The 57,671-nt window shown below is 59.0% G+C and carries 50 protein-coding genes, 3 tRNA genes and 1 pseudogene (1 of these 54 running past the window's edge); 29 read left to right on the top strand and 25 right to left on the bottom strand.

All coding sequences use genetic code 11. The features are described from left to right. Positions 1–1,317, bottom strand: the start of a protein-coding gene (gene pepN, locus CAL20_RS14440; RefSeq protein ID WP_094838178.1) for an aminopeptidase N. Its footprint begins 1,395 nt before the window's first position; the window shows 1,317 of its 2,712 coding nt (coding positions 1–1,317); it begins with the start codon at positions 1,315–1,317; its stop codon lies beyond the left edge, outside the window. A 197-nt stretch (positions 1,318–1,514) separates the two neighbouring features. Between pepN and CAL20_RS14435 the strand changes: the two genes are divergently transcribed. Then, positions 1,515–2,150, top strand: coding sequence for a DUF4136 domain-containing protein (locus CAL20_RS14435; RefSeq protein ID WP_094821811.1), 636 nt, complete (start codon positions 1,515–1,517; stop codon positions 2,148–2,150). A 175-nt stretch (positions 2,151–2,325) separates the two neighbouring features. Here CAL20_RS14435 and CAL20_RS14430 read toward each other — a convergent pair whose 3' ends face one another. Next, the gene (locus CAL20_RS14430) at positions 2,326–2,691 is read right to left on the bottom strand and encodes an H-NS histone family protein (RefSeq protein WP_094821810.1); all 366 of its coding nucleotides are present in this window, start codon (positions 2,689–2,691) and stop codon (positions 2,326–2,328) included. Positions 2,692–2,839: 148 nt separating this feature from the next. Between CAL20_RS14430 and CAL20_RS14425 the strand changes: the two genes are divergently transcribed. The 9 genes from CAL20_RS14425 (at position 2,840) to CAL20_RS14385 (ending at position 14,638) form a co-directional block, all read left to right on the top strand. After that, positions 2,840–3,658, top strand: coding sequence for a carbon-nitrogen hydrolase family protein (locus CAL20_RS14425; protein WP_094821809.1), 819 nt, complete (start codon positions 2,840–2,842; stop codon positions 3,656–3,658). Positions 3,659–3,670: 12 nt separating this feature from the next. Further along, complete coding sequence (tldD, locus tag CAL20_RS14420) at positions 3,671–5,131, top strand: metalloprotease TldD (RefSeq protein WP_094821808.1); 1,461 nt, start codon at positions 3,671–3,673, stop codon at positions 5,129–5,131. Positions 5,132–5,416: 285 nt separating this feature from the next. Further along, complete coding sequence (aroG, locus tag CAL20_RS14415) at positions 5,417–6,490, top strand: 3-deoxy-7-phosphoheptulonate synthase AroG (RefSeq protein ID WP_094821807.1); 1,074 nt, start codon at positions 5,417–5,419, stop codon at positions 6,488–6,490. 51 nt (positions 6,491–6,541) lie between these two features. Beyond that, on the top strand, positions 6,542–7,951 hold the full coding sequence (locus CAL20_RS14410) for an FAD-binding oxidoreductase (protein WP_094821806.1): 1,410 nt from the start codon (positions 6,542–6,544) through the stop codon (positions 7,949–7,951). A 108-nt stretch (positions 7,952–8,059) separates the two neighbouring features. Further along, positions 8,060–9,559 (top strand): FAD-linked oxidase C-terminal domain-containing protein, encoded by a 1,500-nt coding sequence (locus tag CAL20_RS14405; RefSeq protein ID WP_094821805.1) that lies wholly within the window; start codon positions 8,060–8,062, stop codon positions 9,557–9,559. Between the two features lie 11 nt (positions 9,560–9,570). Continuing rightward, the gene (glcE, locus tag CAL20_RS14400) at positions 9,571–10,770 is read left to right on the top strand and encodes a glycolate oxidase subunit GlcE (RefSeq protein ID WP_094821804.1); all 1,200 of its coding nucleotides are present in this window, start codon (positions 9,571–9,573) and stop codon (positions 10,768–10,770) included. A 6-nt stretch (positions 10,771–10,776) separates the two neighbouring features. Continuing rightward, positions 10,777–12,006 (top strand): glycolate oxidase subunit GlcF, encoded by a 1,230-nt coding sequence (gene glcF, locus CAL20_RS14395; RefSeq protein WP_094821803.1) that lies wholly within the window; start codon positions 10,777–10,779, stop codon positions 12,004–12,006. A 470-nt stretch (positions 12,007–12,476) separates the two neighbouring features. Next, complete coding sequence (mnmA, locus tag CAL20_RS14390; RefSeq protein ID WP_094821802.1) at positions 12,477–13,613, top strand: tRNA 2-thiouridine(34) synthase MnmA; 1,137 nt, start codon at positions 12,477–12,479, stop codon at positions 13,611–13,613. A 200-nt stretch (positions 13,614–13,813) separates the two neighbouring features. Then, complete coding sequence (locus tag CAL20_RS14385; protein WP_254924097.1) at positions 13,814–14,638, top strand: sulfite exporter TauE/SafE family protein; 825 nt, start codon at positions 13,814–13,816, stop codon at positions 14,636–14,638. 247 nt (positions 14,639–14,885) lie between these two features. On the opposite strand, the gene CAL20_RS14380 is transcribed toward CAL20_RS14385, so the two are convergent. Continuing rightward, a complete protein-coding gene (locus CAL20_RS14380; RefSeq protein WP_094821800.1) occupies positions 14,886–15,503 on the bottom strand; it encodes a glutathione S-transferase N-terminal domain-containing protein in 618 nt (205 codons plus the stop codon). 157 nt (positions 15,504–15,660) lie between these two features. Between CAL20_RS14380 and purB the strand changes: the two genes are divergently transcribed. Together purB and CAL20_RS14370 are read left to right on the top strand one after the other, a co-directional pair. Continuing rightward, entirely contained in the window at positions 15,661–17,037 is a 1,377-nt protein-coding gene (purB, locus tag CAL20_RS14375) for an adenylosuccinate lyase (protein ID WP_094822117.1), read from the top strand. Positions 17,038–17,090: 53 nt separating this feature from the next. Then, positions 17,091–17,549: a c-type cytochrome gene (locus CAL20_RS14370; RefSeq protein WP_094838177.1), complete on the top strand. Its 459-nt coding sequence runs from the start codon at positions 17,091–17,093 to the stop codon at positions 17,547–17,549. Positions 17,550–17,613: 64 nt separating this feature from the next. On the opposite strand, the gene CAL20_RS14365 is transcribed toward CAL20_RS14370, so the two are convergent. Together CAL20_RS14365 and CAL20_RS14360 are read right to left on the bottom strand one after the other, a co-directional pair. After that, a complete protein-coding gene (locus CAL20_RS14365; RefSeq protein ID WP_256981555.1) occupies positions 17,614–18,573 on the bottom strand; it encodes an LLM class oxidoreductase in 960 nt (319 codons plus the stop codon). 95 nt (positions 18,574–18,668) lie between these two features. Next, positions 18,669–19,292 carry a glutathione S-transferase family protein gene (locus tag CAL20_RS14360; protein WP_094821797.1) on the bottom strand — a complete coding sequence of 208 codons (624 nt, stop codon included), beginning with the start codon at positions 19,290–19,292 and terminating at the stop codon, positions 18,669–18,671. A 126-nt stretch (positions 19,293–19,418) separates the two neighbouring features. On the opposite strand from CAL20_RS14360, the gene gcvA reads away from it, so the two are divergent. Beyond that, the gene (gene gcvA / locus CAL20_RS14355; protein ID WP_176456520.1) at positions 19,419–20,318 is read left to right on the top strand and encodes a transcriptional regulator GcvA; all 900 of its coding nucleotides are present in this window, start codon (positions 19,419–19,421) and stop codon (positions 20,316–20,318) included. A gap of 75 nt (positions 20,319–20,393) precedes the next feature. Here the strand turns inward: gcvA and CAL20_RS14350 are convergent, their stop codons facing one another. From CAL20_RS14350 to CAL20_RS14340, 3 genes are all read right to left on the bottom strand, one after another. Beyond that, positions 20,394–21,086 (bottom strand): cytochrome b/b6 domain-containing protein, encoded by a 693-nt coding sequence (locus CAL20_RS14350; protein ID WP_094821796.1) that lies wholly within the window; start codon positions 21,084–21,086, stop codon positions 20,394–20,396. 173 nt (positions 21,087–21,259) lie between these two features. After that, positions 21,260–21,547 carry a hypothetical protein gene (locus CAL20_RS14345; protein ID WP_094821795.1) on the bottom strand — a complete coding sequence of 96 codons (288 nt, stop codon included), beginning with the start codon at positions 21,545–21,547 and terminating at the stop codon, positions 21,260–21,262. Between the two features lie 412 nt (positions 21,548–21,959). Further along, positions 21,960–22,346 carry a hypothetical protein gene (locus CAL20_RS14340; RefSeq protein ID WP_094821794.1) on the bottom strand — a complete coding sequence of 129 codons (387 nt, stop codon included), beginning with the start codon at positions 22,344–22,346 and terminating at the stop codon, positions 21,960–21,962. A gap of 95 nt (positions 22,347–22,441) precedes the next feature. Here CAL20_RS14340 and CAL20_RS14335 point away from each other — a divergent pair, with 95 nt between their 5' ends. The 3 genes and pseudogenes from CAL20_RS14335 to CAL20_RS14325 all read left to right on the top strand — a co-directional run bounded on the left by CAL20_RS14335 (position 22,442) and on the right by CAL20_RS14325 (position 24,992). After that, a complete protein-coding gene (locus CAL20_RS14335) occupies positions 22,442–23,134 on the top strand; it encodes a DUF3053 family protein (RefSeq protein ID WP_094821793.1) in 693 nt (230 codons plus the stop codon). A gap of 58 nt (positions 23,135–23,192) precedes the next feature. Continuing rightward, positions 23,193–24,224, top strand: a pseudogene (locus CAL20_RS14330) (AI-2E family transporter); the annotation flags it as partial. A 396-nt stretch (positions 24,225–24,620) separates the two neighbouring features. Beyond that, complete coding sequence (locus CAL20_RS14325; RefSeq protein ID WP_094821792.1) at positions 24,621–24,992, top strand: hypothetical protein; 372 nt, start codon at positions 24,621–24,623, stop codon at positions 24,990–24,992. Positions 24,993–25,009: 17 nt separating this feature from the next. Here CAL20_RS14325 and CAL20_RS14320 read toward each other — a convergent pair whose 3' ends face one another. From CAL20_RS14320 to CAL20_RS14280, 9 genes are all read right to left on the bottom strand, one after another. Then, positions 25,010–25,975, bottom strand: a complete 966-nt coding sequence (locus tag CAL20_RS14320) for a Bug family tripartite tricarboxylate transporter substrate binding protein (RefSeq protein ID WP_094821791.1) — start codon at positions 25,973–25,975, stop codon at positions 25,010–25,012. 99 nt (positions 25,976–26,074) lie between these two features. After that, a complete protein-coding gene (locus CAL20_RS14315) occupies positions 26,075–27,280 on the bottom strand; it encodes a CaiB/BaiF CoA transferase family protein (RefSeq protein ID WP_254924095.1) in 1,206 nt (401 codons plus the stop codon). A gap of 3 nt (positions 27,281–27,283) precedes the next feature. Further along, positions 27,284–28,564, bottom strand: a complete 1,281-nt coding sequence (locus CAL20_RS14310; RefSeq protein WP_094821790.1) for a TRAP transporter large permease — start codon at positions 28,562–28,564, stop codon at positions 27,284–27,286. Next, a complete protein-coding gene (locus tag CAL20_RS14305; protein ID WP_094821789.1) occupies positions 28,561–29,163 on the bottom strand; it encodes a TRAP transporter small permease in 603 nt (200 codons plus the stop codon). The genes CAL20_RS14310 and CAL20_RS14305 overlap by 4 nt, the downstream gene beginning before the upstream one ends. A 3-nt stretch (positions 29,164–29,166) precedes the next feature. Next, positions 29,167–30,195: a TRAP transporter substrate-binding protein gene (locus tag CAL20_RS14300; protein ID WP_094821788.1), complete on the bottom strand. Its 1,029-nt coding sequence runs from the start codon at positions 30,193–30,195 to the stop codon at positions 29,167–29,169. 74 nt (positions 30,196–30,269) lie between these two features. Next, the gene (locus CAL20_RS14295) at positions 30,270–31,241 is read right to left on the bottom strand and encodes an SMP-30/gluconolactonase/LRE family protein (protein WP_094838175.1); all 972 of its coding nucleotides are present in this window, start codon (positions 31,239–31,241) and stop codon (positions 30,270–30,272) included. A gap of 15 nt (positions 31,242–31,256) precedes the next feature. Beyond that, complete coding sequence (locus CAL20_RS14290; RefSeq protein ID WP_094838174.1) at positions 31,257–32,195, bottom strand: hydroxymethylglutaryl-CoA lyase; 939 nt, start codon at positions 32,193–32,195, stop codon at positions 31,257–31,259. Between the two features lie 200 nt (positions 32,196–32,395). After that, entirely contained in the window at positions 32,396–33,289 is an 894-nt protein-coding gene (locus CAL20_RS14285; RefSeq protein ID WP_094821785.1) for a LysR family transcriptional regulator, read from the bottom strand. 79 nt (positions 33,290–33,368) lie between these two features. Then, the gene (locus tag CAL20_RS14280) at positions 33,369–34,262 is read right to left on the bottom strand and encodes a prohibitin family protein (protein ID WP_094822114.1); all 894 of its coding nucleotides are present in this window, start codon (positions 34,260–34,262) and stop codon (positions 33,369–33,371) included. A 244-nt stretch (positions 34,263–34,506) separates the two neighbouring features. Between CAL20_RS14280 and CAL20_RS14275 the strand changes: the two genes are divergently transcribed. The 7 genes from CAL20_RS14275 to CAL20_RS14245 all read left to right on the top strand — a co-directional run bounded on the left by CAL20_RS14275 (position 34,507) and on the right by CAL20_RS14245 (position 43,469). Further along, positions 34,507–35,541: a DNA/RNA non-specific endonuclease gene (locus CAL20_RS14275; protein ID WP_094821784.1), complete on the top strand. Its 1,035-nt coding sequence runs from the start codon at positions 34,507–34,509 to the stop codon at positions 35,539–35,541. A gap of 168 nt (positions 35,542–35,709) precedes the next feature. Then, positions 35,710–38,082, top strand: a complete 2,373-nt coding sequence (locus CAL20_RS14270; RefSeq protein ID WP_094838173.1) for a type VI secretion system Vgr family protein — start codon at positions 35,710–35,712, stop codon at positions 38,080–38,082. Then, positions 38,082–40,697 carry a DUF2169 family type VI secretion system accessory protein gene (locus CAL20_RS14265; protein ID WP_094838172.1) on the top strand — a complete coding sequence of 872 codons (2,616 nt, stop codon included), beginning with the start codon at positions 38,082–38,084 and terminating at the stop codon, positions 40,695–40,697. The genes CAL20_RS14270 and CAL20_RS14265 overlap by 1 nt, the downstream gene beginning before the upstream one ends. A gap of 3 nt (positions 40,698–40,700) precedes the next feature. Beyond that, a complete protein-coding gene (locus CAL20_RS14260; protein ID WP_094838171.1) occupies positions 40,701–41,759 on the top strand; it encodes a pentapeptide repeat-containing protein in 1,059 nt (352 codons plus the stop codon). Next, positions 41,759–42,499, top strand: coding sequence for a DUF3540 domain-containing protein (locus CAL20_RS14255; protein WP_176456519.1), 741 nt, complete (start codon positions 41,759–41,761; stop codon positions 42,497–42,499). The genes CAL20_RS14260 and CAL20_RS14255 overlap by 1 nt, the downstream gene beginning before the upstream one ends. Positions 42,500–42,526: 27 nt before the next feature. Beyond that, positions 42,527–42,913: a DUF4150 domain-containing protein gene (locus CAL20_RS14250; protein WP_094838170.1), complete on the top strand. Its 387-nt coding sequence runs from the start codon at positions 42,527–42,529 to the stop codon at positions 42,911–42,913. A gap of 46 nt (positions 42,914–42,959) precedes the next feature. Next, positions 42,960–43,469 carry a hypothetical protein gene (locus tag CAL20_RS14245; RefSeq protein ID WP_094838169.1) on the top strand — a complete coding sequence of 170 codons (510 nt, stop codon included), beginning with the start codon at positions 42,960–42,962 and terminating at the stop codon, positions 43,467–43,469. A gap of 99 nt (positions 43,470–43,568) precedes the next feature. On the opposite strand, the gene CAL20_RS14240 is transcribed toward CAL20_RS14245, so the two are convergent. After that, positions 43,569–43,645, bottom strand: a tRNA-Met gene (locus CAL20_RS14240). Positions 43,646–43,867: 222 nt separating this feature from the next. Here CAL20_RS14240 and CAL20_RS25630 point away from each other — a divergent pair. Next, entirely contained in the window at positions 43,868–44,026 is a 159-nt protein-coding gene (locus tag CAL20_RS25630; protein WP_094821778.1) for a hypothetical protein, read from the top strand. A gap of 26 nt (positions 44,027–44,052) precedes the next feature. Here the strand turns inward: CAL20_RS25630 and egtB are convergent, their stop codons facing one another. The 5 genes from egtB to CAL20_RS14210 all read right to left on the bottom strand — a co-directional run bounded on the left by egtB (position 44,053) and on the right by CAL20_RS14210 (position 50,717). After that, entirely contained in the window at positions 44,053–45,366 is a 1,314-nt protein-coding gene (gene egtB, locus CAL20_RS14230; protein ID WP_094821777.1) for an ergothioneine biosynthesis protein EgtB, read from the bottom strand. Between the two features lie 42 nt (positions 45,367–45,408). Continuing rightward, positions 45,409–46,368, bottom strand: coding sequence for an L-histidine N(alpha)-methyltransferase (egtD, locus tag CAL20_RS14225; RefSeq protein ID WP_256981554.1), 960 nt, complete (start codon positions 46,366–46,368; stop codon positions 45,409–45,411). A gap of 236 nt (positions 46,369–46,604) precedes the next feature. Continuing rightward, on the bottom strand, positions 46,605–48,311 hold the full coding sequence (locus tag CAL20_RS14220) for an FMN-binding glutamate synthase family protein (RefSeq protein WP_094838167.1): 1,707 nt from the start codon (positions 48,309–48,311) through the stop codon (positions 46,605–46,607). Between the two features lie 78 nt (positions 48,312–48,389). Next, on the bottom strand, positions 48,390–49,670 hold the full coding sequence (locus CAL20_RS14215) for an arsenic transporter (protein WP_094838166.1): 1,281 nt from the start codon (positions 49,668–49,670) through the stop codon (positions 48,390–48,392). Positions 49,671–49,775: 105 nt separating this feature from the next. Then, on the bottom strand, positions 49,776–50,717 hold the full coding sequence (locus CAL20_RS14210; protein ID WP_094838165.1) for an AEC family transporter: 942 nt from the start codon (positions 50,715–50,717) through the stop codon (positions 49,776–49,778). 107 nt (positions 50,718–50,824) lie between these two features. Between CAL20_RS14210 and CAL20_RS14205 the strand changes: the two genes are divergently transcribed. Continuing rightward, a complete protein-coding gene (locus CAL20_RS14205; protein WP_094838164.1) occupies positions 50,825–51,265 on the top strand; it encodes a GNAT family N-acetyltransferase in 441 nt (146 codons plus the stop codon). A gap of 76 nt (positions 51,266–51,341) precedes the next feature. On the opposite strand, the gene CAL20_RS14200 is transcribed toward CAL20_RS14205, so the two are convergent. Beyond that, a tRNA-Leu gene (locus CAL20_RS14200) sits at positions 51,342–51,426 on the bottom strand. 194 nt (positions 51,427–51,620) lie between these two features. Between CAL20_RS14200 and CAL20_RS14195 the strand changes: the two genes are divergently transcribed. After that, a complete protein-coding gene (locus tag CAL20_RS14195) occupies positions 51,621–52,433 on the top strand; it encodes a tRNA-uridine aminocarboxypropyltransferase (protein WP_256981552.1) in 813 nt (270 codons plus the stop codon). A 41-nt stretch (positions 52,434–52,474) separates the two neighbouring features. Here the strand turns inward: CAL20_RS14195 and CAL20_RS14190 are convergent. Next, positions 52,475–52,559, bottom strand: a tRNA-Leu gene (locus tag CAL20_RS14190). Between the two features lie 171 nt (positions 52,560–52,730). Here CAL20_RS14190 and rnr point away from each other — a divergent pair. From rnr to CAL20_RS14175, 3 genes are all read left to right on the top strand, one after another. Then, the gene (rnr, locus tag CAL20_RS14185) at positions 52,731–55,208 is read left to right on the top strand and encodes a ribonuclease R (RefSeq protein ID WP_094838162.1); all 2,478 of its coding nucleotides are present in this window, start codon (positions 52,731–52,733) and stop codon (positions 55,206–55,208) included. Between the two features lie 233 nt (positions 55,209–55,441). Next, positions 55,442–56,179, top strand: coding sequence for a 23S rRNA (guanosine(2251)-2'-O)-methyltransferase RlmB (rlmB, locus tag CAL20_RS14180; protein ID WP_094821769.1), 738 nt, complete (start codon positions 55,442–55,444; stop codon positions 56,177–56,179). Positions 56,180–56,305: 126 nt separating this feature from the next. Beyond that, on the top strand, positions 56,306–57,547 hold the full coding sequence (locus CAL20_RS14175) for a cystathionine gamma-synthase family protein (RefSeq protein ID WP_094822112.1): 1,242 nt from the start codon (positions 56,306–56,308) through the stop codon (positions 57,545–57,547). Positions 57,548–57,671: the final 124 nt, after the last annotated feature.

Here is a 57,671-nt window from a genome sequence, read left to right as displayed (position 1 = left end):
GGCGGCGACGAAATCGTCGCACGTCACCGCCTGGCCATCGTGACGGCGGAAATACTCGTCGATCCCGGCACGGAAGCCGTCTGCGCCCAGCAACGTATGCTGCATCCGGATGACCTCGGCGCCTTTTTCGTACACCGTTGCGGTGTAGAAATTGCCAATTTCCTGGTAGCTTTCCGGGCGAATCGGGTGGGCCATGGGGCCCGCGTCTTCGGGGAACTGGGCCGCGCGCAGCGTCACGACGTCATCTATGCGCTTGACGGCACGGGCGCTGGCTGCAGCCGCTGCGTCCAATCCCCGAGCCATCATATCGGCGGTGAACTCCTGGTCACGGAAAACCGTCAGGCCTTCTTTCAGGCTGAGCTGGAACCAGTCGCGGCACGTGACGCGGTTGCCCGTCCAGTTGTGGAAATATTCATGGCCAATGACCGCCTCAATGCCTTCGTAATTGGCATCTGTCGCCGTGTGCGGATCGGCCAGCACGTAGGCGGCGTTGAAGATATTCAGGCCCTTGTTTTCCATGGCGCCCATGTTGAAGTCGCGCACGGCGACCACCATGAAGCGGTCCAGATCCAGTTCCAGCCCAAATCGGGTTTCGTCCCATTGCAACGCACGTACGAGGGACTCCAGCGCCCATTCGGTGCGGTCTTCGGAGCCTGGATCGCTATAGACTTGCAGCAGGACAGGGCGCCCGGATGCCGTCTTGACGGTGGTTTCCCGGTGCGTGAGCTGGCCGGCCACCAGGGCAAAGAGATAGCAAGGTTTGGGAAAGGGGTCTTCCCAGTGGGCTTCCTGGCGGCCATCGGGCAGGGTACGCGTGGATAGCAAGTTGCCGTTGGACAGCAGCACCGGGTACGCGTCGCCCGCTCGCAAGGTCACTTGATAGCGCGACATGACGTCGGGTCGGTCGGCAAAATAAGTAATGCGGCGAAAGCCCTCGGCCTCACATTGTGTAAAGAAATTGCCGCCCGATACATAAAGACCCATCAGGGTGGAGTTGGCGCTGGGCTGGCAGCGGCTGACGATCTCGACCGTCGCCTGGGCCGGCAGATTGGACAACACCAAGGCCGCATCATCCAGCGTGTACTGCTCGGTCGGCCAGGGTTTGCCATCGACATGCAGCGACACCAATTCGAGTTCGGCGCCATCCAGGACCAGTGGGGCATTGGCCGGCGCGTCTGCTTTGCGCTCAATGCGCAGCGTGCTATGCACCAGGGTGGTTTCGGGATCCAGGTCGAACGCCAGGGCCACCGTCGGGATGGCGTAGGGGTAGGGCTGATAATCTTTGCGATATACGGTTACAGGCGTTTCGGTGCGCATGCCTAGATCGGATCAGAATAGGTAATGCCCTATTGTAGTAGTACCCCGCCAGGCATTCGGTGGACAGAAATATCCAGTTGAAAAACTTTTGCTCGCCAGAAGTGTCGAAGTCTGCCCAGGTATGATGAGTTTCGTGTGCCCACGGAAACGCTGGACGGATCCGCGTCCGGCCCTGGGGCCTCATTAGGAGACCCGCTATGTTTGAATCCCGCAAATGGCTAGGCCTGTGCCGTCTGGCGGGTGTGGCCACCGTGTTGTCAGCGACCATTCTGGTGACGGGATGCGCCACCCCGACAGTACAGGCCAGGGTGACCTCGTTCCAGCATTGGCCCTCTGATGTGGTCGGTGCCACCTACCGGTTCGTGGACGCCACGCCCGGCCAGGCGAATAATCTCGAATATCAGGCTTACCAGGACTCGATGCGCGCCAGTATCGGGCCTACGGGTCTGGTCGAAGCGCAACCAGGCGCCTCAGCTCGGTTTAATGTGTCATTCAAATACGGCACCGAACAAACTCAAGTCATGACCCGGCAATCGTACGACCCGTATTTCTATGGCGGGTTTGGCGGCTTTTATGGGCCGCCATGGTGGGGCCCGGGCTATTGGGGGCCTACCTGGGTAGATGTGCCGACCGTTGCCTATCGTAATCGTTTGACGGTTGAAATTTACGACAACGCCAACAAGGGGGCGGAAGTTTACCGTTCGTCGGCCTATATTTTGAGTGGCCGGGAGGATCTCGTACGCACGATGCCTTATTTAACGCGGGCAATATTCGACAATTTTCCCGGAAATAATGGCTCGGAGCGCGAAGTCGAATATCCCATTAATCGTTAACTGTTTTCCATTAACAGCAATAATCGGCCTGGAGTGAATGGAAATAATCCAGATGTGAATATGTCGGATGATGTCGTCCGGTGCTCCGGTTCAGCCGATATATTAGATTTTAGGGACGGATTAAATCGGTATTGGCTGGAATACTATTGCCCCAGGGGAACCTGGGGGCAATAATTTATTCGGTGATGAGAAACGTTTCGCGGCTGTTGCCAGCGGCTTCTTCGGCAGCGAGCCAGCGTGGCGCTTTGCCGCGGCCGCTCCAGGTTTCACCGCTCTGGGGGTGGCGGTATTTCGGAGCCACTTGGCGTTTGGCCGCATTAGGTATGGCCTTGCGGCTGCTGGTGGCGCGGGGAGTTTTAGCAGCGCCACTGAATGCCGCAGCGATTTCCTCCGGAGTGATATTGTATTCACGCATGGAAGACACAATCGAGGCAATCACCGGTTTGCGGCGTTTCGTTTGCAGTGCTTCAGCTTTTTTCTGCAACTTGCTGATTTCTTTTTCTATTTTGGCTTGCAAGGTAGCGTAACTTTCACGGGGCATGACTTGGTCCTGGCGAATAATCAGACAGTTTTTGAGTAGGGATGGTGTGCGGGATATTGTTTTGATACGGCTATATCACCAATAATACCTAAAATAACCCATAAATGGATGGATGAGTCAAGCTCATCGCATTAAAAGTAGGTAATGAATGAGTAATTCCAAATTGAATTCGACATCAGTCGCTGCTATTCAGATGGTTTCCAGTCCCGACGTACAGGATAATTTGCGCGCGGCTGGCGAATTAATTGAAAGGGCGGCTGGTTCGGGGGCAAAGCTGGTGTCGTTACCCGAATATTTTTGTTTTATGGGAACCGCTGATCTGCAGAAACTCGAGATCAAGGAGCAACCCGGTTCGGGGCCGATTCAAGACTTTCTGGCCGAGCAGGCCGCCAAACACCAGATCTGGCTGGCAGGCGGCACCTTGCCACTGGCATGTCCGGATGCCGGACGTGTATTCAATACCACGTTCGTTTACGGGCCAGACGGGAAATCCGCTGCGCGATACGACAAAATTCATTTATTCAATTTTCAACGCGGCGCCGAGGCTTATGACGAATCGATTGCCATTCGTCCTGGAGACGCCGTGCAGACCGTGCAGACTCCCTGGGCGCGTGTCGGCTTGTCGATATGTTATGACCTGCGGTTTCCCGAGCTTTATCGGGCGTTGGGGCAGGTGGACTTGATTTTGGTGCCGGCCGCCTTCACCTACACTACAGGCAAAGCCCATTGGGAACTATTGTTGCGGGCGCGTGCCATCGAGAACCAATGCTATGTGCTGGCGGCCGCCCAGGGCGGGCATCACGTCAATGGCCGGCGTACTTGGGGACATTCCATGCTGATTGACCCGTGGGGCGAGATAATTGACGTGTTACCCGAGGGGCCAGGCGTGGTCAGCGGTACCATAGAGCCTGAGCGCCTGACGCAAGTGCGCGCCTCGCTGCCTGCGTTGCGCCACCGAGTCCTGTAAAACAGAGATTTTATGAACCTGATCGATCCCGATATCCAATCGTTGGCTACGGCCAAGTCATTATTGCTGGACCCCTGGGGCCTGACCGAATCCGACATGGCGCGTGCGCTGGGGGAAATTTTCACCCACAAGGTCGATTACGCTGATCTGTATTTTCAATATACCCGTAGCGAAGGCTGGAGTCTCGAAGAGGGTATTGTGAAAACCGGCAGTTTTTCGATTGGGCAGGGCGTGGGCGTGCGTGCCATCAGCGGCGAGAAAACCGCGTTTGCCTATTCCGATTCCTTGTCGCCCGATGCCTTATTGTCGTCGGCTCGTACGGTGCGAGGCATTGCCCGCCGTGGCGCCGGCAAAGTCAAAGTTGCCGCCCAGGTTCCTCCCCTGGCTGGCCGCAGCCTGTATGCCGACCTGGATCCGCTGACGACGCTGAGCGCACCGGACAAAGTGGCATTGCTGGAACGCGTTGAGCGGATGGCGCGCGCGCGGGATCCGCATGTCATCCAGGTCATGGCAGGCCTGGGGGCGGAATATGACGTGATTCTGGTGGCGGGTAGCGATGGCCGCTTGGCCGCTGATGTGCGCCCGCTGGTGCGTTTGTCGCTGACGGTGATCGCCGAGCGCAATGGCCGTCGCGAGATGGGACACGCCGGTGGCGGTGGCCGCACCGGGTTGGCCTATTTCTCCGACGAAATCCTGAAAGGCTATGTAGAACGCGCGGTGCACGAGGCCATGGTCAACCTGGAGGCGCGTCCTGCTCCCGCTGGTGAAATGACGGTGGTGCTGGGCTCGGGCTGGCCGGGCATTTTGCTGCACGAGGCGGTCGGTCATGGCCTGGAAGGCGACTTCAATCGCAAGGGTTCCAGCGTGTTTTCAGGCCGTATCGGCGAGCGCGTGGCATCCAAGGGCGTAACAGTGGTGGATGACGGCACACTGCCGGACCGCCGCGGTTCGTTGAACATCGACGACGAAGGCAATGCTACACAGCGCAACGTGCTCATTGAGGACGGTTTCCTGCGCGGATACATGCAAGACACGCTGAACGCTCGTTTGATGAAAACGTCCGCTACCGGTAATGGCCGGCGCGAATCCTTTGCGCATCTGCCCATGCCCCGTATGACCAACACGTATATGTTGGCTGGCCAAACCCCGCCCGAGGAAATCATCGCCTCGGTCAAGCATGGGCTTTATGCCGCGAATTTCGGTGGCGGGCAAGTCGACATCACCAACGGCAAGTTCGTGTTCTCGGCTTCCGAGGCCTACATGATCGAAAACGGCAAAATCACCTATCCGGTCAAGGGTGCCACGCTGATCGGTAACGGACCAGACGCCATGAACCAGGTCAGCCTGATCGGTAACGACCTGCAGTTGGATTCCGGGGTTGGCACGTGCGGCAAAGATGGTCAGAGTGTGCCAGTAGGGGTCGGGATGCCTACGGTGCGCATGGACGGCCTGACCGTGGGCGGAACAGCCTGACTTGCGGCCGGGGGCAGGGTTTCTGCGTCAGGGGTGGCAGTCTAATCCCTGAAGGCTCCTGGTTCTCAAAAGTCGTAGACGATGTTCGGAAATTTGTGCTAGAGTCTTTCCCTATGAAATTCGCGTCCCCCGCCTTTTACTTTTATTTTTTTGGTTTTCTGAAGCCGCTGGCGGAGGAAGGGACGCACTTAAACTAAAGTCGTACAAAATTCCTTAAAAAAAGCCGCCAGCTGCCCTGGCGGCTTTTTTGTGCCGCCAGCCTGGTGGGTCACCCAGGAGTCTCTCGTGTCACACAATACTGACGATCTTCGCATCCGCGAAATCAAAGAACTGAATCCGCCCTCGCACGTCATGCGCGAGTTTTCCTGCACTCAGGAGGCATCTGAAACGGTATTCGCCGCGCGCCAGGCAATGCACCGCATTTTGCATGGCATGGATGACCGTTTGATCGTGGTCATCGGGCCGTGTTCGATTCACGACACCAAGGCCGCCCTCGAATACGCCCAACGCCTGAAGCCGGTACGCGATCGCCTGAAGGGTGAGCTGGAAGTCGTGATGCGTGTGTATTTCGAAAAGCCTCGCACGACCGTGGGCTGGAAGGGATTGATCAACGATCCGGGCCTGGACGGCAGTTTCGACATCAATCGCGGCATTCGTGTCGCCCGTGAGTTGTTGCTGGACATCAATAGCCAGGGGCTGCCGGCGGGCTGCGAGTTTCTGGATATGATCACGCCGCAGTACATCGCCGACCTGGTGTCCTGGGGCGCCATCGGGGCGCGTACGACCGAAAGCCAAGTTCACCGCGAGCTGGCTTCCGGCCTGTCGTGTCCGGTCGGCTTCAAGAATGGCACGGACGGCAATGTGAAGATCGCAGTGGACGCGATCAAGGCGGCATCACAGCCCCATCATTTCCTGTCGGTGACCAAAGGCGGGCATTCGGCCATTGTCTCGACGGCTGGCAACGAGGACTGCCACGTGATTCTGCGCGGCGGCAAGACGCCTAATTATGATGCGGCCAGTGTCTCCGCAGCCTGCGCGGATATGGCGAAATCCGGTCTCGCGCAGCGCGTGATGATCGATGCCAGTCACGCTAACAGCAGCAAAAAACCGGAAAACCAACCCTTGGTCGTGGATGATGTCGCACGTCAGCTCGAAGCCGGCGACACGCGTATTGTCGGCCTGATGATCGAAAGCCACCTGGTCGCCGGCCGTCAGGATATGGTGCCGGGCGAGCCGCTGGTGTATGGCCAGAGCATCACCGATGGCTGCATCGATTGGGATGCTTCGGTGGCGGTATTGGAGCGGCTCGCGGGGGCAGTGAAAGCCCGGCGGCTGGCCGCGGCAGTTGTGGGGAAATGATGCCGCGCAAGGCGTAGAATAGGTTTTTTACTTTCTACGCTGTTGCCTGCCATGAATGCTCCTGCCCATACCGAATCTTTGCGCCGACCTGTTCCCGCTGCCTGTCTGGATGCTCTGCGCGAGCGGTTTGCGGATCGTCTCTCTGTGGCCGAGGCTGTGCGCGAGCATCACGGCCGCGACGAGTCGCCGTATCCGCCCATGCTGCCGGATGCGGTGGTTTTTGCGCAAAGCACCGAAGAGGTCGCTGCGGTCGCGCGGTTGTGCAACGAACACCGCGTGCCGCTGATTCCCTACGGTGCAGGGTCATCGATCGAAGGGCATTTGCTGGCGATCCAGGGCGGTATCAGTATTGACCTGTCGCAGATGAACCAGTTGCTGGCGGTCAACGCAGAAGACCTGACCGCGACGGTGCAGGCGGGCGTGACACGCAAGCAACTGAACGAAGAGATCCGCGATACCGGTTTGTTTTTCCCCATTGATCCGGGCGCCGATGCCAGTCTGGGCGGCATGGCGGCTACGCGAGCCTCGGGCACCAATGCGGTGCGTTACGGCACCATGCGCGAAAACGTGGTGTCGTTGACGGTGGTGACGGCCGACGGCCGTATCGTTCGTACCGCGAGCCGCGCCCGCAAATCGTCGGCAGGCTACGACCTGACGCGTATCTTTGTTGGCAGCGAAGGCACGCTGGGCATCATTACGGAAGTCACGGTGCGCTTGTATCCGCAGCCCGAGGCGGTGTCCGCAGCTATCTGCAATTTCCCGTCGTTGAACGACGCGGTGCAAAGCGTGATCGAAATCATCCAGATGGGTGTGCCGGTGGCGCGCGTCGAGTTCATGGACGAGGCCGCCGTGCGCTCGGTCAATCTGCACAGCAAGCTGACGCTGCGCGAGACACCATTGCTGGTGTTCGAGTTCCACGGCAGCCCGGCTGGCGTGCAAGAGCAAGCCGAGATCGTGCAGGGTATTACGGCCGATCATGGCGGCATGGATTTCGAATGGGCCGAGCGTCCCGAGGATCGCAGCCGCTTGTGGGCGGCACGGCATGCTGCCTATTTTGCCGGCCTGCAACTGCGGCCGGGATGCCGGGCGAGCACGACCGATGTGTGCGTGCCTATTTCCCGTCTGGCCGATTGCGTGCGAGAGACGGTTGAGGAACTGGATCGCGCCAGCTTTCCCTACACGATCGTCGGCCACGTCGGAGACGGTAATTTTCACGTGCTGATGTTGTTGGATCCCGACAATGAGGCCCAGTGGCGCGAATCGGAAACGATTAATCACAATTTGGTCCGGCGTGCGATCGCTGCCGATGGCACATGCACCGGCGAGCACGGGATTGGTCTGCACAAGATGCAATTCATGGCAGAAGAGCACGGCGAAGACGCGCTGGCGCTGATGCGTAGCCTGAAACACGCCTTCGATCCCAATAACATCCTCAATCCCGGCAAAATCATCAACTGGTAAACCGCGGGGGCCGCAGCTTGTAAAGCTGCCGGCTGGGACAAGGATGATGTGGCGGATGCGGGTAAATCCGCTCTGCCACGATTGATAGCGACACGCTATTGTGTACAGATGAACTCATTGGTTGAGCCCAATTTGCGTCACACCGAGCAATCGTTTTCTGCGAGTCCGGTTCTGGACGCGCTGCACAGTGTATTGCCCACGCATTGCATCCTGCATCGCGAGGAGGACACGCGTCCTTACGAATGCGATGGCTTGTCTCTCTATCGAGCATTGCCGCCTATTGTGGTGTTGCCCGAGACCGAGGAGCAGGTCATTGCCGTCATGCGAGTCTGCAAACGGTTGAGTGTTCCTATCGTGGCCCGCGGCGCAGGCACAGGTCTATCCGGCGGCGCCATGCCGCACGCACAAGGCGTGCTGCTGGGCCTGGCGAAATTCAACCGCATTCGGCGAGTGGATCCCGTCAGCGCCACGGCGGTGGTTGAGCCTGGTGTACGCAACCTGGCGATTTCCGAGGCTGCGGCGCCTCATGGTCTGTATTACGCACCAGATCCGTCCAGCCAGATCGCCTGTTCCATCGGCGGCAATGTGGCGGAGAACTCCGGGGGCGTGCATTGCCTGAAGTACGGTCTCACGGTTCACAATGTATTGCGAGTGCGCGTGGTGACCGTGGATGGAGAGGTAGTCGAGTTGGGATCCGAGGCGCCGGATGCACCGGGTCTGGATCTGCTGGCCTTGTTCATCGGTTCCGAGGGCATGCTGGGTGTGGTGACCGAAATCACCGTCAAGCTCATCCCAAAGCCCGCATGTGCTCAGGTCGTCATGGCCAGTTTTTCCAGTGTCGAGGCCGCAGGACAGGCGGTGACCGATGTGATTGCGGCCGGCATCATTCCTGCAGGCCTGGAAATGATGGACCGCCGAGCCGTGCAAATGGTCGAGCCTTTTGTGAACGCCGGCTATGACGTGACGGCACAGGCCATTCTGCTGTGCGAGTCCGACGGCACAATCGAAGAGGTTGCGCACGAGATCGAGCACATGGAGGCTATTTTTGGCCAGGCCGGTGCGACGCGTTTGCAAGTCTCGCGCGATGAGGCCGAGCGCTTGTTGTTCTGGGCCGGACGCAAGAATGCCTTTCCTGCAGCAGGGCGTATTTCGCCTGACTACTATTGCATGGATGGCACCATCCCTCGCCGTCATCTGGCGCGTGTGCTGGGCGCGATCGAGCAAATGGAAGACGAGTTTGAGCTGCGTTGCGCGAATGTCTTTCATGCGGGCGACGGCAATCTGCATCCGCTGATTTTGTTCGATTCAAACAAGCCCGACGAGGTCGAGCGGGCAGAAAAATTTGGCGCGGCAATTCTCGAATTGTGCGTGCAAGTAGGAGGCACCCTGACTGGGGAACACGGGGTGGGTATGGAGAAGATAAATCAAATGTGCGTGCAATTTTCGCGTGATGAGCTGGAGGCATTTCTGGCTGTCAAGCGGGCGTTTGATCCGCCCGGTCTGTTAAATCCTGAAAAAGTCATTCCGACCCTGGCACGCTGCGCCGAATACGGCAAGATGCATGTACACGGCGGAGAGCTGCGATTTCCCGATCTCTCGCGCTTTTAGGTCCGGCGCGTATGGAATTCGTTCTGTCGGAGCTGTGTGATCAGGTCATGACGGCGCACGCCGGTCACAAGCCGTTATTTGTCTGTGGCGGCGGCAGCAAATCGTTTTACGGCAATCACCGCCCAGTGACGCCGCAAGACGGGCATTGCCTGTTGGACATGACCGCCTATAACGGCATCATCAATTATCAGCCGTCTGAGCTCGTCGTGACGGTGCGCGCCGGCACGCCTCTGGCCATGCTCGAGGCCGAACTGGCCGAACACGGCCAAATGCTGGCGTTCGAGCCGCCCCATTTCAGCCCCACGGCCACGGTCGGCGGATGCGTGGCGGCCGGCTTGGCTGGCCCGCGCCGCATGACGGCGGGCAGCGTGCGCGACTTTGTGTTGGGCGCGCGCCTGCTGGATTCGCAAGGCCGTCTCCTGTCATTCGGCGGAGAGGTCATGAAAAACGTGGCAGGCTATGACGTATCGCGCCTGCTTGCGGGATCGTTGGGCATCTTTGGAGCGATCGTAGATGTTTCTCTCAAGGTCCTGCCCAAACCGTTCGAAGAGTGCAGCTTGCGATTCGAGGCGACGCAGCAAGAGGCGCTGACGTACTTTGCGCAATGGCGCAGTCAACCATTGGCGATCTCGGCGACGAGCTGGAGTCCGGCTGATGGCTACGACGCTGGCACTGCACAGGCGGATCATGGTGCCGAGGCGGCCATTGGTGCTGACGCTGCGGATATGGCCAACGCTGCCCGCACCGCCAACACCGCAGGCTATGTCACCGTGCGGCTGTCAGGGGCGCCGCCTGCCATCCGTGCCGCCAAGGCAAGCATAGGCGGTGATGAGTTGGACGCTGAGCAAGCCCATCTGTGGTGGACGTCGTTACGCGAACAGGTGCATCCTTTTTTCAAATCAGATCGACCTCTGTGGCGCGTCGCGCTGCCTCCGACCACACCGGCCCAGGACTTTGGCGTGCCGACATTGGTAGAGTGGGGCGGCGGCCAGCGTTGGCTGAGCGGCAATCTCGATGCGCAGGCCGTGCGGGCGAGGGCGGAGCAATTAGGCGGGCATGCCACCTTGTTCCGTTCTGCCGGGAGCGCGATTCCGGCCGATGGGGTCTTTCATCCTCTATCGTCCGGTGTTGCTGCCATCACACGGCGATTGAAACAAGAGCTGGATCCTGCGGGATTATTCAATCCCGGCCGACTGGTGTTGGAGCTATAGCGCAGCATGCAGACCAATTTAGCTTCGTGGGTGCGAGATACGAATGAGGGCCGAGAGGCCGACGCCATTCTGCGTCGTTGCGTGCACTGCGGATTTTGCACGGCGACGTGTCCGACCTATCAGGTGCTGGGCGACGAGCTCGACAGCCCGCGCGGTCGCATCTATTTGATCAAGCAGGTTCTGGAGGGCGCGGAGCCCACGCAGGCCACGCAACAGCATCTGGACCGATGCCTGACATGCCGCAACTGCGAAACCACGTGTCCGTCGGGTGTGCAGTATGGGCATCTGATCGATATCGGCCGCCACTTGGTAGATCAGAAGGTCAGCCGGTCTTGGTCTGACCGTATGCGCCGCCTGTTGTTGCGTAAAGGCATTAATTCGTCGTTGTTCGGCCCTGCGATGCGTCTGGGGCAGGCGCTGCGTCATGTGTTGCCGGATACGCTCAAGCGCAAGGTTCCGGCGCGTCGTGATCCAGGGCAGTTGCCATCGGTGGCACAGCACACACGCCAGGTGCTGATGCTGACCGGCTGTGTGCAGCCTTCCATGATGCCGACTATCGACGCAGCGACGATCCGAGTGCTCGATGCGATAGGCATTGGTGCACGGCTGGCACCCGGCGCGGGATGCTGTGGCGCCGTGAATTTTCACCTCGATGCGCAGGCAGACGCGCTGGATCAGATGCGCGCCAACATCGATGCCTGGTGGCCTCTGATCGACGCAGGCAACGTTGAGGCGATTGTGATGAATGCGTCTGGCTGCGGGGCGATGGTGAAGGAGTACGCGCACCATTTACGCCATGATGCTAATTACGCTAGTCGTGCGGAACGCATTGTGTCTTTAGTCAAGGACGTCGCGGAAATCGTTGCGCCGCATGCTGAGTTGCTGCGTGCGCGGCTGGCGCCGGGTGGGCGTGCGGCGTTTCATCCTCCATGTACCTTGCAGCATTGGCAAGGGTTGCGCCCGTTGAGCGAAAGGCTGCTTCGTGATTTGGGCTTTGAGTTGCAGCCGTTTGCGGATACGCATCTGTGCTGCGGGTCGGCAGGAGCGTATTCGGTGTTGAATCCGGAGATGGCGTTGACGTTGCGGGATCGCAAGCTTGCGGCGATTTCACAGACTGAGCCGTCGGTGATTGTTTCGTCGAATATTGGGTGTGTGTCGCATTTGCAGAGCGGGACGGATGTGCCGGTGCGGCATTGGATTGAAGTGGTGGATGAGAGGTTGATGGCGCGCGGGTGAACCCGTCTTTGCGTGTAGGGCATGGTGGCATGCGTAATGCTCGGTTCTAAAAGCGCCGCGTGTTGGCGGGCAAATGCCATGCCGGCCCTATCGCCCGGTCTGGCCGCCTGCGCGGCCAGACTCCCCTTCACCTGCCTCGCCAGGCGGGGCGGCTGGGCAAACTCGCTCCGCTGCGCTGCGCTCAGACATGCCCAGCCGACTGCCCCCCGCCTGACAAGGCAGGTTCGGCGGGCTCTACGGGCCGGCATGGCATTTGCCCACCAACACGCGGCTCACGTTGTCTCCAGGCTACGGATTCATAGAGACGTCCAGGCAAGTCAACAACTATCAGGCCTCAAAGCTCATCTCCTCGATACTCGACGTAGCTACATTTCTTGGCGCCCAAAGCCCTTAATGTGGACGGGGGAATTGAACCCCCGGCATCGAGTAAATCCGTGGGTCCGGGGAAGACGCGATAAAATCCCGCCATCATGTCTTTAACTCCCCATTCTCCCACCGGCAAAGGCCGCGTCGTCGTCGGCATGTCCGGCGGCGTTGACTCTTCGGTAACCGCCTGGCTGCTCAAGCAGCAGGGTTACGAGGTCATCGGCCTGTTCATGAAAAACTGGGAAGACGACGACGATTCTGAGTACTGCTCGACCCGCCAGGATCTGCTGGACGCAGCCAGTGTGGCCGACTTGGTCGGCGTGGATTTCGAATACGTCAATTTCGCTGCCGAATACAAAGACCGCGTTTTTGCCGAATTTTTGCGCGAGTACTCCGCAGGGCGTACGCCGAATCCCGACGTCTTGTGTAACGCCGAGATCAAATTCAAAGCGTTCCTCGATCATGCCATGACGCTGGGCGCCGACCACATCGCGACCGGGCATTACGCGCGCGTGCGTGCCGTCGAGGGTCAGAACGGTACCGAATACCAGTTGCTAAAGGCGCTGGATGGCAGCAAGGACCAAAGCTATTTCCTGCATCGCCTGAATCAGGCACAACTGTCGCGCACCCTGTTTCCGTTGGGCGAGGTCCATAAAACCGAGGTTCGCCGCATTGCACACGAAATCGGTTTGCACAATGCAGCCAAGAAAGATTCCACCGGTATCTGTTTTATCGGCGAACGGCCGTTCCGCGAGTTTTTGAATCGCTATTTGCCGACGGAGCCGGGCGATATCCTGACGCCAGAGGGCAAGCGAGTCGGGCGACATCACGGCCTGTCGTTTTATACCCTGGGCCAGCGTAAAGGCCTGGGCGTAGGCGGCGTCAAGGGCAGTCAACGCGACGACGGTACGGCAGACGCCTGGTATGTCGCCCGCAAGGATCTGGCACGCAATGTGTTGTACGTCGTCCAAGGGCATGATCACCCTTGGCTCTTGTCAGACCGTCTGCAGGCGCTGGACGCCAGCTGGATAGCTGGTCGACCGCCTGAGGCAAAGGATTACGGCGCCAAAACGCGCTATCGGCAGCCTGATGCGGCCAGTCGTGTGGTGTCGGCGGACTTGAGCGCGTTCGAGTTGTCATTCAGCCAACCCCAATGGGCCGTGACGCCCGGGCAATCGGCCGTGTTGTATGACGGGGATGTGTGCCTGGGTGGAGGGATCATCGCGTCATCAGAGACGTAATGTCGTAGCGGGGGCGTGCTGCGCGCGCCCGATTGCGTGATGCGAGGATCGTTCGATGCGTTTCCTCGGGTAATACCGCGATGCGCTTCAAGCGCATCAAGATGATTTGAGCCGCCGTCCGGAGGGGATGGCGTTATTACCTGAGTCACGGCATGTGCCGCGATGGTCTCAGGGATGTTGTTAACGAAGAGGAGGTCGAAGTGGATGTCAATGTCGTGCTAGTGGTGTGCTTGCTGGCGTTGGGAGCGGTTGCCGGATTCGCAGCAGGGTTGCTGGGTATCGGCGGTGGAATGTTGCTGGTGCCGTTCCTGACGATGTTGTTTGCCTGGAATGGCATGCAACCAGACTTGATCGTGCATGCTGCGATTGCCACGTCGATGACTTCGATTCTGTTCACTTCGCTATCGAGTGTGCGGGCGCATCAGCGCAAGGGCACCATCCAGTGGAAGATCGTCCTCGCCATGGCGCCCGGCATCATTGCGGGCGGCCTGTTGTCGGGCGGCGCTGCATTTGCCGCGATCAGTACCGCCTGGTTGTCTCTGTTTTTCGCCTTGTTTGTGAGTTACTCGGGCTGGAACATGCTGCGTAACTCCAAGCCCAAACCATCTCGCCAGATGCCGGGCATCGTCGGTACGTCCGCCGCGGGGGTCGGCATCGGCTTCATCTCCGGTCTGGTGGGGGCAGGGGGCGGCTTTCTGTCCGTGCCCTTCATGGTGTGGTGTAACGTCGCTCTGCATGCGGCGGTATCGACGTCGGCTGCCTTGGGCTTTCCGATTGCGCTGGCCAATAGCGCGGGCTATATCATCTCGGGCCTGGGCCAGAGCATCTCGCAGCCGGGCATGCTGGGTTATATCTATTGGCCCGGTCTGCTGGCACTGGTAGCCACCAGCGTGTTGACCGCGCCGGCGGGCGCGCGCATGGCGCATCGGTTGCCGGTCAGCACGTTGAAGCGGGTTTTTGCCTGCCTGCTGTTTGCGTTAGCGGCCTATATGCTGTTCAAGGCTGTCCAGGCGTTCAGTCACTGAGCTACGAGCGGTACGCGGGCTGTTTTTCACCGGACGGCCCTGCGCAGAGCATTGTGTTTCAGGAAAGGGCCGCCCACACCGTGCAGTGTCGAGAGCCCGCTCCAAAAAAACGCCCCGCAGACCGGACTCGAAATCCGGCCAGCGGGGCGTTTTTTTGCCGCCGGGCCGCCCCAAGGCAAAAAGCGCCCCCTTTGGGGGGGGCAGCAAGCCGAAGGCGCAGCGTGGGGGGGGCTTTTTTTGACCTTGTTCAGGCTGCCGGAGGCGGCGGGACGCTGTCGATAAATGATTGGCGTGCCGAGAGCTTTTCGTAATGGCGTGCCAGGTTGGCATGGCTCTCGCGCCAGTTCAGATGCGAAAAACGCAAGTCCAGATAGCCCAATGCGCAGCCGACGGCGATGTCCGCCAGGCTGTAATTGATGCCCATGCAGTGAGCCTGCTCGCCCAGACTCTCGTCCATGGCATGCAGGGCGGCGTCGATTTTGCCGTATTGGCGTTCGATCCAGTCCGCGCTGCGCAGTGCCTCGGGGCGCTGGTTTTCGCGGACGATCAGGATGCCGGCGTCCAACAGCCCGTCGGCGATGGCCTCCCAGCATTTCACCGCCGCGCGGTCGCGGCCCGACTGCGGGATCAGCCGTGCGACTGGCGAGAGCGTGTCCAGGTACTCGACGATGACGCGCGAATCAAACAGCGCACCGCCGTCTTCCATGACGAGACAGGGCACTTTGCCTAGCGGGTTGTAGGTTTGGATTTGCGTGTCGGGTGACCAGACATTTTCGAGTTCGAGCTGGTAATCCAGCTTTTTCTCGGCCATGACGACTCGCACTTTGCGAACGTAGGGGCTAGTGAGTGAACCGATCAGTTTCATAGGGGCCACAGGCGAAGTCGGAAAGCGGGCGAAGTATAGCAGGGCGAGCCCCGCAAAAATGCAAAGTTGGCCCTACGTGACGTTTTTACCGCATGATGCTCCTATCCTGGATGATAAAATCACAGGTTGCCTACTTCTTTTTTCATCCCTTCACGCCATGCAGATCGCCGACCAAATCAGTCACCTCAATGCTCTTTCGCCGCTAGATGGCCGCTATGCCTCGCGCGGGGATGCGCTGCGGGGTTTGTTGTCCGAAGCCGGCTTCATGGCGCACCGCGTCGAGGTCGAGGTGGCCTGGCTGGTGGCGTTGTCGGATGCCGGTCTGCCCGAGCTGCCGAGCTTTTCGCAGGGCGCACGGGCGCGCCTGGCCCAGTTGGTCAGCGACTTTTCCGAGGCTGATGCCGCTCGTATCAAAGACATCGAGCGCACCACGAACCATGATGTAAAAGCGGTCGAATATTGGCTGAAAGAAAAGGTCGCTGGCGATGAAGAACTGGCCCGGGCCGCCGAGTTCATTCACTTTGCCTGCACCTCCGAGGATATCAACAACACGTCCCACGCCCTGATGTTGACGCGCGCTCGCGCCGAGGTCGTGGTGCCGCGTTTGCGCCAGATCGCGGATACGCTGGGCGACATGGCTCGCCAGTACGCCGACCAGCCTCTGCTGTCGCGTACCCACGGCCAGCCTGCCAGCCCCACCACGCTGGGCAAGGAATTCGCCAACGTCGCTGCGCGCCTGCAGCGCGCCATCGTGGCGATCGAGGCGGTCGAACCGCTGGCCAAGCTCAACGGCGCCACCGGCAACTACAACGCCCATTTGTCGGCTTATCCTGAAATCGACTGGCCCGCGTTCAGCGCGCGCGTGCTCGGCGGGCTGGGGCTGACACAAAACCGTCACACCATTCAAATCGAGCCGCACGACTGGATGGCTGCCTTGTTTGATGCCGTGGCTCGTGCCAACGTCATCATTCTCGACCTGGACCGCGATATCTGGGGTTATGTGGCGCTCGGCTATTTCAAGCAGCGCCTCAAGGAAGGCGAGGTCGGTTCGTCCACCATGCCGCACAAGGTCAACCCCATCGATTTCGAGAATTCCGAGGGCAACCTCGGCCTGGCCAACGCCGTGCTGCGCCACCTGTCGGAAAAACTGCCCGTGTCGCGTTGGCAGCGTGATCTGACCGACTCGACCGTGCTGCGCAACCTCGGTGTGGGTTTGGGTTACAGCCTGGTCGCGTGGGATTCCTGCCTGCGTGGCCTGGGCAAGCTCGAGGTCAACGCAGCGGCCATCGATGCCGACATCGACGCCTGCTGGGAAGTCCTGGCCGAGCCCGTGCAGACCGTCATGCGCCGCTATGGCCTGCCGCAGCCCTACGAGCAACTCAAGGCCCTGACCCGCGGCAAAGGCATTACCGAAGCCGCCTTGCGCGAATTCGTCAGCGGTCTGGCATTGCCGGAAGAGCCCAAGGCGCGTCTGTTGGCCATGACGCCGCGCTCCTACATCGGGCTGGCCGCGGGTCTCGCACGAGAGGTATAGTCGTGTGTGCCGGCTTGTCCGGCACCTCGTCGCACCTATCGGGAGATCCCCCTATGAAGCAATTCCCCTTGCTGGCCGCTGCGGCCTGTACGATCGCTGTGTCTCTGTGGTCCGCGCCTGCGCAGGCACAGTTTGCCAAGCCGGCTGACGCTATCAAATACCGCCAGGCCGCTTTGACGCTGATGGCCTCGCATTTCGGCCGCATGCAGCCAGTGATCAAGGGACAGGCCCCCTATGATGCCGAGCAGATCAAGGCCAATGTGAAATTGCTCAATACCCTGGCCGAACTGCCTTGGGCGGGTTTCGGACCGGGTACCGAGGGCGGCGAGGCGCGCCCCGAGGTCTGGAGCGATGCCGCAGGCTTTCAGCAAAAACGCGATGCACTGAAAGAAAATCTGGCCAAGCTGCAGGTGGCTGCCGACTCCGGTGATCTGGACAAGGTCCGCGCCGCGTTTGGCGGCGTAGGCTCCAGCTGTAAATCCTGCCACGATAGCTATCGCGAAAAGAAATAAGCGCGAAGCAATCCGCCGGCAAACCCACCCAAGGCATCAGGCCGGGGTGGGTTTTTTCATGCCGTCACCAAGAGGCCGTAATCGTCGGCGGTCCTTGATGTGTGGGGAAATGCGGCAATACGTCTTCGGCCAGTTCCTGAATCACCTCAGCCGCTGGCCGCTGCGCGAACTGTATCCCCAGTGCGGCATGGTTGACACCTGCCGCCTGCCATTCCTCCAGCAAGGTGATCAGGCCATGACGCCCGGTGCGCAGAACGTAGCCGCCTTGCAGCGGCGTGCGCGGATGGTCGGGGTCATCCACCAAATCCACCCATTCGTTCGTCATGTGCGGACGAAAGCCGCCATCGGGAATGAGGTCGCGCCAGGCACGTATTTTTTGGGCCAGGCGCTGCGGACCCGTGGGCGTATTCGTGGCATCAGGATACGTCAGCCAGCCATCGGCGTGCTCGGCGATCCAGGGCAGCGATTGGCCTGACGAGCCGGTGACGATCAGCGGGATCGAACCGGTAGTGGGCTGCGGCAGAAATTCCGCATTCTCAAAACGGCCCAGCGGCGAGTCTATCGCCAGCCGGCCGGCCTGCATGAGTCGGCGGAAGTAGGCGACTGCCTGCGCAAACCGCTCACCGCGCTCCCCGTGTTGCAGTCCATAGGCAGGGAACTCAATGGGCCGGTCGCCCGAGGCGATCCCCAGCACCAGGCGGCCGCCCGATAGCTGGTCGATGGTGGCCGATGCCTTGGCCAGGTCAATCGGATGGCGCAGCGAAAAAATGGCGCTACCCGTTGCCAGTGCCACGTTCTTCGTTCGTGCGGCGAGAAAGGCCAGATAGGTGAAGGGGTCGAAAACCTGCCCGGCATCGCCAAACCTGGGATCGAACAGCGGCACGTCACGCACCCACACGGCGGCGAAGCCGTGGCGGTCGATAATTTCCACCAACTCTGTCTGCCCGTTCAGGACGCGCATGTCACCCTCATAGAAGCGCAGTGGCAGAAAGAGGCCGATAGTCAGGCGGTCGGGTGCGAACATGCGCCGGTAGCCGGGATGGGAGTGAAACGCTGTAGACGGCGTGTTTTTGGTGATGGGCCGAATCGTGCTCGTCGTGTTCATCGTGTCGGCCTCCTTCATGCGCCCGTTGCCGGTTCGGGTAGCGTGACGCCCTTGCGCACGGCGGGCCGCTGCGCTATCCGTTCATGCCAGGCGCTCATGTGCGTGTGCTGGCTGAAATCGAAGTCGACGATGCGCGCGATGTGCGTCCAGCCAAAGTGCGCAATGTCGGCGATCGAGTAATCCTCACCAGCCAAGTAGGGATGCTGGCTCAGGCGACTGTCTATCACGGCAAATACGGTTTCTGTCAGGTGGCGGAAGCGTTCGATGGCAGCCGGTATCTTTTCCGGGGCGAACAGTTCGAAATGCACGCGCTGCCCGATGATGGGACCGGCGCTGGATGAGTGGAACTGCAGCCACTTGATCGCCTCCCAGCGCGCCACCGGGTCCTGCGGCAGCAGCCGGCCGGTCTTCTCGGCCAGGTAGAGCAGAATGGCGGCCGACTCGAACAGCGTGATGCCGGTTTCATCGTCTGTGATGACTGGGATGCGGCCATGCGGATTCAGCGCCAGGAACGCCGGCTGCCGGTGTTCGCCCGCGTTGATGCGGACATGGTGCACGCGGTAGGGCAGTGCCAGTTCTTCCAGGGCAATCGTCGCTTTGAAGCCGTTGGGCGAACTGTCGGTGTAAAGATCGATCATCGCAGCATCCAAAATTAAGGTTTACTAAAGACAATTCACAGCACTAAACTTCATGCATCATCGCTGTATCATCGAGCAATCGAAAGCGATCATTTCTAGCTTCTGTCTTTAGAAAAACTAAATCTAATGGCTATCTCACTGCCTCTGCCTGCGCTACGTACCTTTGTCGAAGTTGGCCAGCGCGGCAGCATCAAGGCCGCCGCCGAAGCCCTGCATGTCACCTCCGGTGCAGTCAGTCAGCAGATTCGATTGCTGGAAGATCGGCTGGGGATGGCGTTATTCACGCGGGAACGGCAGGGTTTGCGCCTGACCGAAGCTGGCGCCGGCGTCCATCCTTCGCTGCTCGAAGCGTTCGCGCAGATCGACAAAGCCGTGGACACGCTGGAAGCATTCAAGGGCCGCCAAACGCTGACCGTCAGTACCGTCGCCACCTTCGCCGCATCCTGGCTGGTGCCGAGATTGGGTCGCTTTAGCCAGCGGCATCCGCAGATCGAGGTGCGCGTCGAGGCGACTTCCGCCTTGATGGACATGCGCCGCGACCGTGTGGACGTGGCGTTGCGTCACGGGCTCGGCAATTACCCCGGCCTGGAAGTCACTCGCCTGATGGCTCCGGTGCTGGTGCCGGTGGCCTGCCCGGATCTAGTGGCGCATAGCCATGCCATTCGAGAGCCGGAAGACTGCCTGAACTATCCGCTCCTGCACGATTCCGACCGGGTGGACTGGCCGCTTTGGTTTGCCGCGCACGGTGCGGCCAAGGATCCTCGGGCGCAGCGCGGCACGGCGTTCGAGGACGACTATCTGCTGATCCGGGCTGCTGCGGCCTGCCAAGGGCTGGCCCTGGTGCCGCAGGAATATGCGCGCGAGGAAATCGCCGCCGGCCGCCTGGTGCAAGTGCTGGACAAGCCCTGGCCGGCGCGCTTTGCCTATTACCTGGTCACGCTGCCGGGCGCCATGCAGCGCCCCGAAGTCAGGGCGTTTGCGGAATGGATCAAAGAAGAAGCGCAGGATGCCAACGCTGGCCAATAGAGACGCCACGCTTGCGCCCAGCGTCCCATGACGCGCCACCATTGCTGGGTAGCGCTTGTTGCGACACGCGGGTGATTACGAAAACGAAAAATCCGCCACGAGTTCCAGCGAGCGGATCCACAACACCAGGGCGGTCACCGCCGCTGCGATGATCGCGGCGCGTAGCCAGATCATGGGGCCGTCTTCGGTCGGCGGCGTGCCAGCCGGCAGGTCCTGGGGCCGGGCGTTGCCGGTGATCATCGGGCCTACGATACGCCGCCGGCGTACCGCGACGTACCACACGATGGCGACCAAGTGCAGGGCAACCAGCCCGATGATGATCCATTCATTGCGCTCATGCCATGACGCGAGCCAGGACGAGATGCTGTCGTCGACCCGGCCATATAACGGACCTTGCGTCATGATATCGTCGCTGATGAACAGGCCGCTGATTGTCTGAAAACCCAATACCACCAGCATGGCAATGACGGACAAAGCGCCCAGGGGGTTATGGCCGGCAGAAGTCGCAGCGCCCTGCATATAGCGTTTGATAGCGCCGGGCCCGCGGACAAAGGTGGAAAAACGCGCATAGCGTGGGCCGATCAGCCCCCAGAGCACGCGAAACAGGATCAGGCCTAGCGTGGCCAGCCCGAAGCGGACATGCCAATCCATGTACAAACCGCCCAGCTTGACGCTGACGTAGGCGCCGATGACACAGATGGCCAAGGCCCAGTGGAATAGACGAGTGGGAAAGTCCCAGATGCGGATACAGGAACGCGTGTGCAGCATGGGCGAAGCCGGCTCGGAAAAAGGGAAAACCACTTTATCACGGGCTTGTTGCTTCCAGCGTTTGGAGTTCGATACTTAATCGCCCAACGCGCCGTTCGCAGCCCGAGTGTGCCGCATCGGATGCGGCGCACTCGGGCTGGCAGTCGTTGGAGCTAACCCATTATGTGATGGGATCAAGCTGCCTGCTTGCGTACGGGCTCGATTCGATGCACGTGTTCGTGCCGGAATCGGATACGCATGCCGCGCTGATCTGCGCAGCCGCGGGGGCGCACGACGTCGGTCGTGTACGTCACCGTGCCGTTGATCGGTGCGTTGTAAATCACCGTGGCGCGAATTGCAGGGCCATGAGCCGGCCGCAGGTGCACGATATCGCCGACGTGGATCGGCATCTGATCGAGCTTGGTATGGGCGCGGCGAGGCAGCAGTTCAGACGGCGTAATAGGGTGAATGTAGTGGTTCATTTGAGTTCTCATTATGGTTATGGAAATGCAATGACAAGCCTTGAGCAAGCTGCGTAAAAGCAGGAAAGACCAAAGGGGTGTCAATCTCGAGCCGCAAATGCTGCACGAACGTTGGCCGTATGCGCAATGCGGCAAATGCCTCGGTTGGGGCGGGGCAATTCAAACAAAAGGCCAATGGCCATGGAGTCAAGGCAGGATGGCGGATTAATGTTGGGTGTATTTCGCCAAGGCCGCCGCCGGGATGAATTATGGATTTAAATAATGTGCCAGGCGTTTTGCCTAGCGTATCCCGGGGGCATTTACTGCCAAGTTTTCTAATATAACGCTAAATTATTGTTTTGGCAAGACTTTTCTTGGCAATGGTACAAGCCGACGTTTCTTTTCTTTAAGTCGGCCCATACATGACAGAGTATTACTGACGCATTGCGGCCTGCTGGTGCGCCAGGCGTTGAGCTTCGATGATTTGGTCTTCGAGCTCTGGCGACATTTCCAGGGCGACTTGCGGTGTGCCGCCAGGGGCGGTGGTATCCAGTTTGAGGAGGATGCGCTGGCCATTGAACGCCGCGGGTGCTGCCTGGATGTCTATATATCGTTGAACCAAGGCGTCGACCGCTTGCTGTGCGCGCGCCATGGCAGCGGCGTCCAGCGATTGGCCGGCCAGCTCCTGGTTCACCACGCGAGCGAGGTCCGATGTGAAAAACAGGAATGCCGACGAGCCTCGGCAGTCGGGATGGGTGTAACCCCAGGGTTGCGATTCGCTGGAGCCGGTAACAGAAGGCGAAGAGTTGGATGCGTTCATGTCGCCATTGTAGGGTAGTCTATGCGGCGTAAGCGGTCCGGCTGCGGCGTGAGCGACAGGCAGCCGGCGCAGTATCGGCGTATTTCAGGAGAATCATGCGTATCGCCTTTCAGTTCATCAGCATCGTCTTGCTGAGTATGGCCATTGCCGGCTGCGTCAATAAAGAGCCGGAGCAACGTGCCGCGTTTATTGCATGGCTGCAGACTCAGGTAATTGATACGGCCGATCGCCGCGTTCCCGCGCTGGACGAGACGCAGCGTGATGCGTTGGGCGATTATGCCGACCAATATGCGGTGCTGAGTGCCGTGGACAATGCTGTCCAGCAACAAATGCAGAATCTGACGAATGCTTTCGAGCACGAGGAGCTGGCATCGCTAGCGCAGCTGCAGGCACGCCACCAGACCCTGTTGGCCGACCGTCAAGCCTTGGCTGCCGGGCAAGAGGCACTGCGTCAGGCACAGGCTCATGCGCAGTCCGAGCGTGCCGAATGGGAGCAGCCTGCGGACCTGCAGCCGGTGTACACCAAAGCCTACGACAAAATCGCGACCCAGCCGGTCGGCGTCCTGGACGAGCTGACTGCTATAGCCCTGGCTTCTTTGGATGACGCCCTGCGTGTAGCGGATTTCCTCACCAAGCACGCGGATCAGATCACGATCGAAGCCGACTCTGCCGCTGTGCGCGATCCCTCTGTGCAACGCGAGCTCAACCAACTGCTCGATACGTTGAATAGTCACGCTGCCGCTGTCGAGCAGGCACAAGCTCGTTTGCAGACATTGCAGCCCCTATGATCCGACCATTTGTACAATCGCAGCACTCGCGGCCAACGCCGCGCATGGAATTCACGCTATGAATGGCTCCAACCTGCATTACCGCTTTTTCCTGTTTCTCCTGGTGGTCGTGTCGATCGCCTTTGTCTGGGTATTGTGGCCGCTGTATGGCGCGGTTTTCTGGGGCGCGATTCTAGCCATCATTTTTGCGCCGATTCATCGGCGCATCGCCGCCAAACTCGGCGGCAGGCGCAATCTCGCGGCACTGATCTCATTGATGCTGGTGTTGGTGGTGGTGATCGTACCGGTGACGTTCATTGCCGGCTCGCTGGTGCAGGAGGGCAGCAGTCTGTATCAACGCGTCAAGTCAGGGAATTTGAACTTCGGTTCTTATGTGCAGCAGATACTGGATGCGATGCCCGCCAGCGTGCAAAACATGATGGATCGTTTCGGAATCGGCGATCTATCCAGCATGCAGGACAAGCTGACTGCCGGCGCCATGCAAGGCAGTCAGTACATCGCCACGCAGGCATTCAATATCGGCCAGAACACCTTTGAGTTTCTGATCAGCTTTGGCGTGATGTTGTATCTGCTGTTCTTTTTGCTGCGTGATGGCTCGATTGTGTCGGCGCGGTTGCGCGAGGCAATTCCCTTGAGCGATACACACAAATTGCACTTGCTGCGCAAATTCACCACCGTGATCCGGGCAACCGTCAAAGGCAACATCGCTGTGGCGGCTGCGCAGGGGGCGCTGGGCGGGGTGATTTTTTACATACTTGGCATCCAGGGGCCGGTGTTATGGGGCGTAGTGATGGCATTTCTGTCATTGCTGCCCGCCATCGGCGCAGGCTTGGTCTGGGGGCCGGTCGCCGTCTATTTCCTGGTCTCGGGCGAGCTGTGGCAGGGCGTGGCGTTGGCTTTGTACGGTGTGCTGGTGATCGGCATGGTCGACAACGTATTGCGTCCCTTGCTGGTCGGTAAAGACACCAAGCTCCCCGACTATGTGGTGCTGATTTCCACGCTGGGCGGGATGGGGCTATTCGGGCTGAACGGCTTTGTGATCGGGCCGTTGATCGCCGCGCTGTTCATTGCATCGTGGGACTTGTTTTCGTCGGATTTTGCGACCTTGACGGGTCAACGAAAAGGACAGCGTTCGCAGCGGCGTGACAGTCATGAATGGCGTATGCCGCAAGACGGATCATCCAGCCAGGCGCGCCCCGCTCAAGCGCCTCGTGTGGCCCATGCGCAACGTTCTACAGATACAAAATCGGGGGATTTCACCTCGGGAGCGCAACATTCCGACCAAAATAACCCGCCCCGTCAAAGTGCTCGCTCCCGGGGAAAACGGCGATCCGACAAGATCTGATGTCAAAAGCCGGGCGCGAATGTACTGAATTATGGCTTATGTAACTTTTTCGTAATGGTTTTCAAAGATTGCAAATGGCCATAGTTTGATCATGTTCTTGGTCTACTCTGAATGGGCAGGACATCATCAGGGAGATCCGCTATGGACACTTATGCTGCGTTCGCTTCCAAGGTGAGCTATACCATTCGTCCTCGTGTGCACGAGGCCGACCTGGGCGAATACCGGGGGTGTGTCGAGGTCATTGGCCGTGAATCCGACTGGACGTTCAGCTTTACGCGTTTTTGCGAGGTTGCCCGTCCCAGCCGCGAGCGGGCGGAACATGACGCCATGCGTCTTGCGCAACATCTGCGGGACACCGAGTGCGGTGATGGCAAGAGCTGGATCTTGCCAGGGCAGATCAGCCAAACAGGCGAGCAAGCGCTGCTCGCCGATATCCCGAGCAGCCTGCTCAACCCCAGCCCCGGCCCCGCCACTGGCCGCCGCGGCAAGCGGCATCTGCGTGTGGCGGCGTAGTCGCTGCAGTCAGGCCGCTAGTCCAGTTTGAGATTGGCGGCCTTGATGACCGGTTTCCATTTTTGGAGATCGTGCTCTATGGTTTGCGCAAATTGATCAGGCGTCGTCGGCATGGCCGTTGCGCCTTGAGCTGCCAGCGCGTCTTTAATGTCCTGGAGCGCAAGAATCTTGTTCAGCTCCGTATTCAACGTCTGCACGATATGCTTGTCTGTCTGTGCCGGCGCCAGCAAACCATACCAGACGCGTACGTCGAAATCGGGATAACCCAGCTCGGCGACGGTTGGTACATCTGGCATGGCGGGGCTGCGCTTGGGCGAGGTGACCGCCAAGGGAATCACGGTGCCTGCTTTGATCTGCGGTGCTGACGAGGGTATGGATGTAAAGATGATGGGGATCTGTCCGCCCAACAGGTCGGCCATCGCCGGACCAGAGCCCTTGTATGGCACGTGCACCAGTTTGATATCGGCCTTTTGTTGCAGCAGTTCCGCAGCCAGATGGGTAATCGTGCCTGCACCGGGCGAACCATAGTTGATGGTGCCAGGTGCTTTCTTGGCCGCTTTGATCAAATCGTCCAACGACTTGTAGGGGCTGTTCTTGCCCGCCACGACGATCAGCGGGGCTTCGCCGACGATGCCGATGGGTGCAAAGTCCTTGATCGGGTCATAAGTGAGTTTGCTATAGAGCGAGGGCGCGACGGCCAGATTGTCGGTCTGGCCCATGACGATTTCGTAGCCGTTGGGTTGCGCGCGTGCTGCGGCCGAGATACCAACCGTGCCGCCCGCGCCGGCGCGGTTTTCTGCGACGACGTTCCATTTAGTGGTCTCGGCCAATTTCGCCGCAACGGTACGAGAGAGAAAATCGGTACCTCCGCCGGGGGTGAACGGTACGATGATGCGAATCGGTTGGTCGGGATAATTCTTTTGCGCCACGGCGGGCATTGCAAGGGCCATAAAGCAGCCCGCGAGTAGGGTGGCACGTAGCATGATGTCTGTCTCCTTTGGGGGTTGTGCGCTGGTCATGATGCCAGCGTTGTGTACTGCTCGATGCGAATAAGGCCCGAGTGCAGGCCTTGTGTAGGTATTTCAGATTTTGCCGGCTTGGCGCAGTTGGGCTATGTATTCGCGAGAGAGCCCCAGCTCGGTGAGCACGTCATCGGTGTCAGCCCCGAGTTCTGGTGACGCGCGATATGCCCGGCAGGGTGCTTCGGTGAATTTCACAGGAAAGCCCAGCATGCGTACTTGTTGGCCATCCGGATGCGGGACGTCAATCGCCATTTCTTGATCTGCGACTTGGGGATCGGCAAAGACCTCTCGCAGGTTCATCACTGGTCCGCACGGCACACCGTAGCGATTCAAGCGCTCGATCCAGTAGTGCGTAGGTTGTTCTCGAGTGCGTGCCTCGACGATGGCCTTGATCGACGTCCGGTTCAGCATGCGATCGGCGTTTGCCTGGAAATCGGGATGGGTGCGCAACTCCTGTAATTCCAGCGCATCGAGGAGTTTTTCATACATTGCGTCGTTGGACGGCGCAATCGCCACCTGGCCGTCTGCCGTTTCGAACAGACCGTATGGCGCGACGATGCCGTGATCGTTGCCGGTGCGGGCAGGCAGTTGTCCATTGGCGAAATAGTTTGCCGCATGAAAACTAAGCAGGCCTATCATGCTGCTCAGCAGGCTGACGCTGATCGTATCGCCGCGGCCCGTGCGGTCACGCCGCAGTAGTGCAGCCATGACGCCCAATGCGCCGTTCATCCCGGCAATCAAATCGCTGATAGGCGGTGCGGCACGCATGGGAGGATCACTTTCCGCGCCATTCAGGCTCATGAATCCGCTCATGGCCTGGGCGATGAAATCGAACGAAGGCCGGTCACGGTAGGGGCCCGATGTGCCGAATCCGTTGATACTGCAGTGAATGATGTCGGGCCGCAGGACCTTCAGCGCGTCGCTGCCCAAGCCCATTTTTTCCATGATGCCCGGGCGATAGTTCTCGATGATGACATCGCAGCGCGGGATCAGGCTGCGCAAAATGTCCTTGCCTTCCTGGCTGTACAAGTCCAGGGTCACGGATTTCTTGTTGCGGTTGTAGTTCGCGAAATACCAACTCAGGCCATCGCGAATGACACCCTGGCGGCGTACTGGGTCACCTTCACCCGGCGTTTCGATTTTGATCACCTCGGCGCCCATATCCGCCAGGATCGACGTGCAGTAGGGGCCGGAGATAATTCGAGTCAGATCGAGAACGCGAATTCCCGTCAATGGCATGTTCGTGTCTTGTTCAGATGGATGCATGTGTCAGCCGCCCAGGCTGGGTAGCCATAAAGTCAGTGGAGGAAAGGCGCAGATCAATGCGAGGACGATCAACGACCAGATAAAGAACGGAATGACCTCGCGTACGATAGGGCCGATAGGGGTGCGGCCTACCGCAGAGGTCACAAAGAGCAGAATGCCGACGGGCGGTGTCAGCATGCCGGTCATCAGATTCAGGATCAAAATCATCGCGTACTGGATCGGATCCATGCCTAGTTGTGCACCGATCGGCAACAGCGCAGGCAACGTGATGATCATGGCGGGCAGGGGTTCCAGGATCTTTCCGACCAGGATAAGAAAAACATTCACCGTCAACAGGATCACCCAAGGTTGATCCGATATCCCCAAAATGGCATGGGCAATCGAGGCCGCGACACGAGATTCGCTGATCAGCCAACTGAACGGGCCCGCCGCCGCGAGCAGAAACAACACCACCGCCATAGTGCGGCCGGCCGAATAGAACACTTCGCTCAAATTCCCCGGCTTCAGTTCGCGATACACCAGCAGGCCAACCAACAGGGCATAGACCGCGACAAAGGCGGCCGCTTCGGTATCCGTCAACAGGCCAAAACGAATTCCCACGATGATCAAGATGGGCATCATCAACGCCCAGATCGACGCACGCGTCACGCGAGCACGTTCCGGCCAGCTGGCCCTGGGCCGCGAGCGATAGTGATGACGGCGCGCCTGCCATGCGCATATGGCCATATAGCCTGCCAGCAACATGAAGCCGGGAATGACGCCTGCCAGGAACAGGCGGATGATCGACAAATTGGCCAGCACAGCGTAGACGATCATCGGGATGGAGGGCGGCAGGATAGGGCCCAACATGGCGCCGCACGCGATGACGGCCTCTGGGTAGCCGCGTCGATAGCCCTCTTGTTTCATCGACGGAATCATCGCCGTGCCAATGGCGCTGGCGTCGGCGACGGCTGAGCCGCTGATGCCGGCCATGACCAGATTGGTGGTCAACGAGACCTGCGACAGACTGCCGCGCAAGTGGCCCACCATTGCCATGGACCAGTCGATCAGGCGCAGGGTGACGCCGCCGCGGTTCATCAGCTCGCCAGCCAGAATGAATAGGGGAATCGCCACCAGGGCAGTTTCGTCGATGCTGCCGAGCATTGTCAGCGGCGCCTGCACGATGTCTACGCCGCCGCCCGATTTGAACAGCATGCCCACCATCGCTGCCGTAATCATCGAAAAACCAATATCCAGGCCTATCAATATCAGCACAATGAACAGAATGACCGAGCCGATGATCATGACGGGTCTCCTGGCGGCACCGCCGTATGGTCCACGTCCGGCTCGGTGTGAAAGACATCCTGTGGAGGCGGTGCCTGAGGAATGATCAGACGCAGAGCCAAAAACAGGATGAAAAACACCATGCCCGTTGTCAGGGAGGCATAGCTCACGGCATAGGTGAACGGCGTCCCTACGATGTCTTGAAACCGGCCGACGGCGACCACATCCAGTCCTTTGACGAACAGCGTAATGGCCAGCACGAGCAGCAGTGCATCAAAAAGTCTATCTCGGACCTTGCGCACGCGTTCAGACAGATGTCGGTCGATGATATCGATGACCACGTTGCGGCGCTCCCGCAGCGCCATCGCCGCACCTAAAAAGGCAGACCACAGCATGCCGATACGCGCTATCTGGTCCCAGGCATCGAACTGGGTTTTCAGGGCATAGCGGTCCAGCACCTGGAAAAAACAGGATATCAGCACGACGGCCAGCGTCAGGACGACGCTCAATCGGCCGATCCAGCAAACCACGCGGTCCGCTCGCAATACCCACGAACGCCAACCGGTGGCGCTGTGCAAGACAGCAGAGGAGGGTGCAGCCGCGCGTATCGGCACGCTCATGGTTCACTCCTGCATTTTTTGAATGCGCTCGACCAGGCCTTCGGGCCAATCTTTGCCCTCGTATTGTTTGTAGACGTTGGCCAGCGCGGCCTGGAACGCGGCTTTGTCGGGTTGCGTATAGGTCACGCCGGCATCTTTCAGGATTTTGACGGCGTTGTCGTCCAGTTCCTTGTCCAGTTTCGTCGCGACTTGGCCGCCGGCCTTGGCAGCGGCGACAAGGGCAGCACGCTCTTTGTCGCTCAGGCCCTGCCAGGTGCGTTCGGAAATGAACCAGCCGGTGAGTTCATAGGCGTGGTCTGTCGCAGCCCAATATTTGGCTTCCTCATGAAAGCGCAGCGGAATGGACAGATCGAAACCATTGTCCTGCCCGTCTATCATGCCTCTGCCCAAGGCGGTATAGATCTCTGTCATGCCCAAAGGAACCACCTGCGCGCCCAGCGTTTCAAACGTGGTCTTCAGGATCGGAATGGACGGAATGCGCAGTTTCAAGCCTTTCACGTCCTCCGGTTTGTTGATCGCGCGTGAGACGGTCTGCAGCGCGCGGGGCGACCGGATGCCGAAAGCGGCAAACACCCGGACGCCGGACTTCTTGGCGACCTCGTCGAAAAGTTTTTGGAATTCTTCGCTATTGACGATACGTTCGGCTTGCTCGCCGCTTTTGAATAAGTAGGGCGCGTACAGAATGTTCAGGGGTTGCGCGCCGCGCAGAAAGACCACCGAACCCAGGCCAAAATATCCCATGTCCAAGGTGCCTAACTGCATGGACGAGAGGATCTTGCTGATATCCCCGAGTTGTCCGTCGGTATAGACATGTACCTTCAGATCGTCTTGTGACTGTTTGGCCGCCTCGTCAGCGAAGGCGCGCATCGCATGGTCCCAAGGGCTGTTTGAGGCGGCGATGGTGGCGATCTTCATCTCGCGCGCCTGCACGTCGCCTGCGAAACCTAATGTGCCGGCGACGAGCGCGGCGGCCACCGATACCGTCAACAATATTTTTTGCCTGCAGGCCTGCGTAAGCCATTGCTGCTTCATGATGTCTCCTCCTTGGGGGCTCGTCGTCTACGGACGTATTGCCTTTGTGATGCGCATGTAAATCGCGCCGATCTTTACCAGTTCCAGTGCACGGGCTTCAGGCCAGCGACAGGGGCGTCGAACACCGCCAGCGAGGTGCCGTTGATGCAGCCCATATATGCCGTTTTTCTATCGGGTCCGCCAAAGGCCAGGCTGGTGATGTTCTGCAGCTTGACGCTATGGTTGTCGTACACCAGGGGGCGGCTCAGGCGATTCGCGAGATATTCGGTTTCCAGCTTGTCGATATGTGCAGTATCGAGGTCTTCGATGATCAGTTGTTGTTTGCCGTCAGGGCTGACGCGGATGACGCGGTTGGACACAACGCTGATGACCCAGACATGGCCTTCTTCGTCTACCGCCATGCCATCCGGATAGGTGCCTTTGCCAAATTCGGTAATGACAGTGCGTTCACTCAGGGTGCCGCGCGCTCCGATGCGAAAGCGCAGCAGGCGGCGGCCGAAGGTCTCGTTTACATAGAGGAACTGACCTGTGGGATCCGCACGGCATTCATTAGTCCAATGTATGTCCTGTGCGACGACGCGCACGCCTTGCTGGTCCTGCACTGCGATGAATCCATCGGCTATATCGCGGCGGAACTGATGATCGCCTTTGCGTACGGTGCTGACGCAAATCCACAATCGTTCCGCGTCATCCAGCCAGACAAAATTTACACTGGGTAGCGCGACGCCATCGATCTCCTGGATATGGGGCGTCGCCTGTCCATTGCGGGTAATGCGCCATACACCGCCGTTATCGGCCAGATTGGCGACGGTAAAGGATCCGTCGCGCATCAGGGCAAAGCCATTGGGAATGAGGCCTGGTTGGGCGCCAATCAGGCGGGCGTCGCCATTGGACTGGATGTGCCGAATACCGCCAGCTTTATCCGAAACGTAAAGATCCCCCGCGGCGGTGCAAAGCACACATTCCGGACGGTTGAGATTGACGGCAGTTTCACGTATCGCCGAGAGCGGCAGTGCCGCGGGCGATAGACCGGTCGTATCGTTCATCAAGGCTCCTCGGCGTTAACCCACAGCAGCAGTGGCGGCATGCACATCATGCAGATTGAGACGCGGGCCCGCCTTCATCAATTGCCCGGGCAGGCGCCGTCCTACTACGCCTTCCAGACGCTGTGCAATGCGGATCAACGCCTGCAGGTCAATGCCGCTGTCGATGCCCATTTCGTCCAGCAAATAGACCAGGTCCTCGGTACAGATATTGCCGGTGGCGCCGGGTGCGAACGGACATCCGCCAAGGCCTGCCAATGAGGACTCATAGGACGTAATGCCTGCACGCAGGCCTTCGACAACATTGACCAGGCCTATGCCGCGCGTGTTATGAAAATGCAGGGATATCTTCATGTCGGGGGCTTCGGCGCGCAGGGCTTCTACTGTCTGCCGTACGAGCTTCGGTGTTGCCATGCCGGTGGTATCGCCCAGCGTTACCGCGTTGAATCCCAGGTCTACGAAGCGGTTGAAGATGGTCTTGATCGTGCCCAGGTCCACATCGCCTTCAAATGGACAGCCGAAGGCGACGGCAATGGCGCCCTTGCGTTTCAACGGTTTGTCCTTGAGCAATTCGGCGATCTCTTCGATATCGCGTAGCGACTGCTCGATAGGTCGGTTCAGGTTTTTCAGGTTGTGGCTTTCCGTGGCCGACAAGAAAACCACTACTTCGTCTGCCTCAGATTCCAGCGCACGCTCGACGCCTTTGCGGTTGGGAGCCAAGGCACTCAGTACGACCCCCGGCTGTTTGCGCACCCCTGCGAGCACGTCGATCGCATCGCGCATCTGCGGGACGGCGCGCGGGGACACAAAGGAGGTAGCCTCGAAATGCCGCACGCCGGCATCTATCAAGGCGTGGAGAATATCGACTTTCGTGTCGGTAGGCACAAACTCGGATTCGATCTGCAATCCGTCGCGCAGGCCTACCTCCACGATCTCGACTCGATCTGGAAGCGTCACGGCGTCTGTCTCCTGATGGCCAGGCTGGCAGCGGTCGAGCCCGGCGTGCTGATGTCGGTTTTTATGTTCCGAGATCAGCGCCGATGCGACAATTCGTGAATATTCGATGGGCCATCGCCAAACGCGATGGCTGATGCAGCAAGCCTTGGCGTCGGGGCGATGCTTTTCAGCCCGGGCGGGATGGCCAGCCGCAGCGTGAATCAGGCGGCTTCCTGGATGAGATGGTCGAGCAACCGTCTGGCGGCGCCCGACAGCGCTTCATTGCTGCGTACGCACAATTTCAATTGGCGTTGAGCCCACATGTCCTTGAGCGGGACGATGCGCAGGTCCTCGGTAGTATGTATCGACAGGGCCTTGACCGGCACGATGCCCAGGCCCAGATTGGCACGGACCATGGCCACCAGCGCATCGTATGAGGTGACCTGAAAACGCAGGCGCAGCGTCCGGTTGATCGCCGCGGCCTCGCGCGTAAACAGATAATTGGCGGCGCTGCCGCGATGCATGCCGACGTGGTCATAGTCCAGCGTTTCGGCAAACGCGACGGATTTGCGTCTGGCCAAGGGGTGATTACGTGGGATGACCACGGCCATCACGTCGCGGTGATAGGGAAAGACGTCCAATCCCTGTTCGTCATCGGACTGGGTATAGACTCCGATGTCGGCCGCACTATCCAGGACGGCACGGGTGACGCCTGCGCTGACGGATTCTTCCAGATCGATCTGCACATTGGGGTGCTGATCCATGAATCGACGCAGCTCGGCCGGCAGAAACTGGGCGATCGAAGACAGGTTGGCCGCCACACGGACGCGGCCGCGCAGGCCGGTGGAGTAGTCGCGTATCTCGGACGCCAGATCCTGCGTTTGATGCAACAGGGCCCGGGCACGCCGCGCCAGCGCGCGGGCGGCGCTGGTCGGTTCTACCCCGCGGGCGTGGCGTTGAAACAGGGTGACGTCGAGCGTGCGTTCCAGCTCGGAAAGCCGCTTGGATAAAGCCGAGGGTGCAATGTGCTCGCGCACGGCGGCAGCGGCGATACTGCCTTCTTCGAGCACGGCCAAGAAAACCTGCAGGGAATAAAGATCTAGCCGAGTGCTCATGTTTCGCAAGGTTTGATGCCTGCGTATGCTCATCCGGACGCTGACGCATACTCGCGTCAGCGTTGCCGGGCCTGGCTGACTACTTTATCCCAATAAAGGGCAGGGCAGAGCCGGGGACCTGCGTCTCGGGTAGTTTGCCGTCCCATTTTTCGACGGCATTCAGGTTGACGAGATTGGTGTTGGTGGCCAACGCGCGGGCCTTGGCTTCGATGGCTGCGGCCTCGGCATCGCCACGCAGTTTGATCCCGTCGGCTTCGGCTTTGTAGGAGGCCACGCGCGCGCGGGCGGCAGCCTCTGCCTGAACGACCTGGATTTCCGCCTGGATTTCTGCGGTCTGCTTCTGCTGGCGGGTCGTTTCGATCTGCACCTGGGCCAGCATGCGTTTTTCGATACTGTCTTCGTAAGCTTTTGAGAAGCCGACTTCTTCGATTTGCACGCTCACAACGTTGATGGGCACATCCTGCAGCGCCGCACGCATAGCAGTGTTGGCATCCATGCCCATTTTTTCGCGCTGTTGAATCGCGCTGGCGGCGGTGTATTTGCCGAAGACGTTCTTGATCACATCGAAGGTGCGGCGCTCAATCACGCGCTGTTCTACGTTTTCGAGGGTTTGATATTCGGAATACAGCTCAGCGACTTTGGCGGGCGGCACCTGATAGGTGATCGACACGCGCAGCGTGGCCGGTTGCTGGTCATAGCTGTAGGCTTCCAGCGGTGCGGAATGCTGGCCGCCAAAAGTAATCGTGTGATCTCGCACGGAAATCGGATGCACCGCATCGATGACCGGTATTTTGAAACCCAGGCCGGGCTCGGCCACCGCCACGATTTTGCCGTTGCGCAGCACCACGCCGCGATCGCCCTGGTCCACCTGGAACCAGGATCCAAAAACGAGCGTCACAATGATCGCAAAGATCACGATGCCCAGGAATCCCCACTTCACTGCCCCGCGCGCCTGTTGTGCGACGTTTTCCATTTGCTGCTTGGTTGCCATGAGGCTCTTCTCCGATTATCTAAAACGGTTGCCGTTGCGTTCGGCAAAATAGGCTTTGATGCCTTTGACCAGAAAGAAAGCGACCACGGCTATCCCGATCAGTATGAATACGGTACGCATGCGTATTATTCCTTTTTTGCTGGTACGGGCCGAATCATACGTCATCTACAATTGAGCGCTGTGCCGGCGATAGAGACGCGCCGGCCCGCAGCCTCATAAAAGCAGTATGACCCGCCCCAAGAAATCAGCCCCGAAAAAGAAACGTTCAACTTCCAAGACGCAATCCAGACCGGCCAATCGCTTGATGCGATTTATGCGGGCATTCGTCGTTGCCGGGATAGCCGGTTTCAGTGCCGGCACGTATTTCCTGAATCCGCAATGGGATATGCCGTCTCAGTGGCGATTGCCGAGTCAATGGCAGCTACCGGCATCGGCAAAGGAAATTCTGGCTCATCTGGGCTGGCCATGGGAGCGGCTGACCCAAGGCGCCGGGCAGGGGACATCTGCCCAGACCGCACCCGCCGTCAAACTGAGCGGCCCATCGGTTCAAACTCAATTTTTCGCGTGCCCGCAGTTTTTCCCCAGCCAGCATCCGCCCATCGTCCCGGCAACACAGGGCTTGCGCGAGTTGTGCTTTTCCGGATTTGCCATCCTGCACAGCGGCCAGACCAAGACGCCGGTTTTTGTGGCCGAGCGCTTGAATCGCCAGCTGTTGACGCAGGCCCAGGGATTACAACGGACCGACAAGTTCTATAGCGAAGCGCGTTTGCCCCAGGCCGAGCGGGCCGATCTGGACGACTACAAGGGCTCGGGTTATTCGCGCGGCCATATGGCGCCTGCCGCGGATATGTATAGCTCGCAGACCATGGCGCAGAGTTTTTCGTTGGCCAATATGGTGCCGCAGGACCAGACGCATAATGCGGGCCCCTGGAGCCGTATTGAGCAGGACACGAGAAAATATGTGATGAGGGCGTCGGGCGATGTTTACCTGTTCACCGGTCCGGTCTATACCGAAAACCCGAAGGCCATCGGTGACGGGGTTGCGATACCCGCCTATCTCTACAAACTCGTCTACGACGCGACGACGGGACGGTCATGGGCATATTGGCAGGCCAATAGCGCCAGCACCAAGGCAGGTCCACCGATTACTTACGACGAACTGGTCAAACGGACCGGGATACAGTTTTTGCCGACAAGGGCTGCGGGGACGGCATCGGCGATGCGATCCGGTGGGGCAGCTGCGGGCTCGTCGGCTCAGTAATAGCCCGGCGCCATCGCCTGTCGAGTGTATTTTCAACAGAGATGCTTCAAATGTAATCTTTATTAACTGTCATACGGCTGGCATCTCGAAAATCTAGCATGGTCCCGGAAATGTCATAGTCGGATCAGAGTATCCGTGCTCATCTAACACCTGGATCGAGTTAGGGTCATGAATAGAGTCGTTGTCGCAGAGACCGCCCTGGGCGCGGTGCTGGAATTCAAATGCATGCATGGACGAGAAGCGCTGTCCGAATTGTATGAGTTTGAAGTAGAGCTCGTCGCGAAAACAACGGCTATCAGCGGGACGTCGGTATTGGGCAAGCCCCTGACGCTGGAAATAGAAACCGAGGGTGGCGCAAAACGTTATTTGAGTGGCGACGTGGTCCGGTTTGCCTATATCGGGCAGGAGTCCGGAGGGCTGCGCCTGGCACGTTATCGCGCCACCGTCAGTCCCTGGCTGTGGTATCTGACGCGCAACCGCGACTGCAAGATCTATCAGAACAAAAGCGTGGTCGAAATACTGGACGAGGTGCTGGGGTCATATTCCGGCTACGTTTATGAGAAGCAACTGCAGGGCAGCTACCGGACCCGCGAATACTGCGTCCAATACGAAGAAAGCGATTTCGATTTCGTCAGCCGGCTGATGGAACACGAAGGGATTTATTATTATTTCAAGCACGAAAAAAATCAGCATATCCTGGTGCTGACCGACGATATTGGCGAGCACAAGCCTTTACCGGATTATCCTGCTTTGGATTATTTTCCCCGGGACAGGAATGTCCTGGCCAGCGAGCAGACGATTCATGCCTGGAGCAGTGGCGAAGAGTTGCGCGGCGTGGAATACGTCGTTAATGACTATAACTTCAAAAAATCCAGCTTGAATCTGCATAGCCGGCTCAAAGAGGCATATCCCGTAGAGCAGGCCAATCGCGAGATCTATGAATGGCAGGGCGGATACGCCGATATTCAAGACGGTGAGCACTACGTCAAGATTCGGCTCGAGGAAACTCGATCGGCCAGTGAGCGGAGCAGCGGCAGCGCCAATGTGCGTGGGCTGGCTCCCGGCTATACGTTCAAGTTGCGGCGCAGTCCGCGCAAGGTGGATATCAAGGAGTATCTCATTGTCTCGGTCGAGTATTTTCTGACCGAGGCGGGTTATCACTCTGGCAGCGAGGACGGTGAATATCGGTTCGAGTTCACGGTTCAGCCGACGAGTCTGCCTTTCCGGGCGCCAATGAACACGCCCATTCCCAAAACCACTGGTCCACAGACAGCGGTCGTGACGGGCCCGGCGGGAGCAGAGGTCTATACCGACGAATACCAGCGCGTGAAACTGCATTTTCGTTGGGACAGGTATAACCGGCCCGATGAAAACAGCTCATGCTGGGTGCGCGTATCGAATGATTCGGCGGGTAATGGCTATGGAGCCGTCAGCACGCCGCGCGTTGGCCAGGAAGTCGTAGTGGATTTCATCGGCGGCAATCCCGACCGTCCCTTGGTGACGGGGCGCGTCTATAACGATCGCCAGATGCCGGCGGGCGGATTCACCCCATCACCGACTATTGTGGGATTCAGCAGCCGTTCCCATCACGGCACTCCCGCCAATGAAAGCTATTTTTATATTGAAAATAAGCTGGGTGCCGAGTACGTGCGACTGCATTCGGAAAAAGATCTGCATGTAGTCGTCGAGGGCCTGGAGACGCGTGATGTGGGCGAGTCGCGCACCACCACGATCGGTGATTATGAGGACAATACGGTCGTCGGCTATCAGAAGAACCTCGTCAAGTCCTATCGGGATACGACCATCGAGGGATACGACAAGCTCACGGTCACCGGGGGCGATCGAGAAGAAACCTTCAAGCACAAATACAGGAACACGACCACATCGGACATTGACATGACGTCGACCTCGGGCCATGTCCACATTAAAGCGGACAGCGGCTACGGCGTATTCGAGGCGGATAACTATATACGCGTCAAATCGACTGGCGACAACAGTGTCTGGCTGCAAAAGGGCGGACCGGACCATCAGTTGGAATTCGCCGGCGACAATGCCACCCTGAAAGCGCCTACTGACGTTTATATCGATGCGACCGGCGGCAAGGGCGAATTTACGACGGCCACCAGCATGAAACTGTTTTCGGATGCTGGGCCGCTGGATATTCAACGAGGCGGTGCGGATCATTCCATCAACATGACGGGTGGCGACATGATGGTGAAGTCGCCCAGTACGATCACGCTCAAGACCAGCCAGCTGATCATGGACGCGCCCACGGTCAAAGATGTTCATAAATCGAATTTCACAAAAGGCATATGGAAAGGCGAGGCCTTTGTGGAGATATTTCAGTTCCGCGCTTTCCATCAGTCGATTTCGGCGGCGAGACATCAGTTGAACGTGTCGCAGAATACGTACTACGTGAAAAAGCTGGATCTGGGAGTGCTCAAATTGGATTACTGCGCATTCCGCGGCCAGAATGAGCCGGCCAGGTTCGAGATGGGTGGTCCCAAGGTATTGCTCAAGGCGCTGCTGCTGGTTGTTTGATGAAAGTCCTGAAGCCCAATCGCCTATCGTGCCTGACTCGCCCATATCGGTATCTGAACAATAATTACCTGGCGGTCAGCGCATATGTGATGATCGACTTTTCCTCGGAGTTGTTCCTGGAGACTGAGCAAAGGCTCTGGGGCATATTCAATGAAGAGTCCGTCCTGAACTTCGGTGTCGAAGCTTTGGATCTGGGCATTCCCAAGCGCACACCGGAAATCATTTTGAACGCCTATGGCTTCGGTGCCTATGCGATCGATGGCAGGACGGCCGTATCGATGTCCGTCAACAACGTCAGAAAAGATCTATGGGTGACCGGCGAGCGCTATTGGTCAGACGGCAGGCCCAGCCGCGCGCTGCCTTTCGACAGGATTCCCATCAGTTGGCGCAATGCCTACGGTGGACCAGGATTTGATGAGAACCCGGTGGGCAAAGGCTATGTGGAAACCGACGTCAACGGCCTGCGCGCCCGCTTCCTGCCCAATGTCGAAGATCCGGCCTACCCCGTCAATCGGGAAGGGCAGCACTATCACCCTGCCGGGTACTCGGCGATTGCCATTGAATCCCCGGGCAGGAATCGGATGCTCGGGACCTACGATGAGCAGTGGCGCACGCATGAGTTTCCCGGATTTGCGCGGGATATCGATTGGAGCTATTTCAATCAGAGTCCGCCAGGGCAGCGGCTGAATCGGCTCGAGGCGGGGGATCAGATTACGTTTATCCATCTGCATCCAGAAAAGGAAAAGCTGGTCACGACGGTCCCGCCGTTGGCTGCCAAAGCGTTTATCAAGCACGGGGCAGATGCCGCGACGAATAGTGGGTTTTTGAAAGACGTTCCGTTGAGCCTCACGACCTATTGGGCCTATCCGCACCTGGAAAAGGCGATTCTGGTGTATCAGGGCGTGGTGGAGATCAGCGAGGATGACGCCAGTGACATCAGCCATATCGTGTATGCGGTGGAGCACCACGATTCCCCGAAGGCGTTGGCTCACTACGAGGATATCTTTCACAAGCGTACTCACCCCGAGACGGGGGGATTTCATGCGTTGTTGGATAAACAACTCGTTGACGCCCGTTTGATTCGTGCGACCTCGCTGGACGAGGTGGAGCTTTCTCCGCTGCTGCGTAACAAGCTCAGGAAACTGGAGAAGGAGCTGACGAACAACGTTCTGCAGGATGTTCCAAAATCAGAGAAATCCGCGGCGGTGCTGGAGGTGGAAGCAGAGCTCGCCTGGCTGAAAAAAAGCCAAAATGGAAAAATCGCGCAGGACGACATGATCGAAGAGGCGCTCAACCGGCAGCGTCAAACCATGACGCTGAAGGCCGCCAAGGAACGGTTCCGCAAGGGACGGCAAAAAACTGCGCCAGACGCCGATGATGTGCCGCAATCGATGGTCGATGCGCGCGAGCGGTTTCTGAAGGAGCAGCAAGAAGCGTTATTGGCCTCCCTGAGAGAAGAGGCCCAGAAACAGGTCGAAGCAGTCGGGGGAGCGCAGGCTGGCACTGCCAGCGCCGCACATAGTCAATTGCAGCAGTTGCGGCGACAGCAGCTCGAGCGGTTCGAGGACACGGTGGCCAGAGCGCCCGGCGCGCAAACCGGCAAGCGCGACTATTCCGGCAATCCCAGGACCTTGTATCGTATCTATGGGCTGAATCAGCGCAATACCGAGCCACTGCCTGCGGGCTTTGACGGCTACGGATTGCAGGAATTTATCGCGACCAGTACATCCTATTCAGGCTGGGATGTGAGCGGCCTGGTCATCAGAGACAGCCGTATTTCGGACTGTGATTTCGCCAAGGCGAAGATGGCATGTTGTGATTTTGATCGCGTTGTTTTTACCGGCTGCGATTTTTCGTCGGCAGATTGGACGCGGGCGCACTTTAATGAGTGTCAATTTATCGATTGCCGATTGTCTGGCGTGCAGTCGGATAAGGCACGCTTTGAAGCCTGTCGCTTTGTTCGATCGGATCTGCAGGAATGGATGCATTTCAGGATCAGGCTGAAAGACTGCATTTTTGAGCGCTGCCGCTTTGTCAATTTTCCGGTTGTGCGAGGCAGATTGGAGCGCGTGGCCTTTGAGCATTGCCATTTCTTAAGGCATACCTTTCTCAAAGGATCGATTGACGGGTTGCGCATGGAGGCTTGCCATATCGATTCGATGACATTCGTCGAAATGCAAAAGCTGCAGGCGTTTCACATAATCGAAAGCAATGTGTCCAAGCTCTATATTGCCCCCTCGACCATGATCGAAGATATCGAAATTTCTCACTCGACTATCTCGGCCTCGAGCTTCAGAAAGCTCGACCTTATCCGAGGAAACATCCAGGCCAGCGATTTGAGTACCTGCGATTTTTCAGAAACGAAGATGCGTGAGATCAGTCTGGCGGATAGCTTCTTCAAGCAGAGCTTGTTTATCCGGACCGATTTGTCTGGCGCACGCATCATCAATTCGGATTTCAGCAAGGCACAAATGAAGTCCGCCGACTTGAGCGCTGCCACGTTGCAGCACGTGTCTTTTTTCAGTGCCGAGCTGGCCATGATCAAAGCCGATGCAGGCACGGCTCAGCGCGATATGTTGATGGAACGGTCCAATATTTATCCCTTGCGTAAATAAATCATGGAGCAAGCAGCAGTACAACAGCAGTTTTTGTCTAAAGTGAGCGAGGGAGACTCGATCGAGGGTTTTCTATGGAAAGACCTGCATTGGCAAGGGATCGAATGGCACGGTGCCGAAGTCCAGAAATGCATTTTTGAGCACAACCGGTTTATCGGAATGGACTGGTGGTCATGTCACCTGGATACCGTCGTGTTCGCTGGAGTCAGTTGGTCAGAAACAAGACTCAGAGATTGCGTATTTACGAGCTGCAGATTCGTGAACTGTGTCTTCGAGAGGACGGTCTTTAATGCGCATCAGTTTGTCGAGTGTGCCTTTGAAGCCTGTGTGTTCAGCGAATGCCAGTACCTTGAGGGCGCGTTGGCCAATTCGCCGGTGCTGGATTTGAGAATAGAGGCTTCTCGCATAGAGAAACTCGTTATGTCCGGCAATCAACAGGTACATCTGCAGTTCAAGGACTCGACCTTTATGCATCTCGTCTTGACGGACTTTGATTTCAAGTGCCTGACTTTGGAGAATACCGCCTTCACGAATCTGATTGCACTGGAATGCACTGCTAGGAACTATAGCTTTCAAGGCACACAGTTGACCCAAAGCCAGTTTACGGACAGCGATATGTCGGGCAGCGACTTTTCGCACGCGAATCTATTTCAGGCCTGCTTCAAGGGGTGTGAATTACAGGAGTGCCGATTCGATCGTGCAGATATGCGCCAGGCCTTAATGATCGACGCCAATGCTGCTCACGCGATTTTTGCGGGTGCGCAGCTAGAGTGCGCTAATTTGTCGGGCACTAACGGCGAGCGCGCCGTATTTTGCGGCGCCAACATGACGATGACTGCACTCAATCGCTGCAATCTGCAGTATGCGGATTTTTCCGATTGCAGCATGGAGTTCACGGATTTCTCGTACGCCAATATCAGCCATGCCGATTTTCGGGGCGGGCGTTTCATGCGCAGCAAACATCATGCGGTGATTGATGACGGGACTCGTTATGGGCCCAAGCAGGGCATTCTCCCGCCCGATCATGAATTATTGCGTGCTGAACAATGGGTGAAATTGTGATGAATCATCGTCAATCGGATAGCAATATGCAGGTCGATCTCGATAGTGAGGCAGGTAATCAGATCGGGCAACCGGATACATTGCAGCCGCTGCTGCAAAAAAGGCCGAATTCGCTCAATGGCGATACGCATGTCCATAGCGCGTTTCTGGTAGAGGCGCATGATCATGCCCGTTTCACGGTCAGCAATCGTGAACACGGACGTCGGTATGAGGTCAAGCGCGCGGCGAGCTGCCTGCTATTGCCCGAGCCGGGCGACAAGGTCCTGGTATCGGGGGACGCCGCGGGCGGGCTATATATCATTGCCGTGCTGGAACAGCGTACGGCCGGTAGCATGACCTTGCAGGTCGATGGCGCGCTGACGGTCTGCGCAGACGAGCTGTCGTTGCAGGGTGGCCGCCGTCTCGCGATGAATACGGAAGCCTTCAGCCTGGAAGCCGGTTCTGGGGCCGTCGACGCGAAAAGCTGGACAGTCAAGAGCCATTACCACATGCTGGCCAGCGCAGAGCTCAATGTCGTGGCGCGGGCATCGAAATATAGCGGCGACCAACGAGAGTCGTATTACCGGTCCGTCACGGAAACGGTGGGCCAATCGTCACGGTATGTGGCGGGCACAGATACAGTCAAAGCCATCAATCTGGACTACGCCGCGGATTTCATTGCCCGGCTCAGCGGCAATACCACGCTCGTCAATGGTGAGACCGTGGTGAAGGCCGATGGCAAACAAATTTTGGTGGGTTAGCTGTCAGCTCCCGTAAAGGAAAACGTCATGTTTGCAAATGCACAGTTTGGCGGAATGGATCTGGGTTTTCCGGATGTCTGCAAGACGCCTATTCCACCGATTCCCTATCCCAATATTGCCCTGGGGCCGTTGACTATTCCTATTGCGTTCAATGTGCTGGCTGGCGGCGGGCCGTGGCATAACCTGATGAGTGTCCGTCCGCTGACGATGGGTGATACGCCCGGGATTGGGTTGGGGCTCGTTTCACAAACCGTGATGTCCAGGCAGCAGCATGTCACGGGCGCATTTACGGTTATCGTGAGGGGCACGCCGAGTACGCGGGTAACCAGTATCGGTCCGGCTAATCTCATCAATTGCCCGCTGTCATGCCGTATCGTTCCCAGCCAGCTGAAAGTGCTGGTATGTGCGCCTTGATGATTGCGCACGGGTACAGTGTGATGGCTATCACGGATTCATCGCTATGAGCGAAACACTGATTTCGTTGCTGGTGTGGATGACGGACGAGGTATGGCCGTTTCCGGTTCTTATTCTCGTTCTGGTGCTCGCTGTATTGCTGATTGCCCGGCTGATGCGCGTGCCTCAATCTAGCAAGGGACTGCTCGCCGTACTGGTGGTCCTGATGCTTTTCATCCCATTCGGCACGCCAGCCTTGCTTATTTTTGGCTCCAGCCTGACCGCGCCGTTGATCTATCACTACGGCGTCCCGGGGCAGGCGGTAATCGTCTCTAGCGCACAGACCGGCAATATCTATAACAATCAGCCTGTCGAGCGTTATACCGTCGAACTGCAAAAGGCCGATGGGCAAAAGATCGCCACACACTTTGATAGTTCGGACTTCAACGTCTATCCGTCGCGAAATCAGGTGCGCTATCCGGCCGCTGGCCAGCCGTTCCCGGTGCATTATCTGGCCAGCCGTCCGCAGAGTTTTGTGATTTTGGTGGAGGGGGCAGCGCCTCAGGCCGAGCGCTGAGTGGCCGGTGTCCAGGGTTATTTCGGCATCGTCCAAGCAACCGCTCTGAGCATAGGTAATAAAAAAGCCTCCACGTAGGTGGAGGCTTTTTGAATTCCTTGGTGGCGCATCCCTGATTCGAACAGGGGACCTGCGGATTATGATTCCGTCGCTCTAACCGGCTGAGCTAATGCGCCTTTGCATCTGAGGCGGCCAATGATGTCGGCTGAGCCTCTGCTGCAATCTTGCGAAGCGTCGTGCTAAGCAAGAACGAAATTCTAGCACGAAATTTTTTACGGATGCAAATCGAAATGACCTAAAAGAAAAAACTCACCAGCAAAGGTCGTTACAAAGTGGCCAGCCTGGTTTCATTGTTTGGCAATACACTTGCGTCGCCTCAAATTTTCGGAAATAGGTTGATGAAACTCCTCTGTACCTTGGCCGTACTTGCCGGCCTCTTGGGCGGTTGTGCGGTCTATACACCAGACGGCGCCGTGATCGTGGACCCGCACGGTGTGGGCGGTGGCGGCGGCGGTGGATTCTGTCCCCCGGGCCAAGCCAAAAAGGGCAACTGCTGATCGGATAATGTAGGCAGGGTCTTTGCCTACACGTCCCGCGCCAGCCGGATTCCTGAAAACTGCCAACGCGCCTCGGGCGGAAAGAAGTTCCGATAGGTCGCCCGGATATGGCTCGCAGGCGTCACACAAGATCCGCCACGCAGCACATATTGATTGCACATGAACTTGCCGTTGTATTCGCCAACGGCGCCAGCTGGCGGCGCATAGCCCGGATAGGCGTCGTAGGCGCTGCACGTCCATTCCCAGACGTCGCCGAATAGCTGTGCGGGATTGCCGCCGGCAGGGGCGGCAGGCGCCGCGATGGGGCGTAGGTGCCCGCTTTCCAGCAGATTGGCGGCGGCCAGGCTGCGATCGCTCGGTATTTGCTGGGCTGCATGTTCCCACTCTGCCTCTCGGGGCAATCGCACGCGCGCCCAGCGTGCGTAGGCATCGGCTTCGAAATAGCTGACGTGCGCGACTGGCGCCTGCGGGTCGAGGGGGCGCAGCCCATGCAGTGTGTAGATCTGCCAATCGTCCTTTTGTCCTTCCCAATACAGCGGTGCACGCCATTGTTCCGCGCTGACGCGATCCCAGCCTAACGACAGCCAGAGATCGGGGCGCCGATAGCCGCCATCACGAATGAATTCGAGATATTCGCCTTGGGTGACGAGACGGTCGGCCAGATAAAAGGGCGGCAATAGAACGTCATGGGCGGGGCTTTCATTATCAAAGGCGAAGCCGGAGCCTTGATGGCCGACTCGCGTACGGCCACCTTCATACCGCACCCAGCCCGGCGTCGCGCCGCTCGCTCCTGCAACGGCATCGCGCTGCGGCATATAGGCTGGTTGCAGCGGATTCAACGATAGCGCGTGTTTGATATCGGTCAGAATCAATTCCTGGTGCTGCTGTTCGTGATTCAGGCCCAGTTCCACCAGTTGATCAAAGGCGGGATCCGTGCCTGCCATGCGAATGAACAGGTGGCGCATCGCTTCATCGACGACATTGCGATAACGCCAGATGTCGTCCAACGGCGGGCGCGACAGCAGACCGCGCTGGGGGCGCGGATGCCGGGCGCCGATGGCGTTGTAGTACGAATTGAACAGCATCCGGTACTGGGGATGAAAGGCCGTCCGGTCAGGCTGAAAGCGGCTCAGAATAAAGGTCTCGAAAAACCAGGTCGTGTGTGCCAGATGCCATTTGACCGGGCTGCAATCCGGCATGGACTGTATCTGGCAGTCTTCGGGGCTGAGCGGCTCGGCGAGTATGCGGGTCTGCTGGCGTATCTGCTCATAGCGAGCGGCCAGCGCGCGTGTGGGGTCTTGGCGCGTCATCGGATGGGTCAGCAGGCAGGCGGGATCCATGAAAAGAGGCTTCCTGTTCTGTCGCAAGTGGCATGCCCAGGATCAGGCGCGTGCGCTGAATACCGAAAACCATCCGCACGCATCCGACCAATGTTCGACGTATGAAAAGCCAGCTCGCGTCAAGAGATCGCGAAAACCCTCTGGCGTGTATTTGTACGAGTTCTCGGTATGGATGCGTTCGCCTTTGCAAAACGCTCGCTGTCCATGGGGCCAACGAATATCCACGTCGGTCTGGGCTTGCAGGTGCATCTGAATCCGGGCATGGGCTTCGTCGTAATGCGCGACGTGTTGCCATTGCTGTACATCAAAATCACTGCCGAGCCGTTGATTCACGTGGCGTAATAAATTCAGATTGAACGCGGCGGTCAGATGCAGCGCGTCGTCGTAGGCCGGCTCCAGGATGTCGCGCGATTTGACGCGGTCTACGCCTATCAGCAGGCCGCCCTCGTCACAGTATGTCCGGATGCGGGTCAGCAGTGCCAGCGCGTGATCGGGGTCCAGGTTTCCGATGCTGGAGCCAGGATAGAAAAACAATCGACCCGATGGTGGAATGGTATCGGGCAGCCTCAGGTCATGATGAAAATCGTCACCGATCGGAGCGATGTTCAGGTCGCGGTACGTGTTTTTTAAACGCTGTACGGCGCTATGAAGATACTCGACCGAGATATCAATCGGGATATACATTTCAGGACGCAGTGACGGAAACAGCTTTTCCGCCTTGATGCAGTCGCCTGCGCCCAAATCAATCAGTGCTTTGACTTTGCCGACGTGCTGAGCGATGTCTGCGGCATGGTCTCGCAATATCTCAGCTTCGCATCGGGTGGGGTAATACTCGGGCAACTGCGTGATCGCGCTGAACAGACTGGATCCCAGTGCATCGTATAAATACTTCGGTTCGATGTGGGCTGGACGAGCCAGCAATCCCGCCTGCAATGCTTCGATAGCTTGCGGGGGGCCGTGAAAGAGGGGGGCCACATAGTCGGATGGCTCCGTGGCTAGCATGCTGCTGGACTGGAACATGTGGTGGTTCCTTGCAGAGTTGCGTTGCGCGAAGCCTATTGTGGCCTAACCCCCCTTTGCGTTGTCAAGCTCTGCGTGCGCTGGCGCGTCCATTGGCATTTTTGTTTACTGCTGTTTCACACTGTTGTGCGTTGCCCTTCATAAATGGGATAGGGCTGTGCAGGCTTGAGGTACTGTGGTCAGTACCTCAATACCGCGCAGGATGCTTCAGGCATGCATTATGGCGTCGCCGGTGCGGCAGCATTTGGCGTGAGCGCGGCGGGGGCCGTTGTCGCGTTGGTCTGGGCCAAGTGTATGGCGGCCAAGGCTGCCGTCACGTCGTGCGCGGGCTTGAACGAATCTGCGCGCGCCATCGACCAACCCACTCTGAATACCGTGTGGCGGAATTCCCCGCGCAACAGTTCGCCCGGCTCCAGCTCGGGAAATAATGCGGACAGCAGACGAACCTCGCTGGGCGAGATGCGGCGGGCGATGTGATGCGGACGCAACTGGTTCGGATGCGTGAGGCCGGCGGCCTGCAATAGCTCAGCGAGCGCGTGCAGGCTGTTGCGATGAAAATTCGCGGCGCGTTGCGCCTTGTCGGGGACGACGAGGGCGCGTTGGCGTACACGGTCCTGGGTGGTGACGCCGGTCGGGCATTTGTCTGTGTGGCAAGCCTGTGCCTGGATGCAGCCCACGGCGAACATGAAGCCGCGCGCCGCGTTACACCAGTCGGCGCCCATGGCCATCACGCGGGCCATGTCAAATGCGGTGATGATTTTGCCCGAGGCCCCCAGACGGATGCGGTCACGCAGATTGACGCCGATCAAGGTGTTATGCACGATGCGCAGGGCTTCGCGCAGCGGCGTGCCGACGTGATCGACGAACTCAACGGGCGCCGCGCCCGTGCCGCCCTCGGCGCCATCGACGACGATGAAATCCGGCGTGATGCCAGTTTCCAGCATGGCTTTGACGATGGCGAACCATTCCCACGGGTGGCCCATGCAGAACTTGAATCCGACGGGTTTACCGCCCGATAGCGTGCGCAGCCGCGCCACAAAATGCAGCAGGCCGATAGGCGAATCGAACGCACTGTGGCTGGACGGAGAGTTGCAGTCCTGACCGATGGCTACCCCTCGGGCTTCGGCAATTTCTGCGGTGACTTTGGCGCCGGGCAGGATGCCGCCGTGGCCGGGCTTGGCGCCTTGCGACAGCTTGATCTCGATCATCTTGACCTGCGGCGTACAGGCGTTGCGAACAAAGGCTTCTTCGGAAAAGGCGCCGTTCTCGTCACGGCAGCCAAAATAGCCCGAGCCGATGTTCCATACCAATGCGCCGCCTGGCTGACGGTGATAGCGGCTGATGCCGCCTTCGCCGGTATCGTGGGCGAAATTGCCTTGGCGCGCGCCTTCGTTGAGAGCGAGGACAGCGTTGGCCGACAGCGCTCCAAAGCTCATTGCCGAAATATTGAACACCGACATCGAATAGGGCTGCTCGCAATCGGGACCGCCCACGGTGACGCGAAAGTCGGGGTCGTTGATCTGTGCGGGGACCAAGGAATGGTTGATCCATTCGTAGCGGTCGCCGTATACGTCCTCTTGGGTGCCAAAGGGCCGTTTGTCGACATCCTGCTTGGCACGCTGGTAAACGATCGATCGCTGTGCGCGCGAGAAAGGCGCGGCGTGTGTGTCGTCCTCTAAAAAGTACTGGCGGATTTCAGGGCGAATGAATTCGAACAAAAAACGCAGATTGCCCAGTACCGGATAATTGCGCCGGATGGCGTGGCGGGGCTGGATCAGGTCGTAGATACCCAGCAGGGTCAGCAAGGCCAGCGGTATAGCTGCCCAGAGCCAGGCCATGGATATCGTTAGGGCCAGTGCCAGCGTGACAAAGGTGCCCAGCAATACCAGGGTGAATGTTGTGTACCTGCCAATGATCCAGCTCATGCCATGCTCCGGGCGTGCGAATAGTAGGCAACCATAGCAGGGATGGTTGGCTGTCGGCTAGTGCATTGTCACCAATGACTATTGCAGGCGTAAAGCCAGCGCCATCAAGGTGACCAGCAGCACCGGCAGCGTCAGGACAATACCGACTTTGAAGTAATAACCCCAGGTGATACGCAAGCCCTTGCGGGCCAGGACGTGCAGCCAGAGCAGGGTGGCCAGGCTGCCGATCGGGGTGATTTTGGGGCCCAGGTCGGTGCCGATGACGTTGGCGTAGATCATAGCGTCGCGAATCACGCCGGTCGCCGTTGTGTCGGCAATCGCCAGTGCGCCTACCAGCACGGCGGGCAGGTTGTTCAATACCGAGGCCAGAAAGGCGGTGACCAGGCCTGTACCCAGCGAGGCGGCCCAGATGCCATAGTGGCCGAAGACCTCCAGCAATTGCGTCAGGTAGGCCGTCAGGCCTGCGTTGCGCAGTCCGTAGACCACCAGGTACATGCCGAGCGAGAACACCACGATATGCCAGGGCGCTTCGCGCATGACGCGCCGTGTGCCGACAATGTGTTGTTGGCCGGCGACTAATAGCAGTACCAGCGCGCCAACCGCGGCGATGGCGCTGACGGGGATGCCCAGCGGCTCCAGGATGAAAAATCCTGTCAGCAGCAATACCAGGACCGCCATGCCGACGCGAAAGGTGATGTGGTCGCGGATGGCCGACTGCGGAGGCGGGATTTGCGCGACGTTGTAGCGCGCCGGAATCTGTTTGCGGAAATAGAGGAACAAGATCGCCAGCGATGCCGCGACAGCTGCAAAGTTGACCGGCACCATGACCGATGCATATTGACCGAAGCCGATGCCGAAAAAGTCGGCCGATACGATATTGACCAGATTCGACACGACAAGAGGGGTGCTGGCCGTGTCGGCGATAAAGCCTGCCGCCATGACAAAGGCCAGTGTCGCGCCCAATCCAAAACCCAATGCCAGCAGCATTTCCATGACGATGGGGGTCAGGATCAGGGCGGCGCCGTCGTTGGCAAATAACGCAGAGACGGCAGCGCCCAGCAGCACGATCAACGCAAACAGCCAGTGGCCGCGCCCGCCGCCCCAGCGGGCGACATGCAGTGCAGCCCATTTAAAGAAACCCGCGGCATCGAGGATGATGCTGGTGATGATGATGGCGATAAAGGTGGCTGTTGCGTTCCACACGATGTGCCAGACGGCGACCACGTCGTTCGGTTGAACGACGCCCGTCAGCAGCGCGACCACGGCGCCTGCTGAGGCGCTCCAGCCGATGTTCAGGCCTCGAGGCTGCCAGATGACCAGGATCAGCGTGGCAATGAAAATGATGGCGGGCAGCAACATGATGAGCGGGTGATCAGAAGGGCGAATTATCAGGAAAACGCGGTGTGGGGGTGCGTGTGATGCTTTAGGTGATGAGGCGATGCGTTCTATGCATGCTGGAGTGCCTTAATACAGAGCTTGTTTGCTGATCCACGCCACCAATAATGAAACGGTGATCACGGATAGTATGGTCGACAGCAAGATCGCGCGCGAAGTCGCCCGGGCGTCGCGGCCGTAGAGTTGAGCCAGCATGAAGGGCCCGGTTCCTATGGGCAGGGCGCTCATGAGTACCGCGCTCCAGGCCCATAGTGGCGGCACGGGAAAGGCCCAAAAGACAAAAATAGCCGTCGCGGCGGGCTGCAGCAGCAGCTTGCCGGCGACGAGTTTGCCGACCGAGTCGCGCTCGCCGCCGGGCCTTGCCTGGGCCAGGAACAGACCGATCGTCACTAATGCGCAGGGGCTGGCCGATGCGCCCAATAATTCGACATAGCGATCAATGCCCAGGGGCAGCGTCAGGCCCGATAAGGACCAGGCCAGCCCGGCCAGAGGGGAAATCAGCAGGGGATTACGGATCAGCGCGCGGGCGACTTTCAACAGTGTGGTTCCCAGCCTGCGGTCGCGGTGTTGATCAAATTCGATCAAGGCAATGGCAACGCCAAACAGGACGCAGGCCGTCATCAGGGTGCAGATGATGGCGGGCGCCAGACTGGCTGGCCCCAGCAATGCCAGGCATAACGGGATGCCCATATACCCGGCGTTGGCGTATGAGGCAGCCAGGCCGTGGATGCTGAGATCGGTCAGGCGGACGTCATGCCGGCGCGAGACCAAACAAGTGATTGCAAAGGTAATGGCGATGCCACCAGCCACCGACACCACGAAATGCCAGGACATGAGACTCAAGTCGGCCTGAGCCATGGCGCGAAACAGCAGCGCGGGCAGCGACAGGTAGGCGACGTAGCGATTGAGCGCGTCGGTTGCTGCCGGGCCGAGTACGCCGCAGCGGGCCGCCAGCCAGCCTGTCAGGATGAGGGCGAATACCGGCAAAGCGGCGGTGACAACGGCGTCCATGGTGCAGGGCGGAAGGAAAGAGCGGACATTCTACTGTGGCTTTATCATTAGCCATGCGGCGGTGTGTACGCCGGGTATCTGTTTTATGAGCAACGCAGGAGAACGTCATGCCTAAACCCCTTCCTGTCCGTATCGTCTTGGGAACCTGGGACCGTCTGCGTGATGATGCGTATCTCGTTCGCCACGAGGTCTTTGTGGTCGAGCAGGCAGTGCCGGTCGAGGTCGAGTTGGACGACGATGATCCCTTGTCTGTGCATGCCGTGGCCTACGGGCCTGACAATGTGCCGGTCGCGACGGGCCGTTTGTTGCCTGATGGGCACATAGGCCGGATGGCGGTGCGCAAGTCGGCCCGAGGGACGGGAGTGGGCAGCCAGGTGCTGGACGCCCTGATTACCCAAGGGCACGGCGATGGGCATCGGATGCTGCTGTTGCACGCACAGACTCATGCCCGTGGGTTTTATGAGGCACACGGCTTTACCGCCGACGGCGAGGAATTCATTGAGGCAGGTATCGCGCACGTTGCCATGACCCGCGCTCTGGGCAACTGAAAAAGAAAAACCCCGATGCGGTTAAGCAATCGGGGTTTTTTCGGCGCACCGCGAAGGTAAGTCGCAGTGTAGTAATTGGTGCCCAGGAGAGGACTCGAACCTCCACACCTTGCGGCACATGGACCTGAACCATGCGCGTCTACCAATTCCGCCACCTGGGCGCTGTTGTTCTGGCACACTGTTGTCAGTGCGTTTGAACATCAGAGGACGCGCATTATGCACACTTTTTTTGAAGTGTGCAAATGGGGCGGCAAAATAATGTGAAAATTGCCGCCCTTAACGGACAGGGCCTGCGTGGTCATGGGTTCAGCCTGGAAGTCAGGCGAGGGTATCGATTTTGATGGCGGTGAATGAAATTGGCGGGAACGGATATGCAGGCGGCGGCGCGGACGATGCGTCGGCGAATAAGCGGCCCAAGTGCGAGCGTTGTCGGCGGCCGCTGACGCATTGTTTGTGCGCGCTGATTCCCTCTTTGGATAGCCGTACGCGTGTGCTGGTGCTGCAGCATCCGGATGAATCCCGCCATGCGCTGAATACCGCCCGGTTGGCGGTGTTGGGCTTGCGTAACGCGGCGCTGCATGTGGGGCGGCAGTTTGATGCGGCGCTTTGGAGCGCGGGGGAGTACGAACCCTGCTTGCTGTTTCCGGGTGAGGGCGCGCGGGTCTTGGTTCGAGGGGTTGCTGTCCTGGGGGGCGAGGTCGAGACGGCAGCTGGAGGTACAGCAACTCCAGATGCGGCTGTCGATGTGGGAATCGTTGATGCGCACGCTGCCGCCGTAGAGCCCATTGGACCGGGCTCTCGCCTCGGCGCAGCGGCGCGGCCTCTTTTATTGGTGGTGCCTGATGGAACCTGGCGGCACGCGCGCCATTTGCTGGCGACGCATTCCGATCTGGCGGCGTTGCCACGAGTGACCTTGCCAGACGGCATGACGACGCGATACCGGGTGCGTTATGCCGGAGAGGCGACGGCCCTGTCCACCATTGAGGCGATTGCCGCCGCGCTGGATGTATTAGAGGCGCCGCAATCGTTTGCAGCATTGTTGGCGCCGTTCGAGGCCTTGGTCGCTGCGCAGATCGCCGCCATGGGGGCCGAGCGTTATGAGCGGCATCACGTGAGGCGGGTGGGCAGCCGTCGGGAGCGCACAAAAACAAACCCCCGGGAACCATAAGGCTGCCGGGGGCATGCGACGATCGAATCGTCTGAATTCCGTGGTGCCCAGGAGAGGACTCGAACCTCCACACCTTGCGGCACATGGACCTGAACCATGCGCGTCTACCAATTCCGCCACCTGGGCACTGTGCAAAAATCTACGGGTTTGTGTGATACGCTTCGAAGAAATAGAGACGTATCAGCAGTTCCCAGGCCAATTAGTGTTTTAAACTTTAAATCACCGCTTGGTTTTTGCTACAGTGATCAGCCTAGGGCAGACCACAGAAGCAAAAGATTATATACAGGATTTTAAACTTTGGCAAAACGATCGAATAAAGACTCCAATAACAATAACAACGGCAGATCCGGATCCGTCTTGCCCGAAACCCCTCCAGACTTTGATCCCGATGTGCCGAGCCGAGAGACCATTCTCAAGGCGCTGCGCTCGGCCGGGGCACCCCTGTCGCCGACGGAGCTGGCCGAACGCATGGGCGTCGAACGGCCGGCCACGCTGGTGGGATTCGAGCGCCGCCTGAATGCCATGGAGCGCGACGGTCAGCTCATGCCCAATCGCAAAGGCGTGTTGCTGCTGGCCACCAAGCTCGATTTCGTGGCGGGCAAAGTGCAAGGGCACCGCGACGGCTTCGGGTTCTTGTTGCGCGACGATGGCGGGCAGGATCTGTTTTTGTCGCCGCGCGAAATGCTCAAGGTCCTGCACGGCGACCGTGTGCTGGTCAAGCCGTCGGGCGAGTACCGGGGCAAGCCCGAAGGCGTGATCGTCGAGGTCATCGAACGCCGCACTAATAAGCTGGTGGGGCGTTTCCTGCATGAGCATGGTCTGTCGATTGTGGTGCCGGAAGACCAGCGCATCAAGCACGACATCCTGATCCCGCCTGGCGATACCAACGGCGCTCAGCACGGGCAGGTCGTGTCGGTAGAGATCATGGAGCAGCCCACGCGCCATACGCAGCCGCTGGGCCGCGTATTCGAAGTGCTGGGCGAGATTGACGATCCCGGCATGGAAATCGAGATCGCGGTGCGCAAGTTCGACGTGCCGGTGGACTTTTCCGAGGCAGCCGCCAAGCAGGCTGCACGTTTGCCGGACGTGGTGCGCAAGTCCGACCTGAAAGATCGGTTCGATTTGCGCGACGTGCCGCTGATCACCATCGACGGCGAGGATGCGCGGGATTTTGACGATGCCGTGTACTGTGAACCAGTCGAACTGGGCACCGGCCAGCGCAAGCGTCCCGGTTGGCGTTTGCTGGTGGCGATTGCCGATGTCAGCCACTATGTGACGCCCAACGACGCGTTGGACGATGATGCGCTCGAGCGCGGCACCAGTGTGTATTTCCCGCGCCGAGTCATTCCCATGTTGCCCGAGTCGTTGTCCAACGGCTTGTGTTCGCTGAATCCGAACGTGGACCGATTGGTGTTGGTCTGCGATATGGTGATCCCTGCGACGGGCGCCAAGGCAGGTACGATTTCGGCCTATCAGTTTTACAACGCCGTCATCCATTCCCATGCGCGCACGACCTATACCCAGATCTGGGAGGCTCTGCAGCAGCCTGGCGGCCCGGTTGCCAACAGCCTGAGCGCGGTGATGCCGCACGTGCGCCATCTGCACGAGTTGTACCTGTTGCTGGTACAGCAGCGGAAAAAGCGCGGCGCTATCGATTTCGATACCGTCGAAACCAAGATCGTCTGCAACGAACTGGGGCGCATCGAACAGATCGTGGGGTTGGTGCGTAACGACGCCCACAAGCTCATCGAGGAATGCATGCTGGCCGCCAATACCTGCGCGGCAGATTTCATGACTCGCAGCAAGCATCCGGGCCTGTATCGGATCCACGAGGGCCCGACGCCCGAGCGTCTGACATCGTTGCGTGAGTTCCTGCGCACGATGGGCCTGTCACTGGGCGGGGGCGATGCGCCGACGGCCAAGGACTACGGCGAGTTTCTGGATTCGGTGCGCGGCCGTCCTGACTTTCAGCTGTTGCAGACCATGTGTCTGCGATCGATGCAGCAGGCGATTTACAGTCCGGATAATGTCGGCCATTTTGGGTTGGCGTATCCGGGTTATAGCCACTTTACGTCGCCGATCAGACGTTATCCCGACTTGTTGACGCATCGCGTTATCAAGGCGCTGCTGGCAGGCAAGCGCTATGTGCCGGGTCTGGAAGACCAGCCGCTGGTCATAGGGCGGACTCAACGCGAGCACGAACACGCCACCTGGGAAAAGCTGGGCTTGCTGTTGTCTGCCAGCGAACGCCGTGCCGATGAGGCCTCGCGCGATGTCGAGGCGTGGCTCAAGTGCTGGTTCGTCAAAGAGCGCGTGGGCGAGGACTTCAGCGGCACAGTGACGGGTGTTGCTAGCTTCGGCATATTCGTCACGCTGGACACGCTGCACGTTGAGGGGCTGGTGCACGTGTCCGAGCTGGGCGGCGAGTATTTCCAGTTCAACGAAGCGTTGCACGAGCTGCGGGGCGAGCGTACGGGCCTGCGATATCGTTTGACGGACAAGGTCCAGGTCCAGGTCTCGCGCGTTGACCTGGAGGCGCGCCGTATCGAGTTCCGCCTGGTCAAGGGCACGAGCTTTGATGCATTGCGCAAGGCCGCTTCGCGTAATCCGGACGAGCCGCGCAAAATCAAAAAGGCGGCGGCCCCCAAGCCTGCGGCCTTGAAAGGGCAGACCGCCAAGCAGCGGCGCGCTCAGGCGAAAAAAGAGGCCAAACCCGCTGCGCCGGCGAAAAAGCGTTCCGCCGTCAAAAAGGCACCGGCGCGCGGGCGTCGTTGAGCTGTGCCGTAGGCCCCGTTCGTGGGGCCTGCGCGCCGGCAGCATCTATCTCTCCGTATGCATGTGATGCGCCACGGCCTCGCGGACTCGCGAGGCCTCGTTGGCCGGCCAGTTGCGCACGCTGGCGGGCCACGCAGTAACATGACGGTTGCGCCGGGGGATGCATGGGCATCCGGCTCGGCGGGCGGGTGCATTGGCGCCGGCTTTTCTTTACGCATATAAGGTGAATATTCATGGCGTCAGCCCAAGTCCTGGCGGGGTTTCATGCGGTGGTGGCGCGACTGCGGCACGCACCGGAGTCCGTCAAAGAGATCTACGTCGAGGCCTCGCGCCGCGACAAACGCATGCAAGGGCTTATCGAGCAAGCCGAACGCGCGGGGCGGCGCGTGCATCCGGTGACAATGGAGCGGCTGGATGGTCTGGCGCGCGGGACGCGCCACCAGGGTGTGGTTGCGCTGGCCGAGGAACGGCTCTTGGCGGTGGATGTCGACGAGGTCTTGGATACCATCGAAGGTCCCGCGCTGTTGTTGGTGTTGGACGGGGTGACTGATCCGCACAATCTTGGCGCATGTCTGCGCACGGCCGATGCGGCAGGCGTGCACGCGGTGATCGCGCCGCGGGATCGCGCGGTCGGGCTCAATAGCACGGTGCAGCGCGTGGCGTGCGGTGCGGCGGATACGGTGCCTTACATCACGGTGACGAATCTGGCGCGGACCTTGCGCGCGTTGAAAGAGCGTGATGTCTGGGTGGTTGGCACGGACGATCAGGCGAGCGAAAGCCTCCACGCTGTCGACGCTCGCCGGTCCATGGCGTGGGTGATGGGGGCCGAAGGCGAGGGGATGCGCCGCCTGACGCGCGAGACCTGCGATCAATTGGTGACGATTCCGATGCTGGGCTCTGTCGAGAGCCTGAACGTCAGTGTGGCTAGCGCCGTGTGTTTGTACGAGTCCGTACGGCAGCGGCAGGCGTAAACTTCCATCGTAACGCGCAAGGAGACTATCAAGCATTCCCGGTCCCTTGCTCCCCCGCGGGCCCAATTGATTCGAGCCCGGTCCCGCGTGCCGTCATCCGCCATTTACTTTTCTCAGTCATTCATCATGCATAAGAACGGCTTTACTACTACGATTCTTCATTCTGATCGTCGCCTGTCCGTCGAGCACGGCGCTGTGCATAAGCCTATCCATACCTCGTCCGAGTTCGCCTACGCCGATGCGCGCGAACTGGCGGCGGTGTTTCAGGGCAAGGCAGGCTTTACGTATGGCCGCCAAGGCACGCCGACGACGACTGCGCTGGAAGCGAAAATCACCCAAATGGAAGGCGGCGCAGCAACGGTCTCGTTCGCAACGGGGATGGCTTCGCTGGCGGCGGTGTTTTCGACTTTGTTGCGCAAGGGCGATCATCTGTTGTCCAGCCAGTATGTGTTCGGCAACACGAACAGTCTGTTGGGCACCTTGATTGAGTTGGGGGTCGAGGTTACCTACGTGGATCCTACCGATCTGGATCAGGTGCGTGCGGCCTTGCAGCCCAATACGCGTATGGTGTTTACCGAGACGATTGCCAATCCGGGCACCCAGTTGGCAGATCTGGCGGGTATCGGCGAACTGTGCCGCGAGCGTAATCTTGTTTATGTGATCGACAATACCTTGACCTCGCCCTGGCTGTTCCAAGGCCGTTCGGCCGGCGCATCACTGGTGATGAACTCGCTGTCCAAATACATCAGCGGCCATGGCGACGCGCTCGGCGGGGCGATCACGGACACGGGCCTCTACGACTGGGCAAGCTATCCCAACATCTATGACAGCTACCGTAAAGGGCCGTCCACCGGCTGGGGGCTGTTGCAGGTCAAAAAGAAGGGCCTGCGCGATATGGGCGGCACGCTGTCGGCTGATTCCGCGCATCGCATCGCCATCGGCGCCGAGACCTTGGCGTTGCGTATGGCGGCGCATTGCAGCAATGCGTTGGCCTTGGCGCAAATGCTCGACGCCCATCCCGGCGTGACAAAGGTGCATTACCCCGGCTTGCCTACGCACCCGCAGCATGAGCGTGCAGCGGCATTGTTTGGCGGCCGATTCGGCGGGCTATTGGGCATAGAGCTGGCCGACGGAATCGATTGCTTTGATTTCCTGAATCACTTGCAGATCGTGCTCAATGCTACCCATTTGGGTGATACTCGCAGTCTGGCGCTGCCGGCCGCGCATACGATTTATTATGAAATGGGTCCGGAGCGTCGTGCCCAGATGGGTATTGCGGACAGTCTGATCCGGGTGTCCGTCGGGATCGAGGATCAGGCGGATCTGCTGCACGATTTTGATCAGGCTTTGCAGGCTTGCATGGGTTGAGGCTGATGTACCCGACCGGCGCATCATGGATTTGCAGCGTCTTGCGGGATTGTTGCGGAAATGCGCGCAGATTGGGTGCATATTACGAAAACACCTGGAAGCCAGTATCCACGCGGCTTACAGC

The sequence above is a fragment of the Bordetella genomosp. 4 genome, from assembly GCF_002261185.1.
Lineage (GTDB): Bacteria > Pseudomonadota > Gammaproteobacteria > Burkholderiales > Burkholderiaceae_B > Bordetella_A.
This window is presented reverse-complemented; position numbering and strand designations above follow the sequence as displayed.

Coding starts and splice junctions, on each gene's coding strand:
- CAL20_RS14425 (WP_094821809.1), top strand. CDS start 2,840: ATGAGTAATTCCAAATTGAATTCGACATCAGTCGCTGCTATTCAGATG.
- CAL20_RS14265 (WP_094838172.1), top strand. CDS start 38,082: ATGAAAGTCCTGAAGCCCAATCGCCTATCGTGCCTGACTCGCCCATAT.
- CAL20_RS14345 (WP_094821795.1), bottom strand. CDS start 21,547: ATGAACCACTACATTCACCCTATTACGCCGTCTGAACTGCTGCCTCGC.
- CAL20_RS14380 (WP_094821800.1), bottom strand. CDS start 15,503: ATGAAACTGATCGGTTCACTCACTAGCCCCTACGTTCGCAAAGTGCGA.
- CAL20_RS14370 (WP_094838177.1), top strand. CDS start 17,091: ATGAAGCAATTCCCCTTGCTGGCCGCTGCGGCCTGTACGATCGCTGTG.
- CAL20_RS14280 (WP_094822114.1), bottom strand. CDS start 34,262: ATGGAAAACGTCGCACAACAGGCGCGCGGGGCAGTGAAGTGGGGATTC.
- CAL20_RS14315 (WP_254924095.1), bottom strand. CDS start 27,280: ATGCATCCATCTGAACAAGACACGAACATGCCATTGACGGGAATTCGC.
- CAL20_RS14285 (WP_094821785.1), bottom strand. CDS start 33,289: ATGAGCACTCGGCTAGATCTTTATTCCCTGCAGGTTTTCTTGGCCGTG.
- CAL20_RS14250 (WP_094838170.1), top strand. CDS start 42,527: ATGTTTGCAAATGCACAGTTTGGCGGAATGGATCTGGGTTTTCCGGAT.
- mnmA (WP_094821802.1), top strand. CDS start 12,477: ATGTCTTTAACTCCCCATTCTCCCACCGGCAAAGGCCGCGTCGTCGTC.
- egtB (WP_094821777.1), bottom strand. CDS start 45,366: ATGGATCCCGCCTGCCTGCTGACCCATCCGATGACGCGCCAAGACCCC.
- CAL20_RS14350 (WP_094821796.1), bottom strand. CDS start 21,086: ATGCTGCACACGCGTTCCTGTATCCGCATCTGGGACTTTCCCACTCGT.
- CAL20_RS14430 (WP_094821810.1), bottom strand. CDS start 2,691: ATGCCCCGTGAAAGTTACGCTACCTTGCAAGCCAAAATAGAAAAAGAA.
- rlmB (WP_094821769.1), top strand. CDS start 55,442: ATGGCGTCAGCCCAAGTCCTGGCGGGGTTTCATGCGGTGGTGGCGCGA.
- CAL20_RS14435 (WP_094821811.1), top strand. CDS start 1,515: ATGTTTGAATCCCGCAAATGGCTAGGCCTGTGCCGTCTGGCGGGTGTG.
- CAL20_RS14205 (WP_094838164.1), top strand. CDS start 50,825: ATGCCTAAACCCCTTCCTGTCCGTATCGTCTTGGGAACCTGGGACCGT.
- CAL20_RS14210 (WP_094838165.1), bottom strand. CDS start 50,717: ATGGACGCCGTTGTCACCGCCGCTTTGCCGGTATTCGCCCTCATCCTG.
- CAL20_RS14175 (WP_094822112.1), top strand. CDS start 56,306: ATGCATAAGAACGGCTTTACTACTACGATTCTTCATTCTGATCGTCGC.
- CAL20_RS14245 (WP_094838169.1), top strand. CDS start 42,960: ATGAGCGAAACACTGATTTCGTTGCTGGTGTGGATGACGGACGAGGTA.
- CAL20_RS14275 (WP_094821784.1), top strand. CDS start 34,507: ATGACCCGCCCCAAGAAATCAGCCCCGAAAAAGAAACGTTCAACTTCC.
- CAL20_RS14215 (WP_094838166.1), bottom strand. CDS start 49,670: ATGTTGCTGCCCGCCATCATTTTCATTGCCACGCTGATCCTGGTCATC.
- CAL20_RS14260 (WP_094838171.1), top strand. CDS start 40,701: ATGGAGCAAGCAGCAGTACAACAGCAGTTTTTGTCTAAAGTGAGCGAG.
- CAL20_RS14305 (WP_094821789.1), bottom strand. CDS start 29,163: ATGAGCGTGCCGATACGCGCGGCTGCACCCTCCTCTGCTGTCTTGCAC.
- CAL20_RS14255 (WP_176456519.1), top strand. CDS start 41,759: ATGAATCATCGTCAATCGGATAGCAATATGCAGGTCGATCTCGATAGT.
- CAL20_RS14270 (WP_094838173.1), top strand. CDS start 35,710: ATGAATAGAGTCGTTGTCGCAGAGACCGCCCTGGGCGCGGTGCTGGAA.
- CAL20_RS25630 (WP_094821778.1), top strand. CDS start 43,868: ATGAAACTCCTCTGTACCTTGGCCGTACTTGCCGGCCTCTTGGGCGGT.
- purB (WP_094822117.1), top strand. CDS start 15,661: ATGCAGATCGCCGACCAAATCAGTCACCTCAATGCTCTTTCGCCGCTA.
- CAL20_RS14310 (WP_094821790.1), bottom strand. CDS start 28,564: ATGATCATCGGCTCGGTCATTCTGTTCATTGTGCTGATATTGATAGGC.
- glcE (WP_094821804.1), top strand. CDS start 9,571: ATGGAATTCGTTCTGTCGGAGCTGTGTGATCAGGTCATGACGGCGCAC.
- gcvA (WP_176456520.1), top strand. CDS start 19,419: ATGGCTATCTCACTGCCTCTGCCTGCGCTACGTACCTTTGTCGAAGTT.
- CAL20_RS14365 (WP_256981555.1), bottom strand. CDS start 18,573: ATGTTCGCACCCGACCGCCTGACTATCGGCCTCTTTCTGCCACTGCGC.
- CAL20_RS14295 (WP_094838175.1), bottom strand. CDS start 31,241: ATGAACGATACGACCGGTCTATCGCCCGCGGCACTGCCGCTCTCGGCG.
- CAL20_RS14360 (WP_094821797.1), bottom strand. CDS start 19,292: ATGATCGATCTTTACACCGACAGTTCGCCCAACGGCTTCAAAGCGACG.
- CAL20_RS14220 (WP_094838167.1), bottom strand. CDS start 48,311: ATGAGCTGGATCATTGGCAGGTACACAACATTCACCCTGGTATTGCTG.
- CAL20_RS14325 (WP_094821792.1), top strand. CDS start 24,621: ATGGACACTTATGCTGCGTTCGCTTCCAAGGTGAGCTATACCATTCGT.
- CAL20_RS14405 (WP_094821805.1), top strand. CDS start 8,060: ATGAACTCATTGGTTGAGCCCAATTTGCGTCACACCGAGCAATCGTTT.
- CAL20_RS14320 (WP_094821791.1), bottom strand. CDS start 25,975: ATGCTACGTGCCACCCTACTCGCGGGCTGCTTTATGGCCCTTGCAATG.
- tldD (WP_094821808.1), top strand. CDS start 3,671: ATGAACCTGATCGATCCCGATATCCAATCGTTGGCTACGGCCAAGTCA.
- egtD (WP_256981554.1), bottom strand. CDS start 46,368: ATGCTAGCCACGGAGCCATCCGACTATGTGGCCCCCCTCTTTCACGGC.
- CAL20_RS14340 (WP_094821794.1), bottom strand. CDS start 22,346: ATGAACGCATCCAACTCTTCGCCTTCTGTTACCGGCTCCAGCGAATCG.
- CAL20_RS14410 (WP_094821806.1), top strand. CDS start 6,542: ATGAATGCTCCTGCCCATACCGAATCTTTGCGCCGACCTGTTCCCGCT.
- glcF (WP_094821803.1), top strand. CDS start 10,777: ATGCAGACCAATTTAGCTTCGTGGGTGCGAGATACGAATGAGGGCCGA.
- CAL20_RS14300 (WP_094821788.1), bottom strand. CDS start 30,195: ATGAAGCAGCAATGGCTTACGCAGGCCTGCAGGCAAAAAATATTGTTG.
- CAL20_RS14335 (WP_094821793.1), top strand. CDS start 22,442: ATGCGTATCGCCTTTCAGTTCATCAGCATCGTCTTGCTGAGTATGGCC.